53 protein-coding genes (2 of these 53 only partly in view) are annotated in these 56894 nt (G+C 63.0%); 26 read left to right on the top strand and 27 right to left on the bottom strand.

The genetic code is table 11. From position 1 onward, the window contains the following. Nucleotides 1-1993, bottom strand: the 5' portion of a protein-coding gene (locus ACZ0AV_RS20430) for a molybdopterin oxidoreductase family protein (RefSeq protein ID WP_499152716.1). It extends 116 nt beyond the left edge of the window; 1993 of the gene's 2109 nt are visible here — the first part of the coding sequence; its start codon is at nt 1991-1993; its stop codon lies off the left edge, out of view. Nucleotides 1994-2282: 289 nt separating this feature from the next. Between ACZ0AV_RS20430 and argF the strand changes: the two genes are divergently transcribed. Both argF and ACZ0AV_RS20420 read left to right on the top strand, forming a co-directional pair. Then, the gene (gene argF / locus ACZ0AV_RS20425) at nt 2283-3203 is read left to right on the top strand and encodes an ornithine carbamoyltransferase (protein ID WP_499152715.1); all 921 of its coding nucleotides are present in this window, start codon (nt 2283-2285) and stop codon (nt 3201-3203) included. Next, on the top strand, nt 3200-4285 hold the full coding sequence (locus ACZ0AV_RS20420) for an ABC transporter ATP-binding protein (protein WP_499152714.1): 1086 nt from the start codon (nt 3200-3202) through the stop codon (nt 4283-4285). Before argF ends, ACZ0AV_RS20420 begins: the two co-directional genes overlap by 4 nt. Here ACZ0AV_RS20420 and ACZ0AV_RS20415 read toward each other — a convergent pair. The 3 genes from ACZ0AV_RS20415 to ybaK all read right to left on the bottom strand — a co-directional run bounded on the left by ACZ0AV_RS20415 (nt 4282) and on the right by ybaK (nt 6707). Then, nucleotides 4282-5067, bottom strand: coding sequence for a PhzF family phenazine biosynthesis protein (locus ACZ0AV_RS20415; protein ID WP_499152713.1), 786 nt, complete (start codon nt 5065-5067; stop codon nt 4282-4284). The two genes, ACZ0AV_RS20420 and ACZ0AV_RS20415, sit on opposite strands and share 4 nt — an antisense overlap. A gap of 72 nt (nt 5068-5139) precedes the next feature. Then, nucleotides 5140-5877, bottom strand: a complete 738-nt coding sequence (locus ACZ0AV_RS20410; RefSeq protein ID WP_499153414.1) for a substrate-binding periplasmic protein — start codon at nt 5875-5877, stop codon at nt 5140-5142. Between the two features lie 362 nt (nt 5878-6239). Further along, nucleotides 6240-6707 carry a Cys-tRNA(Pro) deacylase gene (gene ybaK / locus ACZ0AV_RS20405; RefSeq protein ID WP_499152712.1) on the bottom strand — a complete coding sequence of 156 codons (468 nt, stop codon included), beginning with the start codon at nt 6705-6707 and terminating at the stop codon, nt 6240-6242. A 365-nt stretch (nt 6708-7072) separates the two neighbouring features. On the opposite strand from ybaK, the gene ACZ0AV_RS20400 reads away from it, so the two are divergent. From ACZ0AV_RS20400 to glpD, 4 genes are all read left to right on the top strand, one after another. After that, nucleotides 7073-7921, top strand: coding sequence for an MIP/aquaporin family protein (locus tag ACZ0AV_RS20400; RefSeq protein WP_499152711.1), 849 nt, complete (start codon nt 7073-7075; stop codon nt 7919-7921). Nucleotides 7922-7990: 69 nt separating this feature from the next. After that, nucleotides 7991-9496 (top strand): glycerol kinase GlpK, encoded by a 1506-nt coding sequence (gene glpK / locus ACZ0AV_RS20395; protein WP_499152710.1) that lies wholly within the window; start codon nt 7991-7993, stop codon nt 9494-9496. Between the two features lie 83 nt (nt 9497-9579). Continuing rightward, nucleotides 9580-10335: a DeoR family transcriptional regulator gene (locus ACZ0AV_RS20390; protein ID WP_499152709.1), complete on the top strand. Its 756-nt coding sequence runs from the start codon at nt 9580-9582 to the stop codon at nt 10333-10335. 284 nt (nt 10336-10619) lie between these two features. Beyond that, nucleotides 10620-12215 carry a glycerol-3-phosphate dehydrogenase gene (gene glpD, locus ACZ0AV_RS20385; RefSeq protein ID WP_499152708.1) on the top strand — a complete coding sequence of 532 codons (1596 nt, stop codon included), beginning with the start codon at nt 10620-10622 and terminating at the stop codon, nt 12213-12215. Here glpD and ACZ0AV_RS20380 read toward each other — a convergent pair. Further along, nucleotides 12139-13128 carry an alpha/beta fold hydrolase gene (locus ACZ0AV_RS20380; RefSeq protein WP_499152707.1) on the bottom strand — a complete coding sequence of 330 codons (990 nt, stop codon included), beginning with the start codon at nt 13126-13128 and terminating at the stop codon, nt 12139-12141. The genes glpD and ACZ0AV_RS20380 overlap by 77 nt on opposite strands. A 214-nt stretch (nt 13129-13342) precedes the next feature. Here ACZ0AV_RS20380 and metR point away from each other — a divergent pair, with 214 nt between their 5' ends. Further along, nucleotides 13343-14263 carry a transcriptional regulator MetR gene (gene metR / locus ACZ0AV_RS20375; protein ID WP_499152706.1) on the top strand — a complete coding sequence of 307 codons (921 nt, stop codon included), beginning with the start codon at nt 13343-13345 and terminating at the stop codon, nt 14261-14263. A 4-nt stretch (nt 14264-14267) separates the two neighbouring features. Here metR and ACZ0AV_RS20370 read toward each other — a convergent pair whose 3' ends face one another. Together ACZ0AV_RS20370 and ACZ0AV_RS20365 are read right to left on the bottom strand one after the other, a co-directional pair. Further along, on the bottom strand, nt 14268-15590 hold the full coding sequence (locus ACZ0AV_RS20370) for an APC family permease (protein WP_499152705.1): 1323 nt from the start codon (nt 15588-15590) through the stop codon (nt 14268-14270). Nucleotides 15591-15698: 108 nt separating this feature from the next. Then, nucleotides 15699-16517: a carbon-nitrogen hydrolase family protein gene (locus ACZ0AV_RS20365; protein WP_499152704.1), complete on the bottom strand. Its 819-nt coding sequence runs from the start codon at nt 16515-16517 to the stop codon at nt 15699-15701. 163 nt (nt 16518-16680) lie between these two features. Between ACZ0AV_RS20365 and ACZ0AV_RS20360 the strand changes: the two genes are divergently transcribed. From ACZ0AV_RS20360 to cmoB, 5 genes are all read left to right on the top strand, one after another. Continuing rightward, entirely contained in the window at nt 16681-17466 is a 786-nt protein-coding gene (locus ACZ0AV_RS20360; RefSeq protein ID WP_499152703.1) for a helix-turn-helix transcriptional regulator, read from the top strand. 51 nt (nt 17467-17517) lie between these two features. Next, entirely contained in the window at nt 17518-17847 is a 330-nt protein-coding gene (locus ACZ0AV_RS20355; RefSeq protein WP_499152702.1) for a DHCW motif cupin fold protein, read from the top strand. An 89-nt stretch (nt 17848-17936) separates the two neighbouring features. Next, the gene (locus ACZ0AV_RS20350; RefSeq protein ID WP_499152701.1) at nt 17937-18326 is read left to right on the top strand and encodes a protease inhibitor I42 family protein; all 390 of its coding nucleotides are present in this window, start codon (nt 17937-17939) and stop codon (nt 18324-18326) included. A gap of 89 nt (nt 18327-18415) precedes the next feature. Then, nucleotides 18416-19192 carry a carboxy-S-adenosyl-L-methionine synthase CmoA gene (gene cmoA / locus ACZ0AV_RS20345; RefSeq protein WP_499152700.1) on the top strand — a complete coding sequence of 259 codons (777 nt, stop codon included), beginning with the start codon at nt 18416-18418 and terminating at the stop codon, nt 19190-19192. Next, nucleotides 19189-20157 (top strand): tRNA 5-methoxyuridine(34)/uridine 5-oxyacetic acid(34) synthase CmoB, encoded by a 969-nt coding sequence (gene cmoB / locus ACZ0AV_RS20340; RefSeq protein WP_499152699.1) that lies wholly within the window; start codon nt 19189-19191, stop codon nt 20155-20157. Before cmoA ends, cmoB begins: the two co-directional genes overlap by 4 nt. Nucleotides 20158-20166: 9 nt before the next feature. Here cmoB and ACZ0AV_RS20335 read toward each other — a convergent pair whose 3' ends face one another. Beyond that, nucleotides 20167-20442, bottom strand: a complete 276-nt coding sequence (locus ACZ0AV_RS20335; RefSeq protein WP_499152698.1) for a hypothetical protein — start codon at nt 20440-20442, stop codon at nt 20167-20169. Between the two features lie 142 nt (nt 20443-20584). On the opposite strand from ACZ0AV_RS20335, the gene ACZ0AV_RS20330 reads away from it, so the two are divergent. Beyond that, a complete protein-coding gene (locus ACZ0AV_RS20330; protein ID WP_499152697.1) occupies nt 20585-21469 on the top strand; it encodes a LysR substrate-binding domain-containing protein in 885 nt (294 codons plus the stop codon). A gap of 8 nt (nt 21470-21477) precedes the next feature. Here the strand turns inward: ACZ0AV_RS20330 and pdxJ are convergent, their stop codons facing one another. The 11 genes from pdxJ to rpoE all read right to left on the bottom strand — a co-directional run bounded on the left by pdxJ (nt 21478) and on the right by rpoE (nt 31679). Then, a complete protein-coding gene (gene pdxJ, locus ACZ0AV_RS20325) occupies nt 21478-22221 on the bottom strand; it encodes a pyridoxine 5'-phosphate synthase (protein ID WP_499152696.1) in 744 nt (247 codons plus the stop codon). Further along, nucleotides 22214-22912 (bottom strand): DNA repair protein RecO, encoded by a 699-nt coding sequence (gene recO / locus ACZ0AV_RS20320; RefSeq protein ID WP_499152695.1) that lies wholly within the window; start codon nt 22910-22912, stop codon nt 22214-22216. The genes pdxJ and recO overlap by 8 nt, the downstream gene beginning before the upstream one ends. 41 nt (nt 22913-22953) lie before the next feature. After that, nucleotides 22954-23856 carry a GTPase Era gene (gene era / locus ACZ0AV_RS20315; RefSeq protein ID WP_499152694.1) on the bottom strand — a complete coding sequence of 301 codons (903 nt, stop codon included), beginning with the start codon at nt 23854-23856 and terminating at the stop codon, nt 22954-22956. Then, a complete protein-coding gene (rnc, locus tag ACZ0AV_RS20310) occupies nt 23849-24538 on the bottom strand; it encodes a ribonuclease III (RefSeq protein WP_499152693.1) in 690 nt (229 codons plus the stop codon). Before rnc ends, era begins: the two co-directional genes overlap by 8 nt. Next, entirely contained in the window at nt 24535-24912 is a 378-nt protein-coding gene (locus tag ACZ0AV_RS20305; protein WP_499152692.1) for a DUF4845 domain-containing protein, read from the bottom strand. The genes rnc and ACZ0AV_RS20305 overlap by 4 nt, the downstream gene beginning before the upstream one ends. A 107-nt stretch (nt 24913-25019) precedes the next feature. Then, nucleotides 25020-25874: a signal peptidase I gene (gene lepB / locus ACZ0AV_RS20300; protein WP_499152691.1), complete on the bottom strand. Its 855-nt coding sequence runs from the start codon at nt 25872-25874 to the stop codon at nt 25020-25022. A 5-nt stretch (nt 25875-25879) separates the two neighbouring features. Further along, nucleotides 25880-27679 carry a translation elongation factor 4 gene (gene lepA, locus ACZ0AV_RS20295; RefSeq protein WP_499152690.1) on the bottom strand — a complete coding sequence of 600 codons (1800 nt, stop codon included), beginning with the start codon at nt 27677-27679 and terminating at the stop codon, nt 25880-25882. Between the two features lie 282 nt (nt 27680-27961). After that, nucleotides 27962-29395 (bottom strand): DegQ family serine endoprotease, encoded by a 1434-nt coding sequence (locus ACZ0AV_RS20290; RefSeq protein WP_499153413.1) that lies wholly within the window; start codon nt 29393-29395, stop codon nt 27962-27964. A 112-nt stretch (nt 29396-29507) separates the two neighbouring features. Then, a complete protein-coding gene (locus ACZ0AV_RS20285; protein WP_499152689.1) occupies nt 29508-30461 on the bottom strand; it encodes a MucB/RseB C-terminal domain-containing protein in 954 nt (317 codons plus the stop codon). Nucleotides 30462-30472: 11 nt separating this feature from the next. Continuing rightward, entirely contained in the window at nt 30473-31066 is a 594-nt protein-coding gene (locus tag ACZ0AV_RS20280; RefSeq protein WP_499152688.1) for a sigma-E factor negative regulatory protein, read from the bottom strand. 31 nt (nt 31067-31097) lie between these two features. After that, nucleotides 31098-31679, bottom strand: a complete 582-nt coding sequence (gene rpoE, locus ACZ0AV_RS20275; protein ID WP_013792331.1) for an RNA polymerase sigma factor RpoE/AlgU — start codon at nt 31677-31679, stop codon at nt 31098-31100. Nucleotides 31680-32149: 470 nt separating this feature from the next. Between rpoE and nadB the strand changes: the two genes are divergently transcribed. After that, nucleotides 32150-33766, top strand: a complete 1617-nt coding sequence (gene nadB, locus ACZ0AV_RS20270) for an L-aspartate oxidase (protein WP_499152687.1) — start codon at nt 32150-32152, stop codon at nt 33764-33766. Here the strand turns inward: nadB and ACZ0AV_RS20265 are convergent. Together ACZ0AV_RS20265 and ACZ0AV_RS20260 are read right to left on the bottom strand one after the other, a co-directional pair. Next, nucleotides 33735-34187: a protein YgfX gene (locus ACZ0AV_RS20265; RefSeq protein WP_499152686.1), complete on the bottom strand. Its 453-nt coding sequence runs from the start codon at nt 34185-34187 to the stop codon at nt 33735-33737. The genes nadB and ACZ0AV_RS20265 overlap by 32 nt on opposite strands. Next, a complete protein-coding gene (locus ACZ0AV_RS20260; RefSeq protein WP_042555046.1) occupies nt 34171-34425 on the bottom strand; it encodes an FAD assembly factor SdhE in 255 nt (84 codons plus the stop codon). The genes ACZ0AV_RS20265 and ACZ0AV_RS20260 overlap by 17 nt, the downstream gene beginning before the upstream one ends. 169 nt (nt 34426-34594) lie before the next feature. On the opposite strand from ACZ0AV_RS20260, the gene ygfZ reads away from it, so the two are divergent. Together ygfZ and ACZ0AV_RS20250 are read left to right on the top strand one after the other, a co-directional pair. Continuing rightward, nucleotides 34595-35536, top strand: a complete 942-nt coding sequence (gene ygfZ / locus ACZ0AV_RS20255; RefSeq protein ID WP_499152685.1) for a CAF17-like 4Fe-4S cluster assembly/insertion protein YgfZ — start codon at nt 34595-34597, stop codon at nt 35534-35536. A 49-nt stretch (nt 35537-35585) separates the two neighbouring features. Then, the gene (locus ACZ0AV_RS20250; protein WP_499152684.1) at nt 35586-36422 is read left to right on the top strand and encodes an HDOD domain-containing protein; all 837 of its coding nucleotides are present in this window, start codon (nt 35586-35588) and stop codon (nt 36420-36422) included. Nucleotides 36423-36458: 36 nt separating this feature from the next. On the opposite strand, the gene ACZ0AV_RS20245 is transcribed toward ACZ0AV_RS20250, so the two are convergent. Then, the gene (locus ACZ0AV_RS20245; RefSeq protein ID WP_499152683.1) at nt 36459-37850 is read right to left on the bottom strand and encodes a sensor histidine kinase; all 1392 of its coding nucleotides are present in this window, start codon (nt 37848-37850) and stop codon (nt 36459-36461) included. Continuing rightward, the gene (locus ACZ0AV_RS20240; protein ID WP_499152682.1) at nt 37843-38514 is read right to left on the bottom strand and encodes a response regulator; all 672 of its coding nucleotides are present in this window, start codon (nt 38512-38514) and stop codon (nt 37843-37845) included. Before ACZ0AV_RS20240 ends, ACZ0AV_RS20245 begins: the two co-directional genes overlap by 8 nt. A 233-nt stretch (nt 38515-38747) precedes the next feature. Here ACZ0AV_RS20240 and ACZ0AV_RS20235 point away from each other — a divergent pair, with 233 nt between their 5' ends. The 6 genes from ACZ0AV_RS20235 (at nt 38748) to ACZ0AV_RS20210 (ending at nt 45105) form a co-directional block, all read left to right on the top strand. Beyond that, nucleotides 38748-40013 (top strand): OprD family porin, encoded by a 1266-nt coding sequence (locus tag ACZ0AV_RS20235; RefSeq protein ID WP_499152681.1) that lies wholly within the window; start codon nt 38748-38750, stop codon nt 40011-40013. Between the two features lie 29 nt (nt 40014-40042). Further along, nucleotides 40043-41026, top strand: coding sequence for a Bug family tripartite tricarboxylate transporter substrate binding protein (locus ACZ0AV_RS20230; protein ID WP_499152680.1), 984 nt, complete (start codon nt 40043-40045; stop codon nt 41024-41026). Between the two features lie 88 nt (nt 41027-41114). Further along, entirely contained in the window at nt 41115-41573 is a 459-nt protein-coding gene (locus ACZ0AV_RS20225; protein ID WP_499152679.1) for a tripartite tricarboxylate transporter TctB family protein, read from the top strand. Between the two features lie 3 nt (nt 41574-41576). Further along, entirely contained in the window at nt 41577-43091 is a 1515-nt protein-coding gene (locus tag ACZ0AV_RS20220; RefSeq protein WP_499152678.1) for a tripartite tricarboxylate transporter permease, read from the top strand. Beyond that, nucleotides 43084-44139 (top strand): AbrB family transcriptional regulator, encoded by a 1056-nt coding sequence (locus ACZ0AV_RS20215; RefSeq protein ID WP_499152677.1) that lies wholly within the window; start codon nt 43084-43086, stop codon nt 44137-44139. Before ACZ0AV_RS20220 ends, ACZ0AV_RS20215 begins: the two co-directional genes overlap by 8 nt. 96 nt (nt 44140-44235) lie before the next feature. Then, nucleotides 44236-45105, top strand: a complete 870-nt coding sequence (locus tag ACZ0AV_RS20210; RefSeq protein WP_499152676.1) for a DUF6279 family lipoprotein — start codon at nt 44236-44238, stop codon at nt 45103-45105. Here ACZ0AV_RS20210 and ung read toward each other — a convergent pair whose 3' ends face one another. Continuing rightward, nucleotides 45106-45804 (bottom strand): uracil-DNA glycosylase, encoded by a 699-nt coding sequence (gene ung / locus ACZ0AV_RS20205; RefSeq protein ID WP_499152675.1) that lies wholly within the window; start codon nt 45802-45804, stop codon nt 45106-45108. It lies immediately after the preceding gene. A gap of 191 nt (nt 45805-45995) precedes the next feature. On the opposite strand from ung, the gene ACZ0AV_RS20200 reads away from it, so the two are divergent. Genes ACZ0AV_RS20200 through dspII form a run of 3 tightly spaced genes read left to right on the top strand, consistent with a single transcriptional unit; the run spans nt 45996 to nt 49222 of the window. Further along, entirely contained in the window at nt 45996-47243 is a 1248-nt protein-coding gene (locus ACZ0AV_RS20200) for an ABC transporter substrate-binding protein (RefSeq protein ID WP_499152674.1), read from the top strand. Nucleotides 47244-47270: 27 nt separating this feature from the next. Then, entirely contained in the window at nt 47271-48089 is an 819-nt protein-coding gene (locus ACZ0AV_RS20195; RefSeq protein WP_499152673.1) for an enoyl-CoA hydratase, read from the top strand. 29 nt (nt 48090-48118) lie between these two features. Beyond that, nucleotides 48119-49222 carry an enoyl-CoA hydratase/isomerase DspII gene (gene dspII, locus ACZ0AV_RS20190; RefSeq protein WP_499152672.1) on the top strand — a complete coding sequence of 368 codons (1104 nt, stop codon included), beginning with the start codon at nt 48119-48121 and terminating at the stop codon, nt 49220-49222. A 12-nt stretch (nt 49223-49234) separates the two neighbouring features. On the opposite strand, the gene ACZ0AV_RS20185 is transcribed toward dspII, so the two are convergent. The 3 genes from ACZ0AV_RS20185 to ACZ0AV_RS20175 are packed head-to-tail and all read right to left on the bottom strand — an operon-like array spanning nt 49235 to nt 54140. Then, nucleotides 49235-50608: an HlyD family type I secretion periplasmic adaptor subunit gene (locus tag ACZ0AV_RS20185; protein WP_499152671.1), complete on the bottom strand. Its 1374-nt coding sequence runs from the start codon at nt 50606-50608 to the stop codon at nt 49235-49237. After that, complete coding sequence (locus tag ACZ0AV_RS20180; protein WP_499152670.1) at nt 50598-52754, bottom strand: type I secretion system permease/ATPase; 2157 nt, start codon at nt 52752-52754, stop codon at nt 50598-50600. The genes ACZ0AV_RS20185 and ACZ0AV_RS20180 overlap by 11 nt, the downstream gene beginning before the upstream one ends. Before the next feature lie 33 nt (nt 52755-52787). Beyond that, complete coding sequence (locus tag ACZ0AV_RS20175; protein ID WP_499152669.1) at nt 52788-54140, bottom strand: TolC family outer membrane protein; 1353 nt, start codon at nt 54138-54140, stop codon at nt 52788-52790. Between the two features lie 307 nt (nt 54141-54447). Between ACZ0AV_RS20175 and ACZ0AV_RS20170 the strand changes: the two genes are divergently transcribed. Next, on the top strand, nt 54448-56894 hold the 5' end (the start) of the coding sequence (locus ACZ0AV_RS20170; protein ID WP_499152668.1) for an Ig-like domain-containing protein. The gene runs 12814 nt beyond the window's last position; the window shows 2447 of its 15261 coding nt (coding positions 1-2447); its start codon is at nt 54448-54450; its stop codon lies beyond the right edge, outside the window.

Below are 56894 nucleotides of genomic sequence, written 5' to 3'. Positions count from 1 at the left end.
TGCCCATCTGCACACCCGGTCGTCCGTGCCCCCACCCGTGCGGCAGGCTGACTACACCCGGCATCATCTCGCTGCTGGCGAGCGCCTCGACCTCCACCGTGCCGACCCGCGAGCGGATGCTTACCCGCTGTCCATCCGCGAGCCCGCGCGCCTGCATGTCCTGTGGGTTCATCAATAACTGGTGCCGCGGCTTGCCCTTCACCAGCCGGTGGTAATTGTGCATCCACGAGTTATTGCTGCGCACGTGACGGCGGCCGATCAGCAACAGCTGGTCGGGGTCGACGGCAGGCTCCGCGGCGAAGCGCTCCAGGTCGCCCAACAGCAAGGCCGGGGCGGCCTGCACCTGGCCGTCCGCGGTTTTCAGGCGCGCCGCCAGGTTCGGACCAAGCGGGCCGATATCCAGGCCATGGGGATATTGCCGCAAGGCCTGCAGCGACAGCCTGAGGGGCGACTGATCGCCATAGGGGCCCAAGCGCAGCCCCAGGTCGATCATCTGCTGCGGCGGCTGCGTCGGTTTCAAGGCAACGCCGGTCTGCGCCGCAAAGGCCCTGGCCAGGCCGATGAAGATTTCCCAGTCGTGCAGTGCACCATCGGGTTTGGGCAACACCGCCTCGTTGAAGCGGGTGACATTGCGCACCGCGAACAGGTTGAAGGTGGTGTCGTAATGGTCGTGCTCCAACGGCCCCGTAGAAGGCAGGATCAGGTCGGCATGGCGGGTCGTTTCGTTGATGTACAGGTCCACGCTGAGCATGAAATCCAGGCCTTCGAGCCCCGCCTCCAACTGCCGACCATTGGGCGTCGACAATGCTGGATTGCCCGCCACGGTAATCAGCGCACGTACCTGGCCATCGCCGGACGTGAGCATTTCCTCGGCCAGAGCGCTCACCGGCAGTTCTCCGCCGTATTCGGGTAACCCGGACACCCGGCTCTGCCAGCGGTCGAAGTGCCCTGCGGACAGTGTGCTCACCAGGTCCACCGCCGGCTCGGTGCACAGCACCCCGCCGACCCGATCCAGGTTGCCGGTCACCAGGTTGATGACCTGCACCAGCCATTGGCAGAGCGTGCCGAACGCCTGGGTGGAAACCCCCATACGGCCATAACAAACCGCACGGTCAGCGGCTGCGAAGTCGCGGGCCAGCTGGCGTATGGTCTGCGCCGGTACGCCACAGCGCGACGCCATCCGCTCGGCGCTGAACGGCAACACGGCGCAGTGCACGGCATCGAGCCCGGTCACAGGCAGATGGGTATTGCGCCCCAGGCCCTCGTCGAACAGCGTGCAGAGCATTGCCAGGAGCAGCGCGGCGTCCTGCCCGGGTCGAATGAACAGGTGCTGATCGGCAATCGCGGCCGTCTCGCTGCGCCGTGGGTCGACTACCACCAGGCGGCCGCCGCGCGCCTGGATCGCCTTGAGCCGTTTTTCCACGTCTGGCACGGTCATGATGCTGCCGTTGGAGGCCAGCGGGTTGCCGCCAAGGATCAGCATGAAATCGGTGTGATCGATGTCGGGCACCGGTATGAGAAAACCGTGGCCGTACATCAGATGGCTGGTCAGGTGATGGGGCAGTTGGTCCACCGAGGTGGCGGAATAGCGATTGCGCGTTTTCAACAGGCCGAGAAAGTAGTTGCTGTGGGTCATCAGCCCGTAGTTGTGCACACTGGGGTTGCCCTGATAGACCGCGACGGCGTTCTGCCCGTGCTCGGCCTGCACCGCTGCCAGGCGCTCCGCCGCCCATTGGAAGGCTTCCTCCCAGCCGATCGCCTCCCAGCGCTGACCAACGCGCCGCATCGGCTGGCGCAGGCGGTCCGGATCATTCTGGATGTCCTGCAGCGCCACCGCCTTGGGGCAGATATGCCCGCGACTGAAGGGATCGTCGGCGTCGCCCTTGATGGAGATAATCCGCGGCTGCCCGCTGGCGTCTTGCTCGACTGCCAGGGTCAGCCCGCAGATCGCTTCGCACAGGTGGCATGCACGGTGGTGGAGGGTCGTGGTCATGGCCAGCCTCGTCTTCTTGTTCGAGCCGTCATCATGGCCGCCGCCGCGCCGCCACACCAGCAGCCTCGGCGTCGTGAATCCCTGCCCATCAGAAAGCGGCATCAGCCGCCCCGGGGCGGGCCCGACGTGGCGTCACACCCGGCATCCGGGCGGATTTGCGCGTAGGCGTCATTTACTTATAAGATCGGCGGCTTCCCCGTTTCGTCGCACAATGCGGCCCCCAGCCGCAGGTTCTCCCGTTTCCCCGGGAAAAGGTAGCCTGCGTTCTGTTGTCAAAAGGTAGTTAACGATGAGCGCAAGACACTTTCTCTCGCTGAAGGACTGCACACCCGATGAGCTGGTGGGCCTGATCCGACGCGGCATCGAGCTGAAAGGCCTGCGCAACAGCGGCGTGCTGTTCGAGCCACTGAAAAATCGCGTGCTGGGCATGATCTTCGAGAAGGCCTCGACCCGCACTCGCCTGTCGTTCGAGGCAGGCATGATCCAGCTCGGTGGCCAGGCGATCTTCCTGTCGCCGCGCGACACGCAGTTGGGCCGCGGCGAACCGATCAGCGACTCGGCCATCGTCATGTCTCGCATGCTCGATGCGATAATGATCCGCACCTTCGCCCACAGCACCCTGACCGAGTTCGCCGCCAATTCGCGCGTGCCGGTGATCAACGGCCTGTCGGACGACCTGCACCCCTGCCAGCTGTTGGCCGACATGCAGACCTTCCACGAGCAGCGCGGCAGCATCGTCGGCAAGACCGCCGCCTGGATCGGCGACGGCAACAACATGTGCAACTCCTATATAGAGGCTGCCATCCAGTTCGACTTCACGCTGCACGTCGCCTGCCCACAAGGCTACGAGCCGGATGCCGCGCTGCTGGCCGAAGCGGGTGAGCGCGTGAAGATCTTCCGCGACCCGCGCGAGGCGGTCGCTGGCGTGCACCTGGTGAGCACCGACGTTTGGGCATCCATGGGCCAGGAAGAAGAGATTGCCGAGCGTCACAAGCTGTTCGCGCCCTACCAGGTCAACCGCGCACTGCTCGACGCGGCGGATGAAAACGTGCTGTTTCTGCACTGCCTGCCGGCCCACCGTGGCGAGGAGATCAGCGAGGACGTGCTCGATGATCCGCGTTCGGCTGCCTGGGACCAGGCCGAGAACCGCCTGCATGTACAGAAGGCGCTGCTCGAATTCCTCGTCGAACCGGCGTACCACCACGCATGAGCCACAGCATGCTGTTGAGCCTGCGTAACCTGGGTTGCGGCTACGGTGAGCAGCGCATCGTGCAACACCTCGACCTGCACCTCAATGCCGGGGAGATCGGTTGTCTGTTGGGCCCGTCCGGCTGCGGCAAGACCACCACGCTGCGCGCCATTGCCGGCTTCGAGCCAGTCATGGAAGGGGAAATCAGCCTGGCGGGCGAGGTGATCTCCCGCCCGGGTTTCGCCCTCGCACCGGAAAAACGCCGCATCGGCATGGTCTTTCAGGACTACGCCCTGTTCCCGCACCTGAGCGTGGCGCAGAACGTGTCCTTTGGCATTCGCAAACAGGCCGACTGCGAGCAGGTTACCCGCGAGCTGCTGGAACTGGTCAAGCTGGACCACCTGAGCAAGCGGCATCCGAACGAGCTGTCCGGCGGCCAGCAACAGCGCGTCGCCCTGGCCCGCGCCCTGGCGACCAACCCGCAGCTGCTGCTGCTCGACGAACCCTTCTCCAACCTCGACGGCGAGCTGCGCCGACGGCTCAGCCACGAGGTGCGCGATATCCTCAAGAGCCGCGGCACCAGCGCGATTCTGGTCACCCATGACCAGGAGGAGGCCTTTGCCGTCAGCGATCAGGTGGGTGTCTTCAAGGCCGGCCATCTGGAGCAATGGGACACGCCCTTCAATCTCTACCACGAACCGCAGACGCCCTTCGTTGCCAGCTTCATCGGCCAGGGTTATTTCATTCGTGGCCAACTGAAGGCGCCAGACGAGGTGCAGACCGAGCTGGGTACCATACGCGGCAATCGTGCTTACGCCTGGCCAGTCGGCAGCGCGGTAGACGTGCTGCTGCGGCCCGACGATATCGTCCATGACCCGCACAGTGCCCAGCAGGCGCTGATCGTCGGCAAGAGCTTTCTCGGGGCCGCCACGCTGTATCGGCTGCAGCTGCCAACCGGTAGCCAGCTGGAAGCGCTGTTTCCAAGCCATGCCGATCACCAGCCTGGCGAACAGGTCGGCATTCGTATCGCGGCCGATCACCTGGTCGCCTTTGCGGCGCCGGGCAGCGTGGCGGCACCGTCGCGGCTGGCGCACGACGACTAAGCGTCGAAGTGCAGCCGGCCGCTGCTCACCAGGCACGCGTGGCCGGCGATTCTCACCCTGTCGCCATGCAGCCGGCACCACAGATAGCCACCGCGCTTGCCGCCCTGGTAAGCGCTGAGCTCCTGCTTGCCCAGCCGTTGCGCCCAGTACGGCGTGAGGATGCAGTGAGCCGACCCGGTCACCGGATCTTCTTCGATGCCCACTGCAGGCGCGAAGTTGCGCGACACGAAATCCACCGTGTGCCCCGCCGCCGTGATGATCACCGCCGACCAGGGCAGTTGCGCCAGGGCGCGAAGGTCCGGGCGGCAGGCACGCACAGAGGCCTGCGAGTCCAACAGCACCAGCAGTTGCGGCCCATCCAGCACTGCCAGCGGCGTTTGCCCCAGGATCTCGGCGAGGCCGTCGGGCACTGTGATAGGCGTGGGCGGCTGACAAGGGAAATCCAGCACCAGGCGATCTCCTTCCCGGTCGACCGCCAGGCTGCCACCGGCATACAGGAAATCGATGCGCGGCCCCGGCTCCGCATAGCAGTGGAAGAGCACGTGAGCGCTGGCCAGGGTGGCGTGGCCACACAACGGCGCCTCTTGCGTCGGCGTGAACCAGCGAATCCGCCAGGCAGCCCCCTCCCTCACCACGAACGCCGTCTCGGCCAGATTGTGCTCGGCGGCTATCCGTTGCATCAGGGGCTCGTCGAGCCACGCGTGCAGGCGGTAGACAATCGCCGGATTGCCGGCAAAGGGCGCGTCACTGAACGCATCCACCTGGTGAAATTCCAAAACCATGAACGGCAGCTCCCGGGTCAGCGGAGAAAAGGCGCAGCGTGCCGCGCAACCACTGCGCGGCACGGCGGGGTGTCAATGTTCCGAGCGAATCCCATAACGCTGCAACAGCGCGTCGAGGCGGCCATTCTGACGGTAGCGCTGGATACCTTCGTCGAGAATGTCACGGTAGCGGGCACTCGAGGTCAGCACCGGGGAAAAGGCGATGTAGATGGGCACGTCCGGCACACGACAGCCCACCTCGACGAGGTTGTCGACGTTCTTGTGCTGATCCAGATACTGCGACATCACCCAAGTGTTTTCCAGGAGGGCGTCGACACGCCCCAGTTCTACCTTGCGCACGTTCAGTGCCAGCGCCTGTTCACCGGCCGCCTGCTGCAGGCGATCCAGATTTTTCTGATGACGCTGGATGTAGTCATCGATTTCCTTGCCGTAGCTGTAGCCATTGATGACGCCGAGGCGGATCTCGTCGAGCGAGGCGAGGCCGCTGTAGCGCCAATTGCCGCCAGCACGCGCGTAGAAGCAGTTGCGGGAGATACCAGGCGCCAGGTCGCCAAAGATGAAGTCGGGCGCATCGCGGATGCCGGCACCGACCAGGGCGTTGACTCGGCCGCTGCGTACATCCTGCACGGCGCGCGCCCAGTTGGTCACCCGGTACTCCACATCGATGCCAGCCTCGGCAAAGATCGCACGCGCCAGCTCGACCAGGATGCCCGGTCGTTCGGCATCCTGAGCGCAGTTGACCGGGCACCAGTCATCCGCCGCCATGACCAGGGTCTCGGCCCGGGCCGAGGCGGTCCCCAGGAGCAGCATTGACAACAGGCCACCCGTAATCCAGCGAAACCCTTTCTTCACCCGCAAGCCTCCTGCTTCTGTCTGCGGCGCGCAGTCCTTGTCGCTACGCACCCGCCGTGCCATCCACTTCGCCACATCAGGCGCCAGCGCCAGGGTCCAATGCCCGCTGGGCAGCGCCAGCGGCTGCCGATCTGCGGGCCGGCATCGAGAGCCCGTGGGCGCGCGATGACATCCCTGGCCAAGCCATCATAGCGCGGCGCGGAATTCACCGCCCGGCCTGCTTTCACCAGGCATCGTATACCGCCGCGCATGCGCGAACTCTGCCCCCCGGAGCTTGAACCCGCCGCACCGGCTGACTCGGTGGCGCGACAACGACCAAGCTAGCGCCCGATGGCGGCAAACTGCGCCTGAGTATGCAGGGCGAGGGTTTCGGCACTCAACTCGACCTCCAGGCCGCGGCGGCCGGCACTGACGTGAATGCTCGCGACACCCCGGGCCGTATTGTCGATGAAGGTACGCAGGCGTTTCTTCTGGCCCAGCGGGCTGATGCCTCCGACCAGGTAGCCGGTCGCGCGCTGCGCCGCCTCCACCGCCGCCATCTCGACCTTCTTTACGCCGGCCGCCTGGGCCAGGGCTTTCAGGTCCAGCGTGCCGGCCACCGGCACCACGGCCACCAGCAGCTCGCCTTTTTCACTGCAGGCCAGCAGCGTCTTGAACACCTGCGCCGGGTCGAGATCGAGCTTCTCGGCCGCCTCCAGCCCATAGGACGCCGCCTTGGGGTCGTGTTCGTAACTGTGGATTCGATGTTCGGCGCGAACCTTTTTCAACAGCTCCAATGCGGGTGTCATGAAAACTCCAGGGCGGTGGGCGTGGACGACAACGGGCACCTCACGATTCTAGCGCCGCAAAGGGACAAAGGCTCTGTTTGGCCTCTGTGCGTCAGGCAGTAAATCTTGCGCGACAACGGAACCTATCGCCCGAGACGATGACCTATTGAAACAATATGTACGGTTGATAACGAAAAAATAGGCGATAAAACGGGTTCGTTTTTTGACAATCGCCGATTAAAGATTATATTTTTTTCGATTATGAACATTTGCGGTACAGGCGCCGCTCCCCAACAGCGATGGCGTTCAGCACGTGGAGATGCTCTGGAGGCTGTTCTTCTCCCGTCGCAAATCGCCAGAACAACAACAAGAACCGAGGCTTTCCCATGACCACTGCTCTGCAACAACCCTCTCTGTCCGGCCAATGCATGGCCGAATTCCTGGGCACTGCGCTGCTCATTTTCTTCGGTACCGGATGCGTTGCCGCGCTCAAGGTGGCAGGTGCGAGTTTTGGTCTCTGGGAGATCAGCATCATCTGGGGCGTCGGCGTCAGCATGGCGATCTACCTGACTGCCGGGGTGTCCGGCGCCCACCTCAACCCTGCCGTCAGCATCGCGCTCTGGCTGTTCGCCGGCTTCGAAAAACGCAAACTGCCCTTCTATATCCTTGCCCAGATCGCCGGCGCTTTCTGCGGTGCCCTGCTGGTCTACACCCTATATAGCGGGCTGTTCGCCGAATACGAGCAGGCCCAGCAGATGGTTCGCGGCTCCACGGCCAGCCTGGAGCTGGCCGCGGTGTTTTCCACCTTTCCCAATCCGGTGTTGTCCACCGGCCAGGCGTTCATGGTGGAAGTGGTGATCACCGCCATCCTCATGGGGGTGATCATGGCCCTCGGCGATGACAACAACGGGCTGCCGCGCGGCCCCATGGCCCCTCTGTTGATCGGCCTGCTGATCGCCGTGATCGGCAGCGCCATGGGCCCGCTGACCGGTTTCGCGATGAACCCCGCCCGCGACTTCGGCCCCAAGCTGATGACCTTTTTCACAGGCTGGGGCGAGATCGCGCTCACGGGCGGTCGCGACATCCCGTACTTCCTGGTACCGATCTTCGCGCCGATCCTCGGCGCCTGCCTGGGCGCTGCGACGTACCGCGGCATGATCGCCCGCCACCTGCCCAGCGCGGTCGCCGCTGCAGAGGCCGAACGGAGCGCCGAGCGCGACGTCAAAGTGTCCTGACTTTCAACGATGCGTGCGCCTCGCTGCGCACGCGCCTTCATCCCCATCAACTCGTTCAAGGCAATCGACATGACAGACATTCAGAACAAGAATTACATCATTGCCCTCGACCAGGGTACGACCAGTTCCCGGGCGATCATCTTTGATCGCGACGCCAACGTGGTGTGCATCGCCCAGCGCGAATTCACCCAGCACTATCCGCAAAGCGGCTGGGTCGAGCATGATCCCATGGAAATTTTCGCCACCCAGAGTGCCGTCATGGTCGAGGCCCTGGCGCAGGCGGGCCTGCACCATGATCAGGTGGCAGCCATCGGCATCACCAATCAACGTGAAACCACCGTGGTCTGGGACAAGAACACCGGCCGGCCGATCCACAACGCGGTCGTCTGGCAGTGCCGCCGCAGCACCGAGATCTGCCAGCAGCTCAAGCGGGATGGTTACGAGGACTACATTCAAAAGACCACTGGGCTGGTCACCGACCCCTACTTTTCCGGCACCAAACTGAAGTGGATCCTCGACCATGTCGAGGGCAGCCGCGAACGCGCGCGCAAGGGTGAGCTGCTGTTCGGCACCGTCGATAGCTGGCTGATCTGGAAATTCACCGGCGGCAAGGTGCACATCACCGATTACACCAACGCCTCGCGCACCATGCTTTTCAACATCCATACCCTGGAGTGGGACGAGAAGATGCTCGAGGTGCTGGATATCCCGCGCGAGATGCTTCCTGAAGTGAAGTCCTCGTCGGAAATCTACGGCCACACCAAGAGCGGCATTGCCATCGCCGGTATCGCTGGCGATCAGCAGGCGGCACTGTTCGGCCAGATGTGCGTCGAGCCCGGGCAGGCGAAAAACACTTACGGCACCGGCTGTTTCCTGCTGATGAACACCGGCGACAAGGCAGTGAAGTCCCAGCACGGCATGCTGACCACCATCGCATGCGGCCCGCGCGGTGAAGTGGGCTATGCGCTGGAAGGCGCAATTTTCAACGGTGGCTCGACCATCCAGTGGCTGCGCGACGAGCTGAAGGTGGTCAACGACGCCTTCGATACCGAGTACTTTGCCAACAAGGTCAAGGACAGCAACGGCGTATACCTGGTACCAGCGTTCACCGGCCTGGGCGCGCCCTACTGGGATCCCTACGCGCGCGGCGCGCTGTTCGGCCTGACCCGTGGCGTGCGCGTTGACCACATCATCCGCGCGGCACTGGAATCCATCGCCTACCAGACACGCGATGTGCTCGATGCCATGCAGCAGGACTCCGGCGAACGCCTGAAGTCTCTGCGCGTGGACGGTGGTGCGGTGGCCAATAACTTCCTCATGCAATTTCAGGCCGACATTCTTGGCACGCACGTGGAACGCCCGGAAATGCGTGAAACCACCGCGCTGGGTGCAGCCTACCTGGCCGGCCTGGCATGCGGTTTCTGGAGCAGCCTGGACGAACTGCGCGGCAAGGCGGTGATCGAGCGCGAGTTCGAACCACAACTGGCCGAGGCGGAGAAGGAGGCGCTGTATGCGGGCTGGAAAAAAGCCGTCGACCGTACCCGCGACTGGCAGCCCCATGAGGAGGCCAAATAGGCGTCGCCGCCGCGACAACTGGCAGCGAGCAGGTTCGTGCGGCATCATGGAAGGATTCCGTGCGGCAGCCCCAAGGAAACCCCATGAATCTGCCTCCCCGTCAGCAGCAAATCCTCGATCTGATCCGCGAACGCGGCTACGTCAGCATCGAGGAGCTGGCCAGTGTGTTCGTCGTTACCCCGCAAACCATCCGCCGTGACATCAATCACCTGGCGGATGCCAATATGCTGCGCCGCTACCATGGCGGCGCGGCCTATGACTCGAGCGTCGAGAACACCGCCTACGCCATGCGCGCCGATCAGATGCGCCACGAGAAACAGCGCATTGGCGAAGCCATCGCCGCGATGATTCCCGACCATGCCTCGCTGTTCATCAACATCGGCACCACCACCGAATCGGTTGCCCGTGCACTGCTCAATCACAACCACCTGAAGGTCATCACCAACAACCTCAACGTGGCATCGATGCTCAGCGCCAAGGACGATTTCGACGTACTGCTCACTGGCGGCAGCGTGCGCCGCGATGGTGGGCTGGTCGGTCAGGCGAGCGTCGACTTCATCAACCAGTTCAAGGTCGACTTCGCCCTCGTCGGCATCAGCGGCATCGACGAAGACGGCAGCCTGCTGGATTTCGACTACCAGGAAGTGCGCGTCTCCCAGGCGATCATCGCCAACGCCCGCAAGGTTATCCTGGCGGCCGACTCGAGCAAGTTCGGACGCAACGCCATGATCCGCCTTGGCCCCATCAGCCTGATCGACTGCCTGGTGACCGACCAGCAGCCGGTGCCGGCCCTCTGCCACCTGCTCGAGCAGCACAAGATTCGCCTCGAAGTGGCCTGACGCCGCCGCACCACGCATTCTTCAGCCCAACCCGCGCGCGATACGCCTGACAGGTCGCGCACGGGCAGGGCTGGCTGCGCCTCACCGATTGTTCATTCGAACACAAGGCGAACCTTCTGCCGCCGGCGGCCTCTGTAAAAATGTTCGCCAATTTTCATTCTTAGGCAGGGCGATGAGTTTTTTCAATCGAATCGCACTGGATACCGCGCTACTCATGCGCTAGTATTTTCGCAAATGAACATAAATGTTCGAATTCCAATACCAAAGCAACACGAGGCCTGACGATGCCCACAACCAGTCTGTCTACCAGCCCGCTGTCCGAGATCTACGATGTTGCCGTCGTTGGCGGCGGTATCAATGGTGCCGGTATCGCTTGCGATGCAGCCGGTCGTGGCCTGTCGGTGTTTCTCTGCGAAAAGGACGACCTGGCCCGTCACACCTCGTCGGCGAGCAGCAAATTGATCCACGGCGGCCTGCGCTATCTGGAACACCACGAATTCCGCCTGGTGCGTGAGGCCCTGGCCGAGCGCGAAGTGCTGCTGGCCAAGGCGCCGCATATCGTCAGCCCGATGCGCTTCATCCTGCCCCATCGCCCGCATCTGCGCCCTGCGTGGATGATCCGCGCCGGTCTGTTTTTGTACGACAATCTCGGCAAACGCAAGGCGTTGCCGCGCTCGCGTGGCGTGCGCTTCGATGCGGGCAGCCCGCTTAAGGCGCAGATCACCCGCGGCTTCGAATACTCCGACTGCTGGGTGGATGACGCTCGCCTGGTGGTGCTCAACGCCATGGCGGCGCGCGAACACGGCGCTCACGTGCACACCCACACCCGGTGCGTCAGCGCGCGGCGCAGCAAGGGCCTGTGGCACATCCATCTGGAACGCGCCGACGGCAGCCTGTTCTCGATTCGCGCCAAGGCGCTGGTCAACGCAGCAGGGCCCTGGGTGGCGCGCTTCATTCGCGACGACCTCAAGCAGCAATCGCCCTACGGCATTCGCCTGATCCAGGGCAGCCACATCGTTGTGCCACGGCTGTTCGACGGCGAGCAGGCCTATATCCTGCAGAACGAGGATCGCCGTATTGTGTTCGCCATTCCCTACCTCGACCGCTTTACCCTGATCGGCACCACCGACCGCGAATACAGCGGCGACCCGGCCACGGTCAGCATCAGCGAGGAAGAAACCGACTACTTGCTCAAGGTGGTCAACGATCATTTTCGCAAGGCAATCAGCCGTGCCGACATCCTGCACAGCTACGCAGGTGTGCGCCCTTTGTGCGACGACGAATCCGATGAGCCGTCCGCCATTACCCGCGACTACACCCTGTCGCTGTCGGCCCAGGGCGACGAGCCACCGCTGCTCTCGGTGTTCGGTGGCAAGCTGACCACTTACCGCAAGCTTGCAGAGTCGGCGCTGGCGCAGCTCGCCCCGTTTTTCCCGAACATGTCGGCCCGCTGGACCGCCGACGCGCCATTGCCAGGTGGCGAGCAGATGCACAATCGGCAGAGCCTGGTCGATGCGCTGTGCAAGCGTCACGGCTGGCTGGACGCTGCGCTGGCACAGCGCTGGGCCGCTACGTATGGCAGCCGCACCTGGCAGCTGCTCAGCGACGCGCAGAACATCGAGCACCTCGGCGAGGACTTCGGCCACGGCCTGTACGCTCGGGAAGTGGATTACCTGCGCGAGCACGAGTGGGCCACCGAAGTGGACGACATTCTCTGGCGGCGCAGCAAGCTCGGCTTGTTCCTCGACGCCGCTCAACGCGAGCGGCTGGAACGCTACATGACGCCAGCCGTGCCACTGGCCGTTACATCTGTACCAGTTGCACATCCTGCCGGTGAGCTTGCAGGTGTGGCAGTACAGCCGCCAGCAACGGCGCCTTGAAGCGCTCCTGAAAGCGGTGAGCGAGCCCGGGAATCAGGCGCAGCTCGCTGCCGCGCACATGGGCCGCCACATGCACGCCGTGCATCACCGGCAATAGCGGGTCAGCGGTGCCATGCACCACCAGGGTCGGCACACGCAGGCGATTGAGCAGGTCTACGCGGCTGCCCTCCGCGAGAATGGCCAGTAGTTGGCGCTCCACACCGGCCGGGTTGAAGGCCCGGTCGTAGGCGACCTCGGCCTGGTGCAGCAGCATCGCGCGATCATCCACCACCGCCGGGCTACCCAGCGCTGCCAGCAGGTCTGCCTGCTGCTCCAGGGCCATCTCGCGGCTCGGCGCATCCCGTCGCGACAGCAACTGCACCAGCGCCTGGCTAGGCGCCGGCAGCCCCTGGGCACCCGAGCTGGTCATCACCAGGGTCAGGCTCTGCACCCGCTGCGGCGCAATGTCCGCGACGTGCTGGGCGATCATCCCGCCCATGCTGGCACCCAGCAAATGAAACCGGTGAATGCCCAGGGCATCCATCAGCCCCAGAGCATCACCCGCCATGTCGCGCAACCCGTAGGGCGCGCCGACGGATAGCCCGAGCCGATAGCGCAGTACCTCATAGGCGAGGTTGGCTGTCGGCGCATCAGCATTCCAGCGACTCAGGCCGACATCGCGGTTGTCGTAGCGGATCACCCGGAAACCCTGCGCACAGAGTTGTTCGACCACGTCGTCCGGCCAGTGGATCAGCTGCCCACCCAGGCCCATCACCAGCAACAACGCAGGATCGCTGCTGCGTCCGATGCTCTGGTAGGCGAGGCTCACCTCGCCCACCGATACGCGCTCGACGTCCGCATGGACCTGGCAGGCTTCCGTCGCCAGGGACGGCAGGCTGCACAGCAGGGCAGCCAGAAAAAACAGCACGCGCATCATTCATGTTCCACAAGCAGAAAGCCGACTAGCAGAGAAGTGTTGCAGTTCTCTCTCGATGCGCGCTGCCACAGAACGGTGACAGTTTGATGAAACCCGCCAGGCGGGTGCCCTCCAAACCCGGCTCGACAGCGGGCCAAGCCATGAGCGACACTGCGCACATGAAAGGCGCTCATCTTCGTTGCCGCCTGATTGAATATTTTGCAGGCCCGCGATGCTCGAAATACGTCACCTGAAAACCCTTCACGCCCTGCGTGAGACCGACAGCCTGGTCGACGCGGCCGACCGCCTGCACCTGACTCAGTCGGCGCTGTCGCACCAGTTCAAGGAACTGGAGGAGCGCCTCGGCATGCAGCTGTTCGTGCGCAAGACCAAACCGGTACGGTTCACCAGTGCCGGCCTGCGCCTGCTGCAGCTGTGCGACAGCGTATTGCCACTGCTGCGCAGCGCCGAGCGTGACCTCTCGCGCCTGGCTGGCGGCACTGCGGGCCGCCTGCACATGGCCATCGAATGCCACAGTTGCTTCCAATGGCTGATGCCGACCATCGATCAGTTTCGCGATGCCTGGCCGGAAGTGGAGCTCGACCTGGCCTCGGGATTCTCCTTCGCGCCCCTGCCCGCCCTGGCCCGTGGTGATCTCGACCTGGTGGTGACCTCCGACCCGCTGGAGCTGTCCGGTATCACCTACGTGCCATTGTTCACCTATGAAGCCATGCTGGCGGTTGCCAACCAGCACGCACTGGCCACTCGGCCCTGCATCCGCCCGGCAGACCTGCGCCGGGAAACCCTCATCACCTACCCGGTGGAACGTGATCGGCTGGATATCTTCACGCGGTTTCTCGAACCCGCCGACATCGAGCCGGCCCAGGTACGCACCTCCGAACTGACGGTAATGATGATGCAGCTGGTGGCCAGCGGGCGCGGTGTTTGCGGGCTGCCCAACTGGGCACTGCACGAGTACAGCTCGCGTGGCTACGTGACGGCCAAGCGCCTGGGTGAAAAGGGCCTGTTCGCCACGCTCTACGCGGGCATCCGCACCGACATGCTGGATGCGCCGTTCATGCGCGACTTCCTGCTCACCGCCAAGGACACCTCCTTCGCCAACCTGGAAGGCGTCAGCGTCGCCCGGCAGTGATGGCTCAGTCAGCGTCGAACTGCATCTCAGGTGGCTGGCGCCGAAATCCACCGGTCAACCAGGCGAGATAGACGACGCCCAACGCCAGCCAGCACAGGCCCAGAGTGATCGCCAGGTGGTCCAGGCTGACCATCAGCCACAGCGTGGCGAACACGCCGAGCAGCGGAAACAGCAGGTATTGCAGCGCCGCGCGAGCGCCACGCTGCGGACGGCCGATCCAGTAATGGAAAATCACCGACAGGTTGACCAGCGAGAACGCCAGGAAGGCGCCGAAGTTGATGAACGAGGTCGAGGTGGTCACGTCCAGCTTCAGCGCCAGCAAGGCCACCACCGCACACAGGGCGATGCTGCCCACTGGCGTGCCGAACCGCTGGCTCAGCGTGCCGAACAGACGCTTGGGCAGTACCCCGTCACGGCCCATGGCGAACAGCAGGCGCGAGGCGCTGGCCTGGGCCGACAGCCCCGATGTGAACTGGCCGACGATCAGGCCGATCAGGAAGATCGACACGAACAGGTCACCACCGATGTTGCGAGCGATTTCATAGGCTGCCGAATCGGTGCTGGTGAACGCCGCGCCAGGATGGGCGAGCTGCACGAAGTAGGCGGTGACAATGAAAATCAGCCCGCCAAACAGGGTGATCAGCAGAATCGCCCTGGGGATGGTCTTCTGCGGGTCGCGGGTTTCCTCGGTGAGCGTGCTGACAGCATCGAAGCCGAGAAACGAGTAGCAGGCGATCGCCGCACCGCCCATCACCAGCGGCAGGCTGAAACTGCCGTCGAAGAACGGCTCGAGGCTCCACAACGGCTTGCTCCCATCGCCTGCCACGTAGTGCACGCAAAGGGCGACGAAGGCGACGAGTACCAGGAGCTGCACGAGCATCAGCAGTCCGTTGACCCGCTTGGCCAATTGCAGACCCACCACGTTGATCAGCGATGTCACCACGATGAACGTCAGTACCCACACGGCCTGCGGCACTGCCGGAAATGCTGACCCCAGGTAGGCCGCACCGATCAGCCAGATGGCCATGGGCAGGAACAGGTAATCGAGCAGCACCACCCAGCCGGCGATGAAACCCAGCTTGGCGTTGATCGACTGGCGCACATAGGTATAGGCGGAACCGGCCACGGGATAGGCCGCAGCCATCTTCGCGTAGCTCAGCGCGGTGAACAGCATGGCCAGCGTGGCGGCCACGTAGGCGGCCGGCACCTGCCCGTCGGTCACGTCGGCAAGAATGCCGAAGGTGCCAAGCACGATGATCGGCGTCATGTAGGCGATGCCGAACAGCACCACCGAGCCCAGCGTGAGGGTCCGTTTGAGATTGGCCATTACTGCTACTCCGAGATTTATGTTTTTTATGGCAGAGCCGAAGTCGGCGAACACGGCAACACTCGCCAGGCGCGAAGCCCGGCGGCAATGCGGAGGTGGGCCTCCGTCTTATCGGGGAATCAACAGCTCGCGGCGACCGTCCGCGTAGTCGACGCGTTCGCCAGGCAGTACCAGGCGCCGTTCGTCGAGGTAGCGGTAGTCCCTGCAGGCGGCTTGTAACTGTTCGAGGTCGAGTTCGACGATCTGCCGACACTCCTCGCGTCCGGCTTCACACAGCACCTGGCCGAACGGGTCGACCGCCGCACTGCCGCCAGCGAACACCAGATCGCCATCGCCGCTGCCGACGCGATTGACCATCACCGCGAATGCCTGGTTTTCCATGGCCCGCGCCATGATCGCGGTGCGGTGGGTGGGCCCGTAGGGGTCCATGTTGCCATTGGTGACGATGATCAGATCGGCGCCCAGCTGCGCCAGCGTCCGCGCGCTTTCCGGGAATTCGATATCGAAACAGATCAGGATGCCAACGCGGATGCCCTGCCAGGGCACCGTGACAAAGCGGTCGCCGGGCGTGAACACACCCCGGTCGGACGACCACAGGTGGGTCTTGCGGTAACGCATGGCGATCCCGGCGGGGGTGATCAGCAGCGTGGTGTTGTAGAACAGCCCACCCTCGCTCTCCGCCATGCCAATGGCTACCGATACGTTGCGCTCGCGAACGGCTTGCTGCACGGCCTGTACGCTGGGCCCGTCGATGGGCTCGGCGACGGCAGCGATGTTGAGCGGGGTTGGAAACCCCATCAGATGGGTTTCCGAAAACACCAGCAGATCGGTACCGTCGGCGCTGTCGGCAATTGCCTGCAGGGCGCGACTGAGGTTGTATGCGGTGTCGCCATCGCGACCGCGCATTTGCAAGAGTTCGATCTTCATCGGCATGTCCTGTTGTTTTGTTCACGGCAGGCAAAGGCGGCAGAATCCCATCTTCGGTATGGCGAACCGCGATGGGCCGCCCTGCCGGTGCGATTGGTCGAGTATGGCGCCACGCATCGCTGCCGGTAATCACGCGGGCGGGTTAACCCTTTGGGGGTAGGAAATGGGACTGTCGTTGCAGCACATCGCCTGGCATCAGTCGGTTGGTAAACTCATCGAAGGGCTGGATCGCCCCGGTTTCTGGACGGCACTGGTACGTTTGCTGGAACAGTACGTGGCCTTCGACAGCTGGGTGGTGCTGATCTTCAGTGACGCCCGACCCCAGGTGCTCGCCGAATGCCCAGGCCTCGACGGTGGCCCCGACACCCTGTTTCTGGACTACCTCAAGGGCCTGTACCAACTCGACCCCTTCTACATCAACAGCCGCGAACGCAGCGCCGGCGGCCTGCTGCACCTGGCCGACGTGGCGCCCCAATACTTCGAGCGAACCGATTACTACCAGCGCTACTTCCGACTCAACGTGGTGGTCGACGAGGTGCAGTTCAATGTTCCACTGGGGGACGGCCGCACACTGTGTCTGTCGCTCGGCGCCCGGCATCGCTTCAGCCCCGAGAACCTAGCACTGCTTGGCCTGGTGCAGCCCTGGGTGAGCGGGCTGATGCGCCAGCGCCTGACCTTCGAGCAGGAGCTGCTCGGCGGCGCCCCAGTCGGCCCGGCGCGCCTGCAGGCACACGCAAGCGCCGGGCACCGCCTGGAAGACACCCTCACGACGCGCGAACTGGAAGTCGCCCGGCTGCTGCTCAGCGGCTGCTCGGGCAAGGAGATTGCCCGCAAACTGGCGATTTCCACGGAGACGGTCAAGGTGCACCGCAAGCACATCTACGGCAAGTTGGGGATCAAGTCGCAATCGGAACTGTTCGTGCTGTTTCTGCAGGCGCAACAGGATTGACCCGCACGCGGCCTACCCGGCGGCGGCGCCCACCCTTATCTGGAAACCCTCATGAACATCAACGATATCCCCTTCGGCACCACTGACTGGCACCAGGTCGCGGCCACCGAGCACCCAGGGGAAACGGGCATGGCCCATTGGCGCACGCAACAGTTCGGCGCACTGCGCGTGCGCATGGTCGACTACTCGCCGGGTTACCTGGCCGATCACTGGTGCCACAAGGGCCACATCCTGCTGTGCCTGGAAGGCGAACTGCACACCGAACTGGAGGATGGCCGGCGATTCGTGATGACCGCCGGCATGAGCTATCAGGTCGCCGACGGCGCCGAAGCGCACCGCAGCTCGACCACGACCGGCGCCCGCCTGTTCATCGTCGACTGATGGGCGCCGCCGCTCGGCGTGGCTGCCGGGTTACAGGCCTGGCCTCAGCGGCTATGCTGACACGCGTTTTCCAGCCAACGGAGCCATTGATGACCATCGCCCATAGCCTGTCGCTCGTCGCAGCCGTCACCCTGCTCAGTGCCTGTGCAAGCCCCTCGAAGAGCGTCACCGTACAAGAACAGACGCAGTGCCCGATCGCGCTTCAGGTAGGCCAGCAGATGATCCTCAGCCTGCCGAGCAACCCCACCACCGGTTACCGCTGGGCGGTGCGTGAGGATGCCGGCAGGGTGCTCAAGAGCCTCGGCCCGGAAGTCTACAGCGCCTCGGAATCGGATCTGGTCGGTGGCGACGGTTACTCAACCTGGCGCTTCCAGGCGACCGAGAGCGGCGAGGCGCAGTTGCTGCTGACCTACGCCCAGCCCTGGGACGTCAGCACCGAACCCGCAGAAACGTTCGACTGCCGTATTCGCGTTCGCTAGCCGCACCGGCGCGACAGAACCCGCAGGTAACGTTCCCCCAGCGATGCCTGCCGTCGACAGGGTTTGGCTAATCGCCGGACTTGGCTAAAATGCGCGCCTTTCCAGCACCGCGCAGACCGACCGTGAACAGACAGCCCGACCAACTTTTCGCCCAGCCACTGGATCAGGTCCCGGACTTCGTGTTCAACGAAGACGTGGCGCGCGTGTTTCCGGACATGATCAAGCGCTCCGTGCCCGGCTATCCGACCATTGTCGAAAACATTGGCGTACTGGCCGGCCAGTTCGCCCAGCCCGGCAGCCTGCTGTATGACCTGGGCAGCTCGCTGGGCGCCGTCACCCAGGCATTGCGCCGCCACGTGCAGGTCGAGGGTTGCCGGGTGATTGCGGTGGACAATTCGGCGGCCATGGTCGAGCGCTGCCGCGAATACCTGCACGCCCAGGACGCCATGTTCCAGGAGCTGCTGCCGGTCGAGGTCATCGAAGCCGACATCCTCGCCATGCAGTGGCAGCCCGCCTCCCTGGTGGCGATGAACTTCACCCTGCAGTTCATCGCGCCGGACAATCGCCTTGAGCTGCTCGGCCGCATTCATCGCACCCTGCTGCCCGGTGGCGCGCTCATCCTCTCGGAAAAGCTGCGTTTCGAGGACCGGCAACAACATACCCTGCTCACCGACCTGCACCTGGCCTTCAAGCGCGCCAACGGCTACAGCGAGCTGGAAATCGCCCAGAAACGCAGCGCCATCGAGAACGTGATGCTGCCCGACAGCCTCGAGCAACATCGGGAGCGCCTGCACGCCGCCGGCTTCAGCAAGGTGGTGCCCTGGTTCCAGTGCCTCAACTTCGCCTCCCTGGTGGCGCTGCCATGATGCGCCGCATGGACCTCGACGCCCTGCAGGCGGAGCTGGCGGGCACCCCAATGCAGGACTGGAGCGCCGACCTGCCCGCGCAGATCGATGCCAGGCTGGCCATCGGGCACGGTGACCTGCAGCGCTGGTATGCGGCCGTCGAAGCCTTGCCGCCACTGGTCGCCGAGCGGCTCGACCTGCGCGAAGACTTCCGCCTCGGCGGCCAGCACGACGACACCACCCACGCAGCCCTGGATAGCGCCTTGCGTGGCCTGATCCCCTGGCGCAAGGGCCCGTTCCACCTGTTCGGCGTGCACGTGGACACCGAATGGCGCTCGGATTGGAAATGGCAGCGAGTGTCCCCGCACCTGGACCTGACCGGCAAGCGCGTGCTCGATGTCGGCTGCGGCAACGGCTACTACATGTGGCGTATGCTCGGCGACGGCGCCAGGAGCGTGGTCGGCATCGACCCCAACTGGCTGTTCCTCTGCCAGTTCCTGGCGATGAAACACTACTTGCCGGACCTGCCTGCCTGGCACCTGCCGATTGGCATCGAAGACCTGCCCGCCAAGCTGCAGGGCTTCGACACCGTGTTCTCCATGGGTGTGCTGTATCACCGCCGCTCGCCCATCGACCACCTGCTGGAACTCAAGGACTGCCTGCTCAAGGGCGGCGAGCTGGTACTGGAAACGCTGGTGGTCGAAGGCGATGCCAACCAGGTCCTGGTTCCCGAAGATCGCTATGCGCAGATGCGCAACGTGTGGTTCCTGCCCTCGGTTGCTGCGCTGGAGCTGTGGCTACGCCGCGCCGGCTTCGTCGACGTGCGCTGCGTGGACGTCAGCGTCACCTCGGTCGAGGAGCAGCGCAGCACCGAGTGGATGCGCTTCCAGTCGCTACCGGAATTCCTCGACCCGCTGGATCACCGCCGCACCCTCGAGGGCCTGCCGGCGCCACGCCGTGCCGTGCTGGTCGCACGCAAGCCCTGAGCGCCGCCCTCAGTCATCGGCGGGGCGAGTGCGGCGCCACTCGGCCTGGCGCGCGACGATCACCCGCAACGGCATGCGGGCGCCTGCGCTGACACGCGAATGAATGCTACCCAGGCGCACCTGGCCGAGCTCGTCGAGCACCAGCAGGCGGCGCATCTTGCGGCGCCAGCGCCAGGCGAAACACCAGTCAGCCACCCATTGCATCCACTCCTCGGGAAAGCTGCCGCATCCGGGCAGCGGCACGCCGCGCGCGGCATGTGCCGCAGGCTGTCTGTTCGCTCTCATGGTCAGGCTCCTCAACGAGTGATCACCGGTGATCGATGATCGCTTGCAGCCAGAGTGAGTTGCGCCTACCGTTAAGACAAACGAGTAATACCTAACCTCTAGTTAAGAAAATATTAACAAACCTATGACAACCGCCTTGCCCATGGACGTCCCCGCCGCGCTGCCTCTGCTGGAGAGCGACGTGCTGAAAACCTTTGTCGGGATTGCCGAAAGCGGCAGCTTCACCCGCACTGCCGCGCAGGTTTTCCGCACCACAGCCGCGGTCAGCCAACAAATCAAGCGCCTGGAGGAAACCCTGGGCCGCCCGCTGTTTCTGCGCGAGAGCCGGCGCGTGCGGCTGACCGCCGATGGCGAGGTCCTGCTCGGCTACGCCCGCCGCCTGCTCAAGCTCAATGAAGAAGCGGTGGCGCAGTTTCTGATTCCAAACCTGGCGGGCACCGTGCGCTTTGGCACGCCGTTCGACATTGGCGTGGGCTCGCTCCCGGATCTGCTGTCGCAGTTCGCCCTGAGTCATCCAGCGGTTCAGGTCGACGTGTCGGTAGGCCGCAGCTGTGAGCTGATCGAGCGTGTGGACGCTGGCGAGCTCGATCTGACCCTGCTCAATACCGGCAACGCCGATGCCGACGACTCCAGAGGCGAGATCATCTGCAGCGAAGCGTTGGTGTGGGCAGGTCGTGAAGGCGGCCTGGCGGTCAAGCGCAGCCCCCTGCCGCTCGCCCTGGCCAATACCGGCTGTGCCTGGCGCCGTGCGGCCCTGGACGGCCTCGACCGCCTGGGGCGCAGCTACCGTATCGCCTATTCCAGCGAGCAGTGTGCGGGACAGGAAGCGGCCCTGCTGGCCGACCTGGCCATAGCAGCGTTCCCCGCCAGCCTGGTCAAGCCCCCGCTACGCCGCCTGGCGCTGCAGGAGCATGGCTTGCCGCCACTGGGCGAGTACCACATCAAACTGCTGCGCGGCAGCAACCGAGGGGCCGCCGCCGAGGCATTGGCGGCGCAGGTAGCGGTGGCCTACGGCGGCCACCGCTGACACGCCGATCAGCCTGCCGCGGCGCCCTGGATCAGCTGCTTCATTTCGCGTACCGCCTCCTTGAAGCCGACGAACAGCGCATGGCTGACCAGCGCATGACCGATGTTCAGCTCGTTGATGCCGGGGATCGCCGCCACCGGCTCGACGTTGTGGTAATGCAGGCCATGGCCGGCATTGACGATCAGCCCCAGGGAAAGCCCCAGCGCAACGCCCTCGCGGATGCGCTGCAACTCGGCGGCAGCGTCCTGCACATCGTGCGCGTCGGCATAGCGGCCGGTGTGCAACTCGATGGCCGGTGCGCCTACGCGCTTGCTCGCCTCGATCTGCCGCGGATCGGCATCAATGAACAACGACACTTCGCTGCCGGCAGCGGCCAGGCGCTGCACTGCAGCGGCAATGCGTGCTTCCTGTCCGGCCACATCCAGGCCACCCTCGGTGGTCAGTTCCTGGCGGGTTTCCGGTACCAGGCAGACGTGCGCGGGGCGGATCTGTTCGGCGAAGTCGAGCATGAAATCGGTGACGCCCATCTCGAAGTTCATGCGCGTCTGCAGCACCTGCGCGAGCAGGCGTACGTCACGTTCCTGAATGTGCCGCCGATCTTCGCGCAGGTGCACGGTGATGCCATCGGCACCCGCCTCTTCGGCGTCCAGCGCGGCCTTGACCGGGTCGGGATAGCGCGTGCCCCGCGCCTGGCGCAGGGTGGCCACGTGGTCGATATTCACACCCAGCAAAACACGATTGGCTTCAGTCACGGCTTGGCTCCTTGAGCGTCATGAACAATTCGCGGCTGACCAGCGGTCGACCACCCAGATGGGGCGCGAGCGCCTGACGCATCAGGCGCTTGGCAGCGGCCAGCGCGCCTGGCGCGGTCCAGTCCGCCTCGGCCATGGCCAGCAGCTCGCTACCAAGAAAGGCACCGGGCTGCCAGTGGCCAATGGGCAACAGGCCGCTATCGGCCTGCAAGCGATAAAGCCCGGTAGCGACCACCGCATCGCCCTGCACATCGCTGTCGAGCGCAAACCCGTAACCCAGCTCGTCCAGCAACCGCCACTCGAAGGCCCGCAGCAGCGGCTCCAGGGCTCGCCCCTGAGCCAGCGCCAGCACCGTCATGGCGTACTGCTCGAAGATCACCGGGTGTGGGTCCTCCGCTGGCAGCACGCGGATCAGCAACTCGTTCAGGTACATGCCGCTGAACAACGCGTCGCCGGAAAGCAGATTGGGAATGCCAGCCGCCTCCAGGCGGCCGACGTTCTTGAGCTCACCGCGCCCGCGGGTTTCCAGTTCGAGGGGAATGAACGGTCGGGCCAGAGTGCCGGCCTTGCCACGCGCGCCACGCAATACGGCGCGCAGGCGCCCCTGGGGCGTCAGGAAATCGACCAGTGCGCTGCTTTCGCGGTACGCACGGCTGTGCAGGACATAGGCGGGCTGGCTGAGCGCAAGCATGCTGAATCACCCGCTATCGAGGCCAGAGGCAGAATGCCGTGTCAGATATTGTCGTAGCCCAGGGAACGCAGTGCGCGCTCGTCATCGGACCAGCCGCTCTTGACCTTGACCCACAGGTTGAGCATGACCTTGGTGTCGAACATCGACTCCATATCCTTGCGCGCTTCCTGGCCGATGCGCTTGATGCGCTCACCCTTCTCGCCAATGATGATCTTCTTCTGCCCGTCACGTTCGACCAGCACCAGCGCGTGGATGTGCATGATCCGCCCTTCGCGCTTGAACTCTTCGATCTCGACGGTGATCTGGTAAGGCAGTTCCGCGCCAAGCTGGCGCATGATCTTCTCGCGCACCAATTCAGCCGCGAAAAAGCGCCCGGAGCGATCAGTGATCTGGTCTTCCGGGAAGAAGTGCACGCCCTCGGGCAGGCGCTCGCCTACCAGCTTCTCCAGGGCTTCCAGGTTGTGGCCGTGCTGCGCCGAAACCGGCACGATTTCGGCGTTCGGCAACTGCTCGGCCAGCCACTTCAGGTGCGGCATCAGGTCAGCCTTGTCGTCCAGCCGGTCGGTCTTGTTGACGGCCAGAATCACCGGCCCCTGCACGTACTGGATGCGCTCGAGGACCATCTGGTCCTCGTCGGTCCAGCGGGTGCGGTCGACCACGAAGATCACCACGTCGACGTCCTTGAGGGCCGACGAGGCGTTCTTGTTCATGTAGCGGTTGAGCGCTTTCTCGTTGTTCTTGTGCAGGCCGGGCGTATCCACGTAGATGGCCTGGGTCTCGCCTTCGGTCTTGATGCCGAGCATATTGTGGCGGGTGGTCTGCGGCTTGCGCGAGGTGATCGCCAGCTTCTGTCCGAGGATGTGGTTGAGCAACGTCGATTTGCCCACGTTGGGCCGGCCGACGATGGCGACATAGCCACAGCGTGTTACAGGCGAATCAGTCATTGCCGTTCTCCACACCCAGAGCGATCAGCGCTGCCGTCGCCGCAACCTGTTCGGCGATGCGGCGGCTGGCGCCTTGGCCAAGGGTTTTGTCATTGAGTAAATTGACCTGACACTCGACCACGAATGTCCGGCAATGGGGCTCGCCCTGGATATCGACCACCTCGTAACGCGGCAGCTCGCAGGCACGTGACTGCAGAAACTCCTGCAGCCGGGTCTTGGGATCCTTGTTAGTGTCGACCAGCGTCAGGCCATCCAGCTCGTTGGTCAGCCAGGCCAGCACGCGCTCGCGGGCGATGTCCATGCCGACGTCCAGGTAGATGGCGCCGATCAGCGCTTCCAGGGCATCGGCGAGAATCGAATCACGGCGAAAACCGCCGCTCTTCAGTTCGCCCGAGCCCAGGCGCAGGTACTCGCCGAGGTCGAAACCGCGCGCCAGCACGGCCAGGGTCTCACCCTTCACCAGACGCGCGCGCAGCCTCGACAGCTGGCCTTCACGCGCCTGGGGGAAACGCTCGTAGAGCGCCTCGCCAGCAACGAAGTTGAGGATGGCATCACCGAGAAACTCCAGACGCTCATTGTTGCGCCCGGCAAAACTGCGATGGGTCAGCGCCAGGATCATCAGATCCTGGTCCTTGAAGGTGTGCCCGAGCTGTCGCTCGAGGCGGGTCAGCGAAACACTCACGGCATACGCACACGAAATTCTTTATCGAAATTGACCACCAGATCGAGATTCTCGATCAGCGATTCACGTTTTTCATACTTGAGGTGGGCAAGAAACTCGTTGCCATCCTGGGTCACCTTCAGCACATCCCGCATGTTCAGGTCGCGGATGCTGTTGACCGTCATGCCGCGGCTCACGTGGGCATAGAAGTCGCCCACGGTACGGATGTCCTGCAGCTTGTCGGTCTCCACCGAGGTGATGATCTTCTCCATCGACATGTAGTCGAGGTAATGCGGTATCACCTTGAACGCGGTGCTGGCGAGAAACGCCACCACAGCAAGAACCACCAGCCAACTCACAATCGACAGGCCTTGCTGCGAGCGTGCGAATTTCATGTTCTTCCCCAATATCCAGATAGTTCGAGTCGTGCGCATCGGGCGCATGAGAAGACTATAGATAGCTGGCGGCGCCGTATTGAACGGCGCCGCAAATATTCAACGAATCAGTGGATGAGCCCGACACGGGAGAAGTTCGGCACGCTCTTGAACTTCGGATCCGGCCAACTCATCCAGATGGCGAACGCCTTGCCCACGATATTGCGGTCGGGAACCATGCCCAGTACATCCTTGGGAATGCTCGGGTCGTTCCAGTAGCGGCTGTCGTTGGAATTGTCGCGGTTGTCGCCCATCATGAAGTAGTGCCCGGCAGGAACCGTCCACTCCTTGCCAGGCTCGGCGCGGTAGCGGTTCATCTCCTTGCGGATGCGGTGCTCGACTTCGCCCAGACGCTCACTGTAGAGCGTGGCGCTGCCCAGGCTGCCTGGCTCTTCGCCAATCAGTTGCTCGGCTACCGGCTGGCCGTTGACGAACAGGCGCTTGTCGCCGCTATAGCGCACCTGGTCGCCAGGCAGACCGATGACCCGCTTGATGTAATTGACGTTGGGGTCGCTCGGGTAACGGAACACCATCACGTCACCACGCTGCGGGTCACCCACCTCGATCACCTTGGTGTCGAGCACCGGCAGGCGGATGCCATAGGCAAACTTGTTGACCAGGATGAAATCGCCCACCTCCAGGGTGGGGATCATCGAACCCGAGGGAATCTGAAAGGGTTCGACGAGAAACGAGCGCAGTACCAGCACGATGGCCAGCACCGGAAAGAACGACTTGCCGTACTCGACCAGCAACGGCTCTTTGTTGAGCTTCTCGACCACTGCATCGTCGACGTGCTCGACCTTGCCTTGATAACTGGCAATCGCCGCACGACGCCGGGGCGCCAGAAACACCAGATCGAACAGGGCCAGGGCGCCGCACACGGCGACGGCGATGACCAGCAACAGCGGAAAATTAAATGACATAGGCCCTAACTATCCAACTTGAGTACAGCAAGGAAGGCTTCCTGCGGAATCTCCACGTTACCCACCTGCTTCATGCGCTTCTTACCGGCCTTCTGCTTTTCCAGCAGCTTGCGCTTACGGCTCACGTCGCCACCGTAACACTTGGCCAGAACGTTCTTTCTCAGTGCCTTGACCGTGGTCCGTGCGACGATCTGCCCACCAATGGCGGCCTGGATCGCAACATCGAACATCTGCCGAGGGATCAGCTCTTTCATCTTCTCGGTCAACTGGCGCCCTTTGTAGTGGGCGTTGTCGCGGTGCACGATAAGTGCCAGCGCGTCGACCTTGTCACCGTTGATCAACACATCCAGCTTGACCAGATTGGCCGACTGGTAACGGTCGAAATGGTAATCCAGCGAGGCGTAACCGCGGCTGGTGGACTTCAACCGGTCGAAGAAATCCAGTACCACCTCGTTCATCGGCAGGTCGTAGCGCACCTGCACCTGAGTGCCGAGGAACTGCATGTCACGCTGCACGCCGCGCTTCTCGATGCACAGGGTGATGACGTTACCCAGATGCTCCTGCGGAACCAGAATGGTGGCTTGTACGATCGGCTCACGGAAGTCCTCGACCGAGGATACATCCGGCAGCTTGGACGGGTTGTCGACGTAGATCGTTTCACCGGTCTTGAGCACGACCTCGAAAATAACGCTCGGCGCAGTGGTGATCAGGTCCAGGTCGTATTCGCGCTCCAGGCGCTCCTGGATGATCTCCATGTGCAGCATGCCGAGAAACCCGCAGCGGAAGCCGAAGCCCAGGGCATCGGAGCTTTCCGGCAGGTACTGCAGCGACGAATCGTTGAGGGTCAGCTTCTGCAGCGCATCGCGGAAGTCCTCGAAATCGTCGGAGCTCACCGGGAACAGGCCAGCATAGACCTGCGGCTGAATACGCTTGAAGCCCGCCAGCATTTCGACATCGGGGGTCGAACTGAGGGTCAGGGTATCGCCCACCGGCGCGCCATGAATATCCTTGATGCTGGCGATGATGAAGCCCACTTCGCCAGCCTTGAGATCGGCAGTGGCGGTGTGCTTTGGGTTGAACACGCCCACGCTGTCGACCAGATGCACCTTGCCGGTGGACTTGACCAGGATCTTGTCGCCCTTCTTCACCCGGCCGTGACGCACACGCACCAGGGACACCACCCCAAGGTAGTTGTCGAACCACGAATCGATGATCAGCGCCTGCAAGGGCGCTTCGATATCGCCGGTCGGCGCCGGAATGGTATGCACCAGGCGCTCGAGCACCTCATCGACGCCCATGCCGCTCTTGGCGCTACAGGCAACCGCGTCGGTGGCGTCGATACCGATGATCTTCTCGATCTCGTCCTTGACGCGATCGGGATCGGCTTGCGGCAGGTCCATCTTGTTCAGCACGGGCATGACTTCCAGCCCCTGCTCGATGGCGGTGTAACAGTTGGCCACCGACTGCGCTTCCACCCCCTGCCCCGCATCGACCACCAGCAAGGCGCCTTCACAGGCGGCCAGAGAGCGGCTCACCTCATAGGTGAAGTCGACGTGGCCGGGTGTGTCGATGAAGTTCAGCTGGTAGGTGATGCCGTCCTTCGCCTTGTAGTACAGGGTAACGCTGTGGGCCTTGATGGTGATGCCGCGCTCACGCTCCAGGTCCATGGAGTCGAGGACCTGGGCCTCCATCTCACGCGCGGTCAGACCACCGCACATCTGGATGAAACGGTCAGCCAGCGTCGACTTGCCGTGGTCAATGTGGGCAATGATGGAAAAATTGCGGATATGACTCAGGTCACTCACAGGACAACACTCAAAAGGCCGCAGGCGACTGCCCGCCGAAAATAGCCGCGAAGTTTAACCGAGTGGTTGCCCCTACGTCACGTCGGGACAAGCGCCTCGGCGAGGTATTTGCCAGCCTGCGCATTGCTGGAGACATAAAACCAGCCTGCAACACGCCGCCGGCAGGCAACCTCGACAACCGCCCACACGGGCAGGCGTCCATAAAAAAGGGCGACTCGCGTCGCCCTCGTTACTGCGCGCCGCAAGGGCCGCGATTCGGCCCGCCTGGGCGACGGGCCTGACTTATTCAGCCAGTTTGAAAGTAATGAAGCTGGCACGGCCCTGACGCAGTACGCGCATGGACACCGAGCGGTTCTTCGGTAGCGACTGGGCGACCTCGGTGAAGTTCTTCGCCGACCCGATGGCTTGGTTGTTCAGGTGGGTGATTACATCACCGGGGCGCAAACCGATCAGCGCCGCCGGGCCATCCTGCACTTCACGGATGACCACGCCACCCTTCAGGTCCAGCGCCTTTTTCTGTTCCTCGGTCAATTCGGCAACGCTGACACCAAGGCGATTGCTGCTTTGCTCGGCACCAGGCGTCGGAGTGGCGGCGGTTTCGTCGCCATCGTCGGCCGGCATCGCACCGACGGCGAGCTTGAGGTTCCTGCGCGCGCCCTCACGGACGATTTCCAGATTAGCTTTCGTGCCTGGCTTCAGCGCGCCCACCAGGTGCGGCAGGTCGGCCGACATGATGATCGGCTTGTCGTCGAGACTGAGGATCACGTCACCAACCTGCAAACCGCCCTTGGCGGCCGGGCCATCTTCGAGCACCTGGGCAACCAGCGCACCGGCAGGCCGCTCGAGACCGAAGGACTCGGCGAGATCCTTGTTCACTTCCTGAATGACCACACCCAGCCAGCCACGGCTGACCTTGCCGCTGCTCTTCAGCTGGTCGGCCACATCCATCGCCACGCTCATCGGGATGGCGAAGGACAGTCCCATGAAACCACCGGAACGGGTGAATATCTGCGAATTGATGCCGACCACTTCGCCGTCCAGATTGAACAGCGGGCCGCCCGAGTTACCCGGATTGATGGCCACGTCGGTCTGGATGAAGGGTACGTAACTCTCGTTCGGCAGGCTGCGCCCCTTGGCACTGACGATACCCGCCGTTACCGAATGATCGAAGCCGAAGGGCGAGCCGATGGCCAGCACCCACTCCCCTACCTTGAGGTTGTCGGAATTGCCCAGCTTGACGGTCGGCAGATCGTCGGCCTCGACCTTCAGCAGGGCAACGTCGCTGCGTGGATCGGTACCGATGAGCTTGGCTTCCAGCTCGCTGCGGTCGGACAGGCGCACAATGATTTCATCGGCGTCGGCAATCACGTGGTTGTTGGTCAGGATGTAGCCATCCTTGGAAATGATGAAGCCCGAGCCCAGCGACTGGGCCTCACGCTGACGACCACCACCGCCCGGCGCACGAGGCTGCTGAGGGATGCTGCGCTCGAAGAACTCGCGAAACATCGGTGGCAGCCCTTCGAGATCCGGCATCGCCAGCCCGCCGCTGCCCGCGACGGCATTGGGGACCTTCTGTCGGGTACTGATATTGACCACGGCGGGCGAAGCGGCTTCGACCAAGGGGGTGAAGTCCGGCAATTGCGCATTCGCAACCACTGACTGCCCCATCATGAACACCGCAAAAAACGCGGCAACGTAGGTTTTCAGGCTAGGCATCGACATGCAGTTTCTTCCCCATCCAGAACAAACGAGCCCCGCTCGGGGGCTATCGGTACAACATACATGACGATACAACCGCAGCATCAACCCGGATCGTTATCGTCGATCCTTATGGTGTTGCATGCGCATCGTCAGCACGCATCGACATGGCGACGCGCTCCGCCGTTCCCAGCGGAATTTCCCCCACCACCGTCACCATGACGTCGCCATCATCGGTAATCAGGCGGCGCGAAACAGCCACGGTGGGCCCCAACTGCCTGCGCGCGTCGGCAACCGCGGCACCATGCAAGGGCTCGAAGAATACCGAGAAACGAGCCAGCCCATCGTCGTAAATCAGGCAATCCACAAGGTCCGCGGAAGCGTTGCTACGACGCTGAGTGACCGCACTGAGGCTGAAGCCCGGCGGCAACCAATCGGATCGCCAAGGCTCTGACCGCCGGTTCTCGGCTTTGATAATACGCACAGGCGCACAATCTGTGGAAGGCTGCAGTACCGCTTCTGGCTGGCTGCTGGCGGTATCCAACTCGGTGAACTGGAAACGCTCGAGCAACACACCCTGATCACTGACCAGCAACGACTTGAGGGGCAAGCCGGTTTCACGGTCGAGGTGGAGTTCCACACCGTAACGGTACTGATCGCGTGGCACCAGATCCAGAACGACCGCAGGGCGACCCGCGACCCGCGACTCGCCGCTGACGCGTAATTCGTACCATTCGCCCAATTGCCGACCATCTAAAGCATGGCCTGGCCACGCCTGGTCCTCGACAACCTGAGCGGATAACGGACCAGTCGCGCACTGCGCCTGCCCATTGACTCGAAGAACTTCCTGGGGAGCACCGTCGACCTTCAGCAATCGCTCACGCACTCCACCACCCGGCTCGACCTGACGCCAGATGTTATGGGTAGATAGAGCGCCATTGCGCTGGTAGATAAAGGTGCCTTGGAAGCTCTGGCTGCTTTCGGCGTTGTTGAGCCGTTGCAACCAGTCCTGAGCGTCGGCAGCCATGGCGGGGATAGCCAGGAAGCTGCCGAGCACCAGGGAAGTAGCGTGAATGAAGCGCATGCGCGTCCTTCTTAACGCTCTTCTACACTCGCGGACCGGGCGAACGGCAGTGCGTTCTCGGCAGTACCAGGTGCGGACTGCTCAGCATGCTGACGCAGGTACTCAGGCAGACGCTGCTCGTGCCAACCTTCACCTTCAGCTGCTACGGTCTCGACGTTCGGCTGTTCATCCGAAGTGTTGAAACCGGCCAGAATCGCAGGCCCTTGAGCCTGTGGCAGAGCAATCGAAGGCTGAGTCTGCTGAGCCAGTTGGGCACCAGCGACGTCATCCTCGTTGTAGAAGCGCACGCCAGCCAATACGGCAACCGTGACGGTAGCTGCAACAGCTACACGTCCAAGGCTACGCCAAGGGCCACGCACGACTTTCTCGGATTCCTGCACCACTGGCGTGGCATCGTTCTCCAGGGCAGCGGAAACAGCCGCGGCGATGTCCAGCCGAGGCACAAGCAGATCCTTGTGCATCACGGCGCGAGCAACCTGGTAACGCGACCAGGTAGCACGCAATTCGGCATCATCGCTCGCACCGAGCACACGCCGAAGTTCAAGTTCATCCGCTTCGTTATCCATCACCGCGGACAGCGATTCCTGCAGGGCTTCACGACTCATAGCGGTTCCTCTCTTGGCTGTCGCCGCTGTCTCAGGCTTCCTGCAACAGAGGTTGCAGGGACTTGTCGATGGCTTCACGCGCCCGAAAGATTCGCGAACGCACGGTGCCAACGGGACATTGCATGACGCTCGCAATGTCTTCATAACTCAGACCATCAAATTCACGTAACGTTAGCGCGGTTCGCAAATCTTCTGGCAGTTGCTGGATGCTTCGGTGCACGGTGGCCTCGATTTCATCCCTCAACAGCGCACGCTCGGGAGATTCGATGTCCTTGAGGGCATGATCGCCATCGTAGAACTCAGCATCCTCTGCGCTTACATCGTTATCCGGTGGTCGCCGACCGCGAGACACCAGATGATTCTTCGCCGTGTTGATGGCGATGCGGTACAGCCATGTATAGAACGCGCTGTCGCCGCGAAAGTTTCCCAACGCCCGGTAAGCTTTTACAAACGCTTCCTGGGCCACATCCTGAGCTTCATGGGTGTCGTGCACGAATCGCACGATCAACCCGAGAATCTTGTGCTGGTACTTCAGCACCAACAGATCAAAAGCTCGCTTGTCACCGCGCTGAACGCGCTCGACCAGCTGCTGATCCTCTTCCTGGGTTAGCATGAACACTCCTCGTTGAGCTCGTAGGAGATCAGCGTCTGCCAGAGGATCGATCTGCATAAATAGACTCGAGCCATGTGCAAAAGTTCTCCCCCTCCGAACAAGCTTCCCGCAAAACATTTTTGGTTTTGCACGAAACAACGCACCAGGCATATCCCTGCTGCGTAAATAGTCTTAGATCGCCTGGCGCGCCGAAAAGAAGCCCGCTTCACGCGACTTCGTTCGCTCGGTCCACCAGACACAATCCCTCTCCGGGGCGACTCGGCTATAGAACCTTGACTACTAAGAAAGTTCATCATGGTTCTAGCAGAGCATATGAAGCTCCAGCACCAACACAGCGCACACCTTTGGGGAAGGCATATCGCCAGCCAGATACGATACACCTTCTGCGCAAGACAACCTACCGGGCCGACTATTGTGCCGTTGCCCCCCTCTATATACTAGTGGGCGCCATCCAGCGGAATATTCGAATAATGAGCCAACACTTCCAGCACGACGTCCTGGTCATCGGCAGCGGCGCCGCCGGCCTGACCCTGGCCCTGACGCTTCCCGAGCACCTGAGCATCGCCGTGCTGAGCAAGGGCGAGCTGGCCAATGGCTCTACCTATTGGGCCCAGGGCGGCGTGGCTGCGGTGCTGGATGACAGCGACACCATCGACTCCCACGTCGACGACACGCTCAATGCTGGTGGTGGCCTGTGCCGCGAAGATGCCGTGCGCTTCACGGTGGAACACAGCCGCGAGGCCATTCAATGGCTGATCGATCAAGGTGTACCTTTTACCCGCGACGACGAGCATGATCGCGAAGACGGTGGTTTCGAGTTTCATCTGACCCGCGAAGGCGGTCACAGCCATCGGCGCATCATCCACGCTGCCGATGCGACAGGTGCGGCGATCTTCAATACCCTGCTGGAGCGCACTCGCGAGCGCGGCAATGTCGAATTGCTGGAGCAGCGGGTAGCCGTCGACCTGATCTCCGAACACAAGCTCGGGCGCCAGGGGCGGCGTTGCCTGGGTGCCTACGTGCTGGATCGGCGCAGCGGCGAGGTGGACACCCATCATGCCCGCTTCGTCATCCTCGCCACGGGTGGCGCAGCCAAGGTGTACCTTTACACCAGCAATCCGGATGGCGCCTGCGGCGATGGCATCGCCATGGCGTGGCGCGCCGGCTGCCGGGTCGGCAATCTGGAATTCAACCAGTTCCACCCCACCTGCCTCTACCACCCGCAGGCCAAAAGCTTCCTCGTCACCGAGGCGCTGCGTGGCGAAGGCGCCCTGCTGCGCCTGCCCAACGGCGAGCGCTTCATGGCGCGCTTCGACCCGCGCGAGGAACTGGCACCACGCGACATCGTCGCCCGCGCCATCGACCATGAAATGAAGCGCCTGGGCGTCGACTGCGTATACCTCGACATCAGCCACAAGCCGGCGGACTTCGTCAAAAGCCACTTCCCGACCGTGTACCAGCGCTGCCTGGAGTTTGGCATCGATATCACCCGCCAGCCGATCCCCGTGGTACCGGCTGCACATTACACCTGTGGCGGCGTGCTGGTGGACCAGGCCGGGCGCAGCGATGTGCCCGGCCTCTACGCCATCGGCGAGACCAGCTTTACCGGACTGCACGGCGCCAATCGCATGGCCAGCAACTCGCTGCTCGAATGCTTCGTCTATGCCCGCTCTGCCGCGGCCGACATCGTCGCCCAGCTCGATCAGGTGCAGATGCCAGCCGAACTGCCATCCTGGGATGCCAGCCAGGTGACCGATTCTGACGAAGACGTGATCATCGCCCACAACTGGGATGAATTGCGGCGCTTCATGTGGGACTACGTGGGCATCGTGCGCACCACCAAGCGCCTGCAGCGCGCCCAGCACCGCGTGCGCCTGCTGCTCGATGAAATCGACGAGTTCTACAGCAACTACAAGGTGAGCCGGGATCTGATCGAGCTGCGCAACCTGGCCCAGGTGGCCGAACTGATGATCGAGTCGGCCATGGCGCGCAGGGAATCGCGAGGCCTGCACTACACGCTGGATTACCCGGGCCTGCTACCCGAGGCGCAAGACACTATTCTGCGACCCGCCAACGCTGACGGCTGAACTTCAGGCTGACACGCAGCCGCCGGTGCACGTCGCGCGGCAGGCTGTCCGCCGGCAGGCAAAGACTATTGACGCGGTACTCGCCAGGCAGGCGAAAGCGCACGACCACCAGCCATGGCAGGGCGATGCTGTCGGGCAGCAGCGTGACGGGCAGCCAATCCCCGTTCTTGCGCCGCGCTTGCCATCCTTCGTCATCATGGCGCAGCCCGCGCCAGGCACCGGCATGGCTGAGCAGCACATGTCGCGGCAGCACCCAGGCTGCATGGGCGCCACTGAGCAGCACGCCGGCCAGCCGCGCCCAAGTGGCAATATCGACCAGCAGCAGCGTGAACAAGACCAGCGCCTGCACGCACAGATAAACTTCCAGCAGCCGCCGTGAAGGCTGCCAGTGGCATTCGAAGCGCTTACTTGGGCTGGACACGATCCAGGATCATGCGAACGATGTAACGCAGGTCCGCATCCTCGGGTTCGCCGCGCTGCATGAACCAGCCGAACATGTCCTGATCCTCGCACTCCAGTAGCTTGCGGTAGCGTGCGCGGTCTTCATCGTTCAGCGTCGCATACACCTCACGTACGAAAGGCACCAGCAACACGTCCAGTTCGAGCATGCCGCGTCGGCTGTGCCAGAAAAGGCGATTGAGTTCAGTGGCGTCGACCATGGGCTGCTCCTCGAAAAAGGCCGGCAGTATACCAACTGCCGCGCGCTACATGAGCGTCACCATCTGCCATTCGCAGCACCTTGGCGGGCATCTGTTTTTGCCTGTAGCTTGAGGCTCGCTGCTGCTCTTATCATGGACGCCTCATTCTCTGCCTGCGATTGTCTCGACCATGGCCGATAGCGCGTTCTTCTGCCCCCTGACCCATGAAGGCATTCTCGCCGTGCGCGGCCCCGATGCCGGAAAGTTCCTGCAGGGCCAGCTCACCTGCAACATCAATTACCTTGGCACCAGCGGTTCGAGCCTCGGCGCCCGCTGCACACCCAAGGGCCGTATGCTGTCGAGCTTTCGCATCGTCAGCGTGGCCGACGGTTTCCTGCTGGCACTCGACAGCGAGCTGCTGGCAGCGCAGTTGGCCGACCTGCAGAAATACATCGTGTTCTCCAAGGCCAAGCTCGGCGACGAAACCGAAGCCTGGGTCCGCTACGGCCTGAGCGGTGGCGAAAAGGCCCTGCAGGCCCTCGGCCTGGCGCTGGCTGACGAGGCCGACAGCGTCGCTACCACCGAGAGTCTGCTGGCCATCCGCCTGAGCGACGGACGCGCCGAAGTGTGGGCACCTGCCGAGCAGGCTGAACACATTCGCCTGCAACTGAGCGAACAGTTGCCCCAAGGGACGCTGGGTGACTGGTTGCTGGCGCAGATTCGCGCCGGTATTGGCCAGGTGACTGGCGCGACCCGCGAGCTGTTCATCCCGCAGATGATCAACCTGCAGGCAGTGGGCGGCGTGAGTTTCAAGAAGGGCTGCTACACCGGCCAGGAAATCGTCGCGCGCATGCAGTACTTGGGCAAACTCAAGCGGCGGCTCTATCGGCTCGCCGGTACGGCCGCCGAGCTTCCGCTGCCGGGCACCGAGCTGTTCTCGCCGGTGCACCGCAGCGCGGTGGGCGAAGTGGTGCTGGCTGCCCGCAGTGCCAATGGCGTGGAACTGCTGGCTGTCCTGCAGGAAGATGCCGCGAACGATGGCAACATTCACCTCGGTACGCTGGAGGGCCTGCCGCTGGGGCTGCTCGACCTGCCGTACACGCTGGACAGTAAGCGCGAGATCCAACGCTGACGTACACTGCTCCTACGTCCCGCCAACACACGCCGACAACGAGAATTACATGAGCAAACTCGCCGAGAAAGTCCAACTGGATCTGATCAGGGCCATCGACAACGATGAACTGGTGCTGCCGACCCTGCCCGAGGTCGCCCTGAAGGTCCGCGAGGCAGCCGAAGATCCCAATGTCGGCATCCCGGAGCTGAGCAAGGTCATCGGCAACGACGCGGCGCTCACCGCGCGCATCATCAAGGTGGTGAACAGCCCGTTGCTGCGTACCAACCGGGAAATCACCGACCTGCAGATGGCGATCGGTCGGCTCGGCATCAACTACACCTGCAACCTGGCGACCGGCCTGGCGATGGAGCAGATGTTCCAGGCGACTACCGACGTAGTCGACCGCAAGATGCGCGAAGTGTGGACCAAGAGCACCGAGATCGCCGGTATCTGCCACGTGCTGTGCCGTCACTACACGCGCCTGATGCCCGACCAGGCCACTCTCGCCGGCCTGGTACACCAGATCGGCATTCTGCCGATCCTGACCTACGCCGAAGAACACAGCGAACTGCTGGCGGATTCGATCAGCCTCAACCACGTGATCGAGCAGATCCACCCGATCATCGGCGACAAGATCCTGCGCACCTGGGAATTCCCGGAAATGATCGCCAACGTGCCCGGCCAGTACCTGAACTTCAGCCGCGACAGCAGCAAGGTCGACTATGTCGACATCGTCCAGGTGGCCACGCTGCAAAGCCACCTTGGCACGCCACACCCCTACACCCAGCTGGACTGGAATCAGGTGCCGTCATTCGCCAAGCTCGGCCTCAAGCCGGACATGGACCTGCATGCCGACGAGGACCTCTCCGCGGCCATGGACGCGGCGATGAACATGCTTCAGTAACCCCTAGCGGGGCGAGAGCTCTCTCGCCCGCTGGCTTCAATCGGTCTCGCTAGCGAACGCCACACGAACCAGCAGGCCCTGCGGACTGGCCTGGTGCAGGCTGATGGCAGCGCGGTGCGCCCGACAGATTTCCCCGACGATGGCCAGGCCCAGCCCCGCGCCAAGCCCCTGCGCCTGGCGCCGGTAGAAGCGCTCGAAGACCCGCTCGCGGTCCTCCTCGGGGATGCCCGGGCCATCATCTTCGACTTCCAGCACACCCGATTCCAACACGCGCAGAATCACATTGCCACCGGCCTCGGTGTAGGCCATGGCGTTGTCGACCAGGTTGCACAGTAATTCGTTGAGCAGCGTTGGCTCGCCGCGAATCCACACCGGCTGCTCGGCTTCCAGAGCCAGGGCCACACCACGCGAATGCGCCAGCGGCGCCAGCGCCATGCCCAGTTCGCGGGCCAGCTGGCTGAGGTCCAGCCGCAAGGCACCGCCCTCGGCAATCGCACGTGCGCCACTTTCGATACGGGCCAGCGACAGCAGTTGGTTGGCCAGGTGAGTCAGGCGGTCGGCATTCAGCGCCGCGTCTTCGAGGGTCGCATGCCACACCTCGGGCTCCCGCGCTCGCAGACCAAGCTCGACGCGGGCCTTGAGGGCAGCCAAAGGTGTGCGCAGCTCGTGAGAAGCATCGGCAATGAACTGCGATTGACGCTCGAACAGGCCACGCAGGCGGTCGTTGAACTGGTTCAGCGCATTGACCAGCGGGCGCAGCTCCCGGGGCATGTCGCCATCGGGCAATGGGCGCAGATCGTCGCTGCTACGCGCCGCCACCGTGCGCCGCAGGCTCTCCAGAGGCCGCAGACCGGCGCTCACCGCCAGCCACACCAGCAGCAGCGCACTCATCGACAGCAGCCCCATGCGCCATAACGTGCCGAGCAGCAGGTCACGGGTCATGCGTTCGCGGGCGCCCTGGGTCTCCGCCACGCGAATCTCCGCCATGCCGCTGTATCCCGGCTCGCTGACGGGCTGCAAAAAGCTGACCACGCGCACGCCCTGCCCCCGGTACTCGCCGTCGTAGAACTTGGCCAAGGCCGGGTAATCATTGGTTCTCGGTGTATGAGGCGGCGCGGGGGGCAGGTCCTCGTAGCCGGACACCAGCTCACCCTTGGGCCCCAGCACCTGGTAGTAGATGCGCCCGGCGCTGTCATAGGCGAAGGTATCGAGGGCGATATAGGGCACGTTGGCGCTCAGCATGCCCTCGACCGCGTACAGGCCGTCGGATATGGCCCGGGCCGAGGCCAGCAGGGTGCGGTCATAGGCGGTGTCGGCGGCATGCCGGGCACTCCAGTAGGCCGTCAGGCTGCTGACCAGCAGGATAACCGTGAACAGCAGAGCCAGCCGGCGGATCAACCGCCCGCGCAGGCTGCCCGGCCTATCCACCGGCGGATTCCAGCAGGTAACCGAGGCCGCGGAAGGTGACGATGCGCACCGAACCGCCTTCGAGCTTCTTGCGCAGGCGGTGTACATAGATCTCGATGGAGTCGGCGCTGGCATCCTCGTCCAGGCCGAACACCTGGGAGGCCAGCTGCTCCTTGCTCATGACCCGGCCCGGCCGCGCGATCATCGCCTCGAGCACCGCCTGCTCGCGCGATGTCAGGTTCAGGCTTTCCTCCAGCAAGGTGAAACGCCGGGTATCGAGGTCATAGACCAGATCGCCACAACGCAGTTGCTGCTCACCGCCGAGCATGCTGCGCCGCAGCAGCGCCTTGACTCGTGCCTCCAGCTCACTCAACTCGAATGGCTTGGCCAGATAGTCATCAGCGCCCAGGTTGAGCCCATGCACCCGGTCTCTGACCTCGCTGCGAGCGGTCAGCATCAGTACCGGTAGAGTCTTGCCGCGCGCACGCAGGCGTGCCAGCACTTCGAAACCGTCCATCCGCGGCAGGCCCACATCGAGCACTGCCAGGGCGTACTCCTCGCTGCTCAGTGCCAGGTCGGCAGCCACGCCGTCATGCAGCACGTCCACCGTCCAACCGGCGCTCTTGAGGGCCTGGGTAACGCTCGCCGCCAATTGCGGATGATCCTCGACCAGCAGAATTCGCACTGCAACCTCCACACCGAACCATGACTGACCGCCATGTATCGCGAGAGTTTACCGCTCGCGGGAGAACTTGGCAGTTACGGCGTGCGATAGCGGTGCCCAGGCAATTACTTTCAGCACTGAAAGGTTGGTGAAAGGTTGCACTCCTAGGATCAGTACAGGTGGCTCGATCCACCAATAAAACGATTCGCACAGTGGTGTGCGGTCGTGACAACAATAACAATGGAGTACCACGCATGCCGACTGCCTCGCGCCAGGCTATCTCGTCCCTGAGCCTGCTCAGCCTCGCACTGCCAACCGCCCTGCTCGCCCCGATGGCTCACGCCGCCTTCATTGAAGACAGCTCGGCGAATCTGACCACGACCAATATCTACCTGAACCGTGATTTCCGCGAAGGCACTGGCCAGAACAAGCGCGAGGAATGGGGCCAGGGTTTCCTGCTCGACCTACGCTCAGGATTCACCGAAGGCACGGTTGGTTTCGGCCTCGACGCCATGGGCATGCTCGGCCTCAAGCTGGACTCGGGCGGTGGTCGCACCGGCACCGACTTGCTGCCGGTGCAGGACGACGGCGGCACTCCGGACGAATTCGCCCGCCTGGGCCTGACGGCCAAGGTCAAGGTTTCGGAAACCGAGCTGCGCTATGGCTCGCACGTCCCGGAACTGCCTGTGATCAAGGCCAGCGACAGTCGCTTGCTGCCACAGGTATTCGAAGGTGGTCTGGTCACCTCGTCCGAACTGGACGGCCTGACCGTGACCGGCGGGCGCCTGGACAAGGTCATCGACCGTGCGTCCACCAACTCCGAAGACATGGTGCTCAACAGCAAGAACGGCCGCTTTGCCGGCAACATCACCGCCGATCATCTCGACCTGGCCGGCCTCGACTACAGCTTCAGCAAAGGGGTGACGGGCAGGTACTACTTCGCCGACCTGGATGACATCTACCGCCAGCACTTCTTTGGGTTGCAGACCAGCCACGCCCTCGGTAGCGGTACGCTGTCCACCGATCTGCGCCTGACTCTGAGCGATGACAGCGGCGCAGCCAATGCCGGCAAGATCGACAACCGCGCCCTCAACGGCATGGTCAGCTATGCCCTGAGCGGTCACAAATTCGGCCTCGGTTACCAGGACATGAGCGGCGATACCGGCTTCGCCTACATCGATGGCAGCGATCCGTTCCTGGTCAACTTCGTGCAGATCAACGACTTCGCCAACGCCGACGAGCGCTCCTGGCAGGCCCGTTACGATTTCGACTTTGCCAAGGTCGGTATTCCGGGCCTGAGCTTCATGACGCGTTACATCACTGGCGACGATGCCAAGATCGCCGGCAGTGACCAGACTGGCGGCGAATGGGAACGCAACACCGAGATCAAGTACGTGGTCCAGAGCGGCGCACTGAAAGATGTCTATGTGCGCCTGCGCAATGCCAGCTTCCGTTCAGACTTCGCCCGTGATGCGGACGAGAATCGGATCATCGTCGGCTACACGCTGCCGATCTGGTAATCACAATAACAATCAAAGAGGACCCGTCCATGAAAAGAGCCTTTACCCATATCGCCCTGACGGCTGCCTGTATGGCATTCGCCGCCCCTCTGTTGGCCGACGAGCCGCGCCGCCCCGAGTGCATCGCCCCGGCGGCCCCAGGCGGCGGCTTCGACCTGACCTGCAAGCTGGCACAGAGCGCGCTGGTGGAAAGCAAGCTGCTGAAATCGCCCATGCGCGTGACCTACATGCCTGGCGGCGTTGGCGCGGTCGCCTACAACGCGGTGGTGGCGCAGCGCCCTGCCGACGCAGGCACCATCACAGCCTTCTCAAGCGGCTCGCTGCTCAACCTGGCGCAGGGCAAGTTCGGTCGTTTCGACGAGAACGCCGTGAAATGGCTGGCGGGTGTCGGCACCAGCTACGGGGCCCTGGCGGTACGCAAGGATTCGCCGTACAAGAACCTCGATGACCTGGTCAAGGCACTCAAGGAAAACCCGGGCAAAGTGGTAATCGGCTCCGGCGGCACCGTGGGTAGCCAGGACTGGATGCAAACCGCGCTGATTGCTCGCGCTGCGGGTATCGACCCGCGCGAACTGCGCTACGTGGCAATGGAAGGCGGCGGCGAACTGGCCACCGCACTGCTTGGTGGCCACATTCAGGTGGCCAGTACCGACATCGCCGACTCCGTGCCGCACATCGAAAGCGGTGACATGCGCATCCTCGCGGTGTTTTCCGAAGAGCGCCTACCGGGTGATGTGGTAGCCAGCATCCCGACCGCCAAGGAGCAGGGCTTTGATGTGGTCTGGCCGGTAATCCGCGGTTTCTATCTGGGCCCGAAGGTCAGTGATGAAGCCTACACCTGGTGGAAGAATTCCTTCGACCAACTGCTGGCGTCCGAAGAATTCGCAAAGCTGCGTGAAGATCGCCAGCTGTATCCATTCGCCATGACCGGCGATGAACTGGACGCCTACGTGAAGAAGCAGGTTGCCCAGTACAAGGAATTGGCTCAGGAATTCGGCCTGATCCAGCAGTAACAGCCGCTCCAGCCACATACGACTTACGATCATCCTCTGGGCCTTGCTCAGGGGATGCTTTTGCCATGGTCAAAACGGGGATTTCCTCATGTCACAACGTATTTTCGGCGCGGTGCTGCTGCTGGTGTGTGCCGGCCTGGGCGTCGTTGCCTGGGGCTACCATGCGCCCTTTTCCTACGAGCCGGTGGGTCCTCGCGCCTACCCGATGCTGCTGCTGACCCTCATGGGCCTGGGCGCCATCTATTTGCTGATCAAGCCGGCGAGCACTGCCTCTCACGAGGACGACGAGCCACCGCTGGACAGGCACGTGATCAGCAAGGTTGCCGGTTGCGTGGTGATTTTCACTCTCTATGCCGCACTGTTCGAACCCCTGGGCTTTATTCCTGCCAGCCTGATCTTCGGCATCGCCATGGCCCGCCTCTATGAAGGCACCTGGGTCACCAGCGTGATCTCCGGAGTGGTTCTGGCGATCGGCCTGTTCCTGCTGTTCGACAAGATCCTCGATGTCCCGCTGCCGCTCGGCATCCTTTCCAGCCTGGAGATCTGATCCGTGGATACTTTTAGCTACCTCGGCCAGGGCTTCGGCGTCGCCCTGAGCCCCTACAACCTGTTCACCGCGCTGTGCGGCACGTTGATCGGCACCGTCGTCGGCCTGCTGCCGGGCCTTGGCCCGATCAACGGCGTGGCGCTCCTGATTCCCATCGCCTTCGCCCTTGGCCTGCCGCCGGAAACCGCGCTGATCCTGCTCGCAGCCGTCTACCTGGGCTGCGAATACGGCGGCCGTATTTCATCGATCCTGCTGAATATTCCCGGCGAAGCCTCGGCCGTGATGACCACTCTCGACGGCTACCCGCTGGCGCGTCAAGGCAAGGCTGGCGTAGCCCTGTCGATTTCCGCCTGGAGCTCCTTCGTCGGCGGCCTGATGGCCACCTGCGGCGTGGTGATCTTCGCCCCGCTGTTGGCCAGATGGGCCGTGGCCTTTGGGCCGGCCGAGTATTTCGTGCTGATGGTGTTCGCCATCGTCTGCCTCGCGGGCATGGCTGGCAATAAACCGATGAAGACCGCGATCGCCGCCTGTATCGGCCTGTTCCTGTCGTGCGTCGGCATCGACTCCAACAGCGGCGTGTATCGCTTCACGTTCGGCAGCCTGGGCCTGGCCGACGGCATCCAGTTCGTGGTGCTGGTGTTGGGCCTGTTCTCGGTGAGTGAAATTCTGGTCCTGCTGGAGCGTACGCACCACGGCCAAAAGGCCCTCGATACCAGCGGCCGTATGCTGTTCAACCTCAAGGAAGGCATATCGGTACTGGCCACCAACCTGCGCAGTGGCGTCATGGGCTTCTTCCTGGGTGTTTTACCCGGTGCCGGTGCGACCCTGGCCAGCGCCGTGGCCTACATGACCGAGAAACGACTGGCGGTCAAGGACAACAAGTTCGGGGATGGTGACCTGCGTGGCCTCGCGGCGCCCGAAACCGCCAACAGTGCAGCGGCCTGTGGCTCCATGGTGCCTATGCTGACGCTTGGCGTACCGGGTTCTGGTACCACAGCGGTAATGCTCGGCGCATTGACGCTGTACAACATCACCCCGGGTCCGCTGCTGTTTCGCGACCAGCCGGATATCGTCTGGGGCCTGATCGCCTCGCTGTTCGTCGCCAACATCATGCTGATCATCATCAATGTGCCGATGATCAAGATTTTTACCAAGATTCTTGCCGTGCCTTACTGGGCGCTGGTTCCGGCGATCGCCATCATCACCTCGATCGGGGTCTATGCCGTCCATGCCACCGCGTTCGATCTGTTCCTGATGATCGGTATCGGTATCGCCGGCTACATCTTGCGCAAGATGGACTTCCCGCTATCGGCGATCCTGCTCGGCTTCATTCTGGGCGGGCTGATGGAACAGAACCTGCGCCGCGCCCTGTCGATCTCCAACGGCGAGCTGGGCATTCTGTTCTCCAGCCCGATCACCTGGGGCGTATGGGCATTGATCGTGCTGATGATCGGGCTGCCGATCTACCGCACCTGGCGCAAGCGCAACCTGCGCAAGGCCGAAGCCGCCAATGCCTGATAGCGGTGCCGCCCGCGACAACCCGAAGCACCCGCGCAACTGGTGGCTCACGCCACTGGTTGGCGCACTTGGTGGTTACCTGGCCAGCCTCATCGGCTGGCCTTTGCCTTGGGTCATCGGTTCGCTGCTGGCGGTGATCACGCTGCGCTGCTGCGGAGTCCTCAGCCGGGAAATGCCCGGTGGCCGACAAGTCGGCCAATGGCTGGTCGCGGCCGGCATCGGCCTGCATTTCACCGGGGAAGTACTGGAGCAGGTCCTGGCCAACCTGGCGATCATCGCCGCCGGTGTTGTCGCGACACTGGCACTCAGCCTCATTGGCATCACCGGGTTACGCCGTTCGGGCGTCGACCGTGCCACCGCGTTCTTCGCCAGCATGCCTGGCGGCGCCAGCGAGATGGTCAACCTGTCACTGCGCCATGGCGCCCAGCCTGCACGCATCGCCGCGGCCCACAGCCTGCGCCTGCTGCTGGTGATCCTGTTGATTCCCGCCGTATTCACCTGGGGGCTGCCGGCCCTGCCGCCGCCACCGCCGGTCACGGTGGACGCTTTCTGGCTGGCGGTTCTGCTGCCTGCGGGCGCGCTGCTGGCGGTGCTCTGGCGACGCCTGGGCCAGCCCAACCCGTGGATGCTCGGCCCGCTGACACTGTGCGCGGCGGCCAGCGTCGCTTTCGACCTGCACATCGGCACGCCGCCGTGGCTCGGCCAGATTGGCCAATGGCTGATCGGCTGCGCCCTTGGGTGTCACTTCGACCGCGCCTTCTTTCGCAGTGCACCCGCGTTCCTGACCCGCGTGCTGGTGTTTACCCTGCTGGCCATGGTGGGTACGGCGGTACTCGGTAGCGCATTCGGCTGGCTGGCCGGCATCGAGTCGCTGTCATTGATGCTGGGCATGATGCCCGGCGGCATCACCGAGTTGTGCCTGACCGCCGAGGCGCTGCATCTGTCGGTGGCGCTGGTCACCGCCTTGCAGGCCCTGCGTCTGTTCATGGTGATGTTTCTGGCCGAACCCCTGTATCGCCTGTGGATGCGGCTGTCGCCGCTGCGCTGATACCACGCCCGGCATCGCCGGGCTTTTTTAAGCGGATATGTCAGGCCCCCCGTTGTCCACATCGCTGTCGTACCCTCGTTCCCCGGAGTGTTTGCGATGAGGCCTTGGTTCATGTTCGGTTACCTGAAAAGCCTGTGCGTGCTGCTGTCATTGGGCCTGCTGCTGAGTGCCTGCAGCCAGACCAGCCTGGCCTACCGCAACCTCGACTGGTTGATTCCCTGGCGCGTGAACCAGTACCTGGATCTCGATGCGCAGCAGAAAACCTGGCTGAAACCTCGCGTGCAAGCTCACCTGGCGTGGCACTGCAGCGCCGAATTACCGCGTTATGTGGCATGGCTGGAGCACACCGAGAGCCTGCTGCAGGCTCCCCAGCCGCCAGCCGACCAACTTGAGGCGCAGATGCTGGAGGTCGAGCAGGCATTCAATACCCTCGTCGAGCAGGCCACTCCGACCGCCGTTTCGTTGCTGGCCGGCCTGAGCACCCGGCAGGTCGAGCGCCTTTACGCGCGCATGGACAAGGACAACGAGGAAGACCGCGAGCAATTCCTGCAACCGCCCCTGCACACCCAGATCAGAGAACGCGCCGAGCGCCTGGAAAAACGCCTGAGCCCGTGGTTCGGAACCCTGAATGACGTGCAGCGCGCGCGTATCAGTGAATGGGCCAGTGAACGTCGCGAGCAAAATCGCCAGTGGCTGGAAAATCGCTCGCGCTGGCAGGGCGAATTTCGAGCGGTGCTCGATGCCCGCGGTGAAGCGGGCTTCAGTGAGCGTATGGCGAAGGTGCTGGAAAATCGCCGCGGCGCTCATGACCCGGAGGCCACACGGGCCTATGAGCAATCCCGGCAAGCCATGGCCGCCTTGCTCAGCGACCTGCTGGTGGCAGCCGATGACAGCCAGCGCAGCAGGATCAACCAGCGTTTCGCGGCCATGAGAGCCGACCTGGCTGGGCAGATCTGTACCGGTTGATCAAGCCTCAACGGGCGGCAGTCGCCAGTCGATGGGCGACAGACCGTGCTGCTCGAGAAACTTGTTGGTGCGGCTGAAATGACCGTTCCCCAGGAAGCCCCGGTGTGCCGACAGCGGCGACGGATGTGGCGAACGCAACGCCAGGTGCTTGCTGGTATCGATCAGCCGCTCCTTGCTCTGTGCATGTGCGCCCCAGAGCAGAAATACCAGATGCGAGCGCTGCTCGCTGACCACCGAAATGATCCGGTCGGTAAACGGCTGCCAGCCCTTCGCGGCATGCGAGCCGGCATTGCCGCGCTCCACCGTCAAGGACGTGTTGAGCAGCAGCACGCCCTGTTCGGCCCAGGACTGCAGATAACCGTGGTTGGGAATATCGATATTCAGGTCGCGTTTGAGCTCTTTATAGATATTCACCAGTGAGGGCGGGGTAGCTACGCCCGGTTGCACCGAGAAGCACAGCCCGTGGGCCTGGCCTGGGCCATGATAAGGGTCCTGGCCGATGATCACGACCTTGACCTGATCCAGCGGCGTTGAATTCAAGGCATTGAAAATCAGCGGGCCGGGTGGATAGATCTCTTTGCCGGCAGCCTTTTCCTGGCGCAGGAAATCGCCCAGCTCAGTCATGTAAGGCTTGTCGAACTCCTCGTGAAGCGCTTGTTTCCAGCCGGCCTCCAGCTTGACCTTGTCTGCGGCGGACATGCCTGCTCCCGTGTCATTTTGAAACCGGCACGCTAGAGAAGCACAGGGATCAAGTCAAGGAAACACCATGCAGCCGCGAGGATAAAAAGCTTGATCGGCAAGCGTTCTTAGACCAAAAGCGAATCACACAGGGTGCCCGGAAAAGCGTACAACGGAGCGGCCAGCACCCTAATAAAAACAAGGACTGCATCATGAGACGATTGCTCGCCTGTCTTGCCCTGTGCGTGGGAATAAACAGCGTGGCCCAGGCTGCCGACCCGATCACCCTCGGCCTCAGCTACCCACGCAGCGGCAGCTATAAGGAGGAAGGCCTGGCGCAGATGCGCGGCGCCTTGCTCGCCATCGATGAGTTGAATGCCCAGGGTGGCGTACTCGGCAGAAGCCTTCGGCTATCGAGCCTGGACGACGCCTCCCGGCCGGACAAGGCCGAGCGCAACGTCGACAAACTCGCCAAGGAAGGCGCCGCAATGCTGTTCGGCGGCGCCTCCAGTGCAGTGGCCATTGCCGCCGGCAAGCGTGCCGCGCAACAGGGGTTGCTGTATTTCGGCACCCTGACCTATTCCAATGACACCACCGGCAAAGACGGCCACCGCTACATGTTCCGCGAATGCAACAACGCCTGGATGAGTGCACAGGTGCTTGGCCAGTACCTGAACAAGCAGTTGCCCGACAAACGCTACTTCTACATCACCGCCGACTACACCTGGGGCAACACCACCGAGAGCTCGCTGCGCCAGACCACCAATACCCAGGACCCGGCGCTGCACCCGGGCCTCAAGGTGCCCTTCCCCGGCGCCAACCTGGCCGACTACCAGACCGTATTGACCCAGGCAGCCGCCAGCAACGCCGACGTGCTGGCCCTGGTGCTCTTTGGCGAAGACCTGGTCAGGGCCATGCGTATCGCCAAGGACCTGGGCCTCACCTCACGCATGCAGATCGTCGCACCGAACCTGACCCAGAGTATTGTCGAACAGGCCGGACCCGGTCTGATGGAAGGCGTGGTGGGCACGGAGCCATGGACGTGGCGGGTACCGGAGCTGGAAAACTCGGCCCCCGGCAAGGCGTTCGTCAAGGCTTTCAGTGAACGCTACGCCATGTACCCGTCCAGCTCGGCCGCCTCCGCCTACAGCATCGTGCGGCAATGGGCCGATGCGGCCAAACGCGCCGGTAGCCTGGACAGCGAAGCGTTGATCAAGGTTCTGGAAGGCCACAGCTATACCCTGCTCAAGGACCGCCAGCAGTGGCGCAGTTTCGACCACCAGAACATCCAGACGGTTTACGCGGTGAAGGTGAAGTCCCGTGCCGAGGTGCTCAAAGACCCGCTCAAGCAGGATTACTTCGAGATCGTCGAGCGCCTGGACGGTGCCACTGCACTGCCCGACCTCGCCACCTGGCAGACCGAGCGGCGTAACGCGGGGCAACCTTTGGCGCTACAGTAAGTGGACCGCACCGAAAGAGGACACCCCATGAGTACGGCAATCGAACCCTACAAACCCGGTATCTTCGACCTCACCCACAAGCTCACCGTGGAAAAGCATGGCCACACGGCCTTGTTGACCATCAACAACCCTCCGGCCAATACCTGGGACCGCGAATCGCTGATCGGCCTCAGGCATCTGATCGACCACCTGAACCGGGACGACGATATCTATGCCCTGGTGATCACCGGCCAGGGCGGCAAGTTCTTTTCTGCAGGCGCCGACCTGAAGCTGTTCGCCGACGGCGACAAGGCGCGCGCGCGCGAACTGGCCAGTCGCTTCGGTGACGCCTTCGAGCGCCTGCGCGACTTCCGAGGCGTATCGATTGCCGCGATCAATGGCTATGCCATGGGCGGCGGCCTGGAATGTGCCCTGGCGTGCGACATTCGAATCGCCGAACGCCAGGCCTTGATGGCACTGCCGGAAGCCAGCGTCGGCTTGCTTCCCTGCGCTGGCGGCACGCAGAACCTACCCTGGCTGGTGGGTGAAGGCTGGGCCAAGCGGATGATCCTCTGCGGCGAGCGGGTCGACGCCGAGACAGCCCAGCGCATCGGCCTGATCGAACAGGTGGTAGACGAAGGCGAGGCACGCGGCCACGCGCTGCTCCTGGCCTCCAAGGTGGCCAGCCAGAGCCCGGTGGCAGTACGGGCCATCAAGCCGCTGATCCAGGGGGCCCGGGAGCGTGCCCCGAACACCTGGTTACCGGCCGAGCGCGAACGCTTCGTCGACCTGTTCGATGCTGCCGATACCCGCGAGGGGGTCAACGCGTTCCTGGAAAAGCGTCCAGCACAATGGCGCAACACGTAACCAACCGGCTAACGCCTCTGGAAACCGGCATGAATGTCACCTTCGAAGAACGCCCGAGCCTGCACGGGTATCTGATCGGCATCGCCAACCTGGATGCCCCGGCCAGTCTCAACGCCCTGTCGTTGCCCATGATCGATGCGCTGTCCGACCGCCTGCAAGCCTGGGCAAACGAGCCCCGCGTCGCCTGCGTCGTACTGCGCGGCAATGGCAGCAAGGCGTTCTGTGCTGGCGGCGACGTGGTGCAATTGGCCAAGCGCTGCCTGGCGGCCCCAGGCGAAACGCCAGACCTGGCGCAGCGTTTTTTTGCCGACGAGTACCGCCTCGACCACACCCTGCATACCTACGCAAAACCGCTGATCTGCTGGGCGCACGGCCACGTGCTGGGCGGTGGCATGGGCCTGCTGCAGGGTGCCGGCATCCGCATCGTCACCCCCAGCAGCCGCCTGGCCATGCCCGAGGTCAGCATCGGCTTGTTCCCGGATGTAGGTGCCAGCCATTTTCTGTCCCGCCTACCAGGCAAACTCGGGCTGTTCTTCGGCCTGACCGCCAGCGCCATGAACGCACGCGATGCACTGGACCTGGATCTGGCCGACCGGTTCATGCTCGACAGCCAGCAGGACGCGTTGCTCGACGGGCTGGTGCAAATGAACTGGCGTGAACAGGCGCAGTTGCAACTGCACAGCCTGCTCAAGGCCCTGGAGCAACAGGCACGCAGCGAATTGCCGGCGGCCCAGTGGTTGCCGCGCCGGGAGCGCATCGATGCGCTGCTCGATCAGGCCAACCTGCCGTTGAGCTGGAATGCGCTGGCCAGCCTGGAACATGACCCCGATGGGCTGCTGGCGAAAGCGGCAAAGACCATGCTCGGAGGCTGCCCACTGACCGGGCATCTGGTCTGGGAGCAGATCCGGCGGGCGCGCCACCTGTCTCTCGCCGAGGTGTTCCGGATGGAATACGGCATGAGCATCACCTGCTGTCGCCATCCGGAGTTCGCCGAAGGCGTGCGTGCCCGCCTGATCGACAAGGACCATGCCCCGCGCTGGCATTGGCCGGACGTGGCCGCAGTGCCTGCACAGATCATCGAGGCCCACTTCGCCAAGCCGGACGGCGAACATCCGCTGGCAGCGCTCGGCTAGGCAGACCGCCCGTCAGCGCTCGCGCAGCGCCTCCGCACGGGCACGGGTGATGGGCTTGAGCAGATAGCTGAGGACGCTTTTCTTGCCGGTGATGATGTCCACCGACGTGACCATGCCGGGGATGATGAGCAGCGGGCGCTCTTCGGTGCCCAGATGACTCTTCTCGGTGCGCAGCTTGATCAGGTAGAAGCTGTTGCCTTCCTCGTCGGTCACGGTGTCGGCACCAATCTGTTCGAGCGTGGCCTTCAGGCCGCCATAGATGGTGTAGTCGTAGGCGGTGAACTTCACCACCGCTTCCTGACCAGGGTGCAGGAAGGCGATGTCCTGCGGACGGATGCGCGCCTCGACCAGCAGGGTGTCATCGATCGGCACGATCTCGATCATATCGCTGCCGGGCTGAATCACGCCGCCGATGGTATTGACCAGCAGTTGCTTGACGATACCGCGCACGGGCGAAGTGACCAGGGTGCGGTTGACCCTGTCCTCGAGCGCGCGGCCAGTCGACTCGATCTTGCTAAGGTCGGTGCGCACCTCGTTCAGTTGCGTCAACGCCTCGCTGCGGAAACGCCCACGGGTCTCGTCGATCTTGCGCTCCACTTCCTTGATTGCCGCCTCGGCGCGTGGAATGGCCAGGCCGGTGGCCTCCAACTGCCCGCGGCTCTCTACCTCGGCACGCTTGAGGCGCAGCACTTCGACCGGTGAAACCGCACCCTCGGCAACCAGTGGCTCGGACATGCGAATTTCCTGGCGCAGCAGTTCCAGGCTGTTACGGAACTGGCCCTGCTTGGAGACGAACTCGCGGACTTCCTGGCGGCGCTGGGTCAACTGCTCCTGCAGGCCGGCCACCTCGTCCTGCAACTGCTGTTGACGACTGAGAAACAGCTGTCGTTCACTTTGCGCCAGCCCCGGGGCCTTTGCAGCGATATCTTCAGGAATCATCAACTCGCGCCCCTCGACCTCGGCACTCAGGCGCTCCACGCGCATGGCCAGCGACAAGCGATCAGCCTCGGTTTCGCCAACGTTCGAGGCGAAGCGGGTGTCATCCAGGCGCAGCAAAGGCGCACCGGCCTCGACCACCTGGCCCTCGCGCACGAACAGCTCGGAAACGATACCGCCTTCGAGGTTCTGGATTTTCTGCACGCGAGATGAAGGGATGGCCTTGCCATCGCCACGGGTGACTTCATCGACCTCGGCGTAATTGGCCCACAACAGGCAAAACACCACGAACGCGATCACGCCCCACAGGGTCAAGCGCATGACACGAGGCGCATCCTCGATGAGCGCCTTGCGCACTTCGGGCAGCGGCTCGTCACCCACCTCGTCACGAGGACCGAAATAGGAAGCGGCGCCGCGAAAGAAGCGTGTGAAGGCGCGTTTAACTGACACTGATCTGCCCCTTCTTCAACGCCTCCATGACGCTCTCCTTCGGACCATCGGCGATGATGCGCCCCCGGTCAACGATGACCAGACGGTCGACCAGAGTCAGCATCGAGGCTCGGTGAGTGACCAACAGCAGCGTCTTGTTCTTGCTGATAGCCGCCAGACGTTGCTTGAGGCGCTCCTCGCCGGTGTTGTCCATCGCGCTGGTGGGCTCGTCGAGCAACAGAATCGGCGGGTCGAGCAGCAGGGCGCGTGCCAGCGCGACGTTCTGTCGCTGGCCGCCAGAAAGGTTCTGGCCGCGCTCGCCTACCTGCAATTCGTAGCCATTGGGGTGCAGCCTGGCGAACTCATGGACACCGGCCAGTTCGGCGGCCTGCAGCACCAGTTCGTCCTCGACGTAGCGGGCACCGGATACCAGGTTGTCGCGCAGCGTGCCGGAAAACAGCTGGATATCCTGCGGCACGTAGCCAATGTTGTAACGCACGTCGCTGACGTCCAGCTGACGCACGTCGATGCCATCGACCAACAGGCTGCCGGCATCGGCCTGATAAAGGCCCACGATAAGTTTGGCCAGGGAGCTCTTGCCGGAGCCACTGCGCCCGATGATGCCGACCTTCTCGCCCGGCCGGATCATCAGGTTGATGTTCTGCAACGCCGCCTGCTGTTGATCGGGATAATGAAATTCCAGCTGGCGAAACTCGATGCCGCCCTGCAGCGTCTGGCGCTTGAGGGGCCGCTCGTCTGCCTGTCGCTCTTGGGGCAGCTCCATCATCTGGTTGACGGAATCAAGCGTGACGCGTGCCTGCTGGTAGCGGATCAGCAACCCGGATATCTGCGCCAATGGGCCCAGAGCACGCGAGCTGAGCATATAGCAGGCGATCAGACCGCCCATGCTCAGGTTTCCCGCGATGATCTGGTAGACACCGAGCACGATGATCACCACGCCCGCCAGTTGCTGCAGCAGCAGTGTCGTGTTCATGGCCAGGCTCGACAGCATGCGCGCCTTCAACTCGAAGCGGCCAAGTGTGCCGATAGTCTGCTCCCACAGGTACTGGCGCTCACTCTCGGCGTTGTTGACCTTTACCGCATCGAGGCCAGCCAGGCTCTCGATCAGCCCGGACTGCCGCTCGGCAGCCAGCGCCATGCTGCGTTCCATGGTCTGCGCCAACGGCCGTTGCAGAGCCCAGCCAATCAGGGCAACCAGCGGGAATGCGATAATCGGAATCCACACCAGGTGTCCACCCAGGTAGGCGATGACGGCAAGAATGAGAATGGTGAATGGCAGGTCGATCACACTCGCCAGCGTCAGCGAGGCAAGGAAGTCCCTGAGGCTCTGAAACTCGTGAATGTTCTGCGCAAAACTGCCGACCCGCGCCGGACGATGCTTCATGGCCATGCCGATGATGCGCTCGAACAGCGTGGAGGAGATGATCATGTCGGTTTTCTTGCCCGCCAGATCGAGACACATCCCGCGCAAGGTCTTGAGCAGCAGATCGAAAATGAACACGCCGCAAATGCCGATCGCCAGCACCCACAGCGTCGCCTCGGCCTGGTTGGGCACAACGCGGTCATAGACGTTCATCACGAACAGAGGCGTTACCAGGCCGATCAGGTTGATCAACAGGCTGGCAGCCACCGCATCCACGTACAGCCAGCGAGAGCGCTTGAGGGTATCGCGAAACCAGGAACTGGCCTGCGGCACCAGCTCGCCACGAGTAAAATCGAACTTGTGCTGGGGCTGGGCGAAGAACACTCGCCCACTGTAATCCTCGGCCAGCTTCTCGACACTGACCCGCACTTCACCGCCTTCGGTCTCGCTGGGCATGATCCGCGCCTGCCCCTCGGCCTCCCAGCCAAGCAGCAGGGCGCTGCGCCCATCGCGCAGCAGGAGCAGCGCGGGCATGGCCAACTCAGGGATTTTCTCCAGGCTACGCCGCAGCCAGCGGCCTTGCAGCCCGGCGCGGGCCGCGGCACGTGGCAGCAAGTCGGCGTTCAGGCGTTGCTTCGGCAGGGGCAAGCCTGCGGTGAGCATTGCCCTGCTGACGGATTTCTGATGAAGACTGCACAACGACAGCAGACTATCCAGCAGAGGATCGTCGTAGCGATCACGGGGATCGTTACGCGGCTGGGACGGATCAGGTTCTACTGCCACTGCGCTATTACTCTTTACCTAAAAAACCTGACTCTAGTTCAACTTGGGCAGTTGCACATCAGCCTTGATGACATCCAGCGGCACCGATGCGACGGGCGCCGCGATGCCCTGGCTCTTGAGCAGCGTGCCGGTCGTTGCCTTGATACGGTAGTGCGTGAACAGCTCGGTGAAGCGTACTTCTTCCAGGCGACGAGCGGCGGTGAAGTACTCGTTTTCGCTGTCCAGGAGATCGAGCAGCGTACGCTCGCCCAGACCGAACTGCTTCTGATAGGAGTCACGCACGCGTGAACTGTGATCGACGTACTGCTGGGCGATGGGCAGTTGCGCACGCGCATTCTGCAGCGCGTTCCAGGCCAGGCCCACTTCTTCGTTGAGCACGCGCAGTGCGTTATTGCGGATATCCATTGCCTGGCTGCTCAGGTAAGCCCTGGAGCGCACGTTGGCGCTGTCGCTACCGCCAGCGTATAGGTTGTAGCGCATGCGGAGCATGGCCTGCCATTCGTTGCTCTGCCCCTCGACACCATCAATATTGTGGTTGGCGCCCGTCGACACCTCCGCGTCGAAGCGAGGATAGAAAGAAGACCTGGCTGCCTGGTACTGCGCCTCGGCGGCCTTCACATCGGCTTCCGCAGAGCTGATATTCGGGTTGTTGGCCATCAGCTCGTCACGCGCAGCGGTCAGGTTTTCCGGCAGATGCACGCCCATGCTGTCGGGCATGCTCAAGTCACTGGCTTCACGCCCCACCACACTGAGAAAGGTGACCTGCGCATCGGCCAGGTTGGTCTGCTCGGTGAGCAGGTTGTTACGCGCCTGAGCGAGACGCGCCTCGGCCTGGTCGAGGTCCGCCATGCGCCCTACTCCGCGCTCGCTACGCAGGGAAATCTGATCGTAGATGCGTTCATGGCTACGCAGGTTGTCTTCAGCCAGACGCAGTAAATTCTGGCGCTGCAGCACCTCGAGATAGACTTGGGCCACCTCCAGCGCCGTGCGCTCGGAATTGGCCATCAAGGCATAGGCCCGGGCATTGACGGTAGCGCGCTGACGAGCCACTTCGCCCCGCGTGGCAAAACCATCAAAGAGCATCTGCTGTACGGTCAGGCTCGATTCCGAACGATTGAGCGTGCGGTAGCCGCGGTCATCGACACCACGCGTACTGTTGTTGTCGGTGCCTTCGCGGCCGTAGCCGGCCTGGATTTCGACCCGCGGCAGGTAACCACCCTTGGCCGCTTTCATGTCCTCTTCGACCGCCAGGCGTGCGTTGATGCCGGACTGGATTTCGGGGTGCACGTTGAGTGCATTCTGCATGGCCTCGGTGAGCGTTTGGCCATGCGCCGAAAAGGAAATCGCGAGGGCAAGAGGCAGTGCTGCAAAAAAACGCATGGTCAAAAAATTCCCTATGAAAGACGACGCGTCGTCGGTCGGTATCAAGTCGCTGCGGAACCAGCCGACAGCCTATCATTGCATCTTGGTCTGCAGCGATTCACAGTAGCGCCGAATATCCGAAAGTAGCAAAACGACATCACTTCCATGCGATTGTTTATGGACAGCGCAACGAGTCAATAGTCTGGCGATCAATAATCACCTTTTTAATTCTCGCCAATTATATGACAAAAGAATTTTCAGCAATATCCGCTATAAGGGTATAGCTGTATTTCACAGGATTTAGTTCGCGCACGCGCGCACGGAGCTGTTTATGAGCAATTTCGCTGCTGTCATCAAATCGTTGATCGGCCAGGTATTCGTCATGTCTGTTGACGGGGTCAGACGCCAGGTCTTCGAGGGTGATCGTATTTTCGCAGGTGAGCAGGTCATCACCGCGGACGGCGGCTCCGTCACCCTGGAGCTGGCAGACGGCGAAGTGGTCAGCCTGGGGGCAAATGCCACCTGGCAGGCGGGCAATCCGCAGGAGCAGGACGTTGCGGATAACTCAAATCAGGCGTCAAGCGAGTTCGAGCAGGCACTTGCTGCGGGCCTTGACCCGACGACAGACCTGGAGCCAACCGCAGCAGGGCAAAGCGCAGCTGGCGGTGCAGGCGGCGGCGGTGGTCACGCCCCGGTGATGCTGAGCGAGACGGCTCAGCGCGTCGACCCGACCATCGGCTTTGAAACCTCGGGTCCAAGTACGTCTGCCTTCAACCTTATCGAAGATGATTCCGCTGCACTGTTTGCCGACGCCACTCCTGCAGGAAGCGCAGCAGCCGACACCACGGCGCCGTTCGTCACCATCGGCATCGACCCGATCAGCGGCGATGATGTGCTCAATCGCGCCGAACTGGGAGGCGCCACGGTAGCCGTCACCGGCACTGTCGGCGGCGAGGCACAACTGGGCGATGCAATCAGCCTGAATGTAGGCGGCACTGCCTTCACCGGTTCGGTAATCGACATCGGCAACGGCGTTCTGGGCTTCAGCATTCCTGTCGCCGCCAGCGCACTGGGCGCTGCCAGCACCCTCTCTGCCACGATCACCAACGTGGACGCAGCCGGCAACGTAGGCTCCGCCGTTGCGAATCGCCCCTACACGGTGGATAACACCGCGCCGCTGATCACCGTCGATGCGCCTGCTATCAGCAACGACACGACGCCGACCATCACCGGCACGACCGATGCGCCAGTGGGCAGTACGGTCACGTTGACCATCACCCAAGGCGCTACCGTCCTGACCACGACAGCAATCGTGGTGGCAGGCGGCACTTACTCGGTTGATGCACCGGCTGGGCTGGCTGAGGGCTCTTACACTGTTGATGCTACCGTTACCGATGCTGCCGGCAACACAGGTTCGGCCAATGACTCGGGTGCCATCGACACCACCGCCCCACTGATCACTGTCGATGCGCCTGCCATCAGCAACGACACGACTCCAAACATCACCGGCACAACCGATGCGCCGGTTGGCAGCACGGTCACGTTGACGGTTACCCAGGGCAACACGACCTTTACGGTAACTACACCGGTTCTGGCCGGCGGCACCTACAACGTCGAGCTGAATCAGCCACTGGCTGAGGGGCCGTACTCCATTGATGCCGCCGTTACCGATGCTGCCGGCAATACCGGCTCGGCCAACGACTCGGGTGCCATCGACACCACCGCGCCGCTGATCACTGTCGATGCGCCTGCCATCAGCAACGACACCACGCCCATCATCACCGGCACGACCGACGCGCCAGCGGGGAGCACGGTGACGCTGACCATCACCCAAGGGGCAACAGTTCTGACCACCACTGCGATCGTGGTGGCAGGCGGCACTTACTCGGTTGCTGCGCCGGCTGGCTTGGCTGAAGGCTCTTATACTGTTGATGCCACCGTTACCGATGCTGCTGGCAATACCGGCTCGGCCAACGACAGCGGCGCCATCGACACCACCGCTCCACTGATCACCGTCGATGCGCCTGTAATCAGCAACGATACGACTCCAAATATTACCGGCACTACCGATGCGCCGGTTGGCAGCACAGTTACGTTAACCATCACCCAAGGCGCTACCGTCCTGACCACCACTGTGATCGTAGTGGCAGGCGGTACTTACTCGGTTGCTGCGCCGGCTGGGCTGGCTGAAGGCTCTTACACCGTTGATGCCACAGTCACCGACGCAGCCGGCAACACAGGCTCGGCAAACGACAGCGGTGCCATCGACACCACCGCGCCGCTGATCACCGTCGATGCGCCTGCAATCAGCAACGACACGACTCCAAATATCACCGGCACGACCGATGCGCCGGCTGGCAGCACGATCACGTTGACGGTTACCCAGGGCAACACGACCTTTACGGTAACTACACCGGTTCTGGCCGGCGGCACCTACAACGTCGAGCTGAATCAGCCACTGGCTGAGGGGCCGTACTCCATTGATGCCACAGTCACCGACGCAGCCGGCAACACTGGCTCGGCCAATGACTCGGGTGCCATCGACACCACCGCCCCACTGATCACCGTCGATGCGCCTGCCATCAGCAACGACACGACGCCGACCATTACCGGCACGACCGATGCGCCGGTTGGCAGCACGGTCACGCTGACCATCACCCAAGGCGCTACCGTTCTTACCACCACTGCGATCGTGGTGGCAGGCGGCACTTACTCGGCTGATGCACCAGCTGGGCTGGCTGAAGGCTCTTACACTGTTGATGCCACAGTCACCGACGC

It is taken from the genome of Pseudomonas sp. AC532 (assembly GCF_979258965.1).
This window is presented reverse-complemented; position numbering and strand designations above follow the sequence as displayed.

Bases quoted from the DNA above. Each gene is read 5' to 3' on its own strand.
- ACZ0AV_RS20225 (WP_499152679.1), top strand. From the start codon at position 41,115: ATGTCACAACGTATTTTCGGCGCGGTGCTGCTGCTGGTGTGTGCCGGC.
- ung (WP_499152675.1), bottom strand. From the start codon at position 45,804: ATGTCCGCCGCAGACAAGGTCAAGCTGGAGGCCGGCTGGAAACAAGCG.
- dspII (WP_499152672.1), top strand. From the start codon at position 48,119: ATGAATGTCACCTTCGAAGAACGCCCGAGCCTGCACGGGTATCTGATC.
- ACZ0AV_RS20420 (WP_499152714.1), top strand. From the start codon at position 3,200: ATGAGCCACAGCATGCTGTTGAGCCTGCGTAACCTGGGTTGCGGCTAC.
- metR (WP_499152706.1), top strand. From the start codon at position 13,343: ATGCTCGAAATACGTCACCTGAAAACCCTTCACGCCCTGCGTGAGACC.
- ACZ0AV_RS20390 (WP_499152709.1), top strand. From the start codon at position 9,580: ATGAATCTGCCTCCCCGTCAGCAGCAAATCCTCGATCTGATCCGCGAA.
- argF (WP_499152715.1), top strand. From the start codon at position 2,283: ATGAGCGCAAGACACTTTCTCTCGCTGAAGGACTGCACACCCGATGAG.
- ybaK (WP_499152712.1), bottom strand. From the start codon at position 6,707: ATGACACCCGCATTGGAGCTGTTGAAAAAGGTTCGCGCCGAACATCGA.
- cmoB (WP_499152699.1), top strand. From the start codon at position 19,189: ATGATGCGCCGCATGGACCTCGACGCCCTGCAGGCGGAGCTGGCGGGC.
- ACZ0AV_RS20305 (WP_499152692.1), bottom strand. From the start codon at position 24,912: ATGAAATTCGCACGCTCGCAGCAAGGCCTGTCGATTGTGAGTTGGCTG.
- rpoE (WP_013792331.1), bottom strand. From the start codon at position 31,679: ATGCTAACCCAGGAAGAGGATCAGCAGCTGGTCGAGCGCGTTCAGCGC.
- ACZ0AV_RS20380 (WP_499152707.1), bottom strand. From the start codon at position 13,128: ATGCGCGTGCTGTTTTTTCTGGCTGCCCTGCTGTGCAGCCTGCCGTCC.
- ACZ0AV_RS20410 (WP_499153414.1), bottom strand. From the start codon at position 5,877: ATGCTGCTCCTGGGGACCGCCTCGGCCCGGGCCGAGACCCTGGTCATG.
- ACZ0AV_RS20215 (WP_499152677.1), top strand. From the start codon at position 43,084: ATGCCTGATAGCGGTGCCGCCCGCGACAACCCGAAGCACCCGCGCAAC.
- ygfZ (WP_499152685.1), top strand. From the start codon at position 34,595: ATGGCCGATAGCGCGTTCTTCTGCCCCCTGACCCATGAAGGCATTCTC.
- ACZ0AV_RS20285 (WP_499152689.1), bottom strand. From the start codon at position 30,461: ATGCGCTTCATTCACGCTACTTCCCTGGTGCTCGGCAGCTTCCTGGCT.
- ACZ0AV_RS20335 (WP_499152698.1), bottom strand. From the start codon at position 20,442: ATGAGAGCGAACAGACAGCCTGCGGCACATGCCGCGCGCGGCGTGCCG.
- ACZ0AV_RS20415 (WP_499152713.1), bottom strand. From the start codon at position 5,067: ATGGTTTTGGAATTTCACCAGGTGGATGCGTTCAGTGACGCGCCCTTT.
- ACZ0AV_RS20230 (WP_499152680.1), top strand. From the start codon at position 40,043: ATGAAAAGAGCCTTTACCCATATCGCCCTGACGGCTGCCTGTATGGCA.
- ACZ0AV_RS20195 (WP_499152673.1), top strand. From the start codon at position 47,271: ATGAGTACGGCAATCGAACCCTACAAACCCGGTATCTTCGACCTCACC.
- glpD (WP_499152708.1), top strand. From the start codon at position 10,620: ATGCCCACAACCAGTCTGTCTACCAGCCCGCTGTCCGAGATCTACGAT.
- ACZ0AV_RS20370 (WP_499152705.1), bottom strand. From the start codon at position 15,590: ATGGCCAATCTCAAACGGACCCTCACGCTGGGCTCGGTGGTGCTGTTC.
- ACZ0AV_RS20330 (WP_499152697.1), top strand. From the start codon at position 20,585: ATGGACGTCCCCGCCGCGCTGCCTCTGCTGGAGAGCGACGTGCTGAAA.
- ACZ0AV_RS20235 (WP_499152681.1), top strand. From the start codon at position 38,748: ATGCCGACTGCCTCGCGCCAGGCTATCTCGTCCCTGAGCCTGCTCAGC.
- cmoA (WP_499152700.1), top strand. From the start codon at position 18,416: ATGCGCGCCTTTCCAGCACCGCGCAGACCGACCGTGAACAGACAGCCC.
- ACZ0AV_RS20350 (WP_499152701.1), top strand. From the start codon at position 17,937: ATGACCATCGCCCATAGCCTGTCGCTCGTCGCAGCCGTCACCCTGCTC.
- ACZ0AV_RS20280 (WP_499152688.1), bottom strand. From the start codon at position 31,066: ATGAGTCGTGAAGCCCTGCAGGAATCGCTGTCCGCGGTGATGGATAAC.
- glpK (WP_499152710.1), top strand. From the start codon at position 7,991: ATGACAGACATTCAGAACAAGAATTACATCATTGCCCTCGACCAGGGT.
- ACZ0AV_RS20355 (WP_499152702.1), top strand. From the start codon at position 17,518: ATGAACATCAACGATATCCCCTTCGGCACCACTGACTGGCACCAGGTC.
- recO (WP_499152695.1), bottom strand. From the start codon at position 22,912: ATGCTTGCGCTCAGCCAGCCCGCCTATGTCCTGCACAGCCGTGCGTAC.
- era (WP_499152694.1), bottom strand. From the start codon at position 23,856: ATGACTGATTCGCCTGTAACACGCTGTGGCTATGTCGCCATCGTCGGC.
- ACZ0AV_RS20365 (WP_499152704.1), bottom strand. From the start codon at position 16,517: ATGAAGATCGAACTCTTGCAAATGCGCGGTCGCGATGGCGACACCGCA.
- nadB (WP_499152687.1), top strand. From the start codon at position 32,150: ATGAGCCAACACTTCCAGCACGACGTCCTGGTCATCGGCAGCGGCGCC.
- ACZ0AV_RS20400 (WP_499152711.1), top strand. From the start codon at position 7,073: ATGACCACTGCTCTGCAACAACCCTCTCTGTCCGGCCAATGCATGGCC.
- ACZ0AV_RS20200 (WP_499152674.1), top strand. From the start codon at position 45,996: ATGAGACGATTGCTCGCCTGTCTTGCCCTGTGCGTGGGAATAAACAGC.
- ACZ0AV_RS20360 (WP_499152703.1), top strand. From the start codon at position 16,681: ATGGGACTGTCGTTGCAGCACATCGCCTGGCATCAGTCGGTTGGTAAA.
- ACZ0AV_RS20250 (WP_499152684.1), top strand. From the start codon at position 35,586: ATGAGCAAACTCGCCGAGAAAGTCCAACTGGATCTGATCAGGGCCATC.
- ACZ0AV_RS20260 (WP_042555046.1), bottom strand. From the start codon at position 34,425: ATGGTCGACGCCACTGAACTCAATCGCCTTTTCTGGCACAGCCGACGC.
- ACZ0AV_RS20210 (WP_499152676.1), top strand. From the start codon at position 44,236: ATGAGGCCTTGGTTCATGTTCGGTTACCTGAAAAGCCTGTGCGTGCTG.
- lepB (WP_499152691.1), bottom strand. From the start codon at position 25,874: ATGTCATTTAATTTTCCGCTGTTGCTGGTCATCGCCGTCGCCGTGTGC.
- ACZ0AV_RS20290 (WP_499153413.1), bottom strand. From the start codon at position 29,395: ATGCCTAGCCTGAAAACCTACGTTGCCGCGTTTTTTGCGGTGTTCATG.